At 70.3% G+C, this 56,512-nt stretch carries 54 protein-coding genes and 1 tRNA gene (2 of these 55 running past the window's edge); 31 read left to right on the forward strand and 24 right to left on the reverse strand.

Translation table 11 applies throughout. From position 1 onward, the window contains the following. On the reverse strand, positions 1-1,796 hold the 5' portion of the coding sequence (locus HC031_RS04900) for a prolyl oligopeptidase family serine peptidase (RefSeq protein WP_167923922.1). It extends 283 nt beyond the left edge of the window; the window shows 1,796 of its 2,079 coding nt (coding positions 1-1,796); the start codon lies at positions 1,794-1,796; its stop codon lies beyond the left edge, outside the window. A gap of 102 nt (positions 1,797-1,898) precedes the next feature. Here HC031_RS04900 and HC031_RS04905 point away from each other — a divergent pair, with 102 nt between their 5' ends. Next, complete coding sequence (locus tag HC031_RS04905; RefSeq protein ID WP_167923923.1) at positions 1,899-2,333, forward strand: protease inhibitor I42 family protein; 435 nt, start codon at positions 1,899-1,901, stop codon at positions 2,331-2,333. Here the strand turns inward: HC031_RS04905 and HC031_RS04910 are convergent. The 5 genes from HC031_RS04910 to HC031_RS04930 all read right to left on the reverse strand — a co-directional run bounded on the left by HC031_RS04910 (position 2,330) and on the right by HC031_RS04930 (position 6,908). Continuing rightward, positions 2,330-2,725 (reverse strand): hypothetical protein, encoded by a 396-nt coding sequence (locus tag HC031_RS04910; protein WP_167923924.1) that lies wholly within the window; start codon positions 2,723-2,725, stop codon positions 2,330-2,332. The genes HC031_RS04905 and HC031_RS04910 overlap by 4 nt on opposite strands. Before the next feature lie 9 nt (positions 2,726-2,734). After that, positions 2,735-4,282: a hypothetical protein gene (locus tag HC031_RS04915; RefSeq protein ID WP_167923925.1), complete on the reverse strand. Its 1,548-nt coding sequence runs from the start codon at positions 4,280-4,282 to the stop codon at positions 2,735-2,737. A gap of 27 nt (positions 4,283-4,309) precedes the next feature. Beyond that, positions 4,310-4,612 carry a hypothetical protein gene (locus tag HC031_RS04920; RefSeq protein ID WP_167923926.1) on the reverse strand — a complete coding sequence of 101 codons (303 nt, stop codon included), beginning with the start codon at positions 4,610-4,612 and terminating at the stop codon, positions 4,310-4,312. A 68-nt stretch (positions 4,613-4,680) separates the two neighbouring features. Next, entirely contained in the window at positions 4,681-5,586 is a 906-nt protein-coding gene (locus tag HC031_RS04925; RefSeq protein WP_167924058.1) for a MaoC/PaaZ C-terminal domain-containing protein, read from the reverse strand. Between the two features lie 2 nt (positions 5,587-5,588). Beyond that, the gene (locus tag HC031_RS04930; RefSeq protein WP_167923927.1) at positions 5,589-6,908 is read right to left on the reverse strand and encodes a 3-oxoacyl-ACP reductase; all 1,320 of its coding nucleotides are present in this window, start codon (positions 6,906-6,908) and stop codon (positions 5,589-5,591) included. A 73-nt stretch (positions 6,909-6,981) separates the two neighbouring features. Here HC031_RS04930 and HC031_RS04935 point away from each other — a divergent pair, with 73 nt between their 5' ends. After that, complete coding sequence (locus HC031_RS04935) at positions 6,982-8,316, forward strand: acetyl-CoA C-acetyltransferase (RefSeq protein WP_167923928.1); 1,335 nt, start codon at positions 6,982-6,984, stop codon at positions 8,314-8,316. 143 nt (positions 8,317-8,459) lie between these two features. Here HC031_RS04935 and HC031_RS04940 read toward each other — a convergent pair whose 3' ends face one another. Then, positions 8,460-9,029, reverse strand: coding sequence for a hypothetical protein (locus HC031_RS04940; protein WP_167923929.1), 570 nt, complete (start codon positions 9,027-9,029; stop codon positions 8,460-8,462). A gap of 63 nt (positions 9,030-9,092) precedes the next feature. Between HC031_RS04940 and purB the strand changes: the two genes are divergently transcribed. From purB to purL, 4 genes are all read left to right on the forward strand, one after another. Continuing rightward, positions 9,093-10,526 (forward strand): adenylosuccinate lyase, encoded by a 1,434-nt coding sequence (purB, locus tag HC031_RS04945; protein ID WP_338090481.1) that lies wholly within the window; start codon positions 9,093-9,095, stop codon positions 10,524-10,526. Positions 10,527-10,682: 156 nt separating this feature from the next. After that, positions 10,683-10,937, forward strand: a complete 255-nt coding sequence (gene purS / locus HC031_RS04950) for a phosphoribosylformylglycinamidine synthase subunit PurS (RefSeq protein WP_167923930.1) — start codon at positions 10,683-10,685, stop codon at positions 10,935-10,937. Further along, a complete protein-coding gene (gene purQ, locus HC031_RS04955) occupies positions 10,934-11,614 on the forward strand; it encodes a phosphoribosylformylglycinamidine synthase subunit PurQ (RefSeq protein WP_167923931.1) in 681 nt (226 codons plus the stop codon). Before purS ends, purQ begins: the two co-directional genes overlap by 4 nt. Beyond that, the gene (purL, locus tag HC031_RS04960) at positions 11,611-14,295 is read left to right on the forward strand and encodes a phosphoribosylformylglycinamidine synthase subunit PurL (protein ID WP_167923932.1); all 2,685 of its coding nucleotides are present in this window, start codon (positions 11,611-11,613) and stop codon (positions 14,293-14,295) included. Before purQ ends, purL begins: the two co-directional genes overlap by 4 nt. 106 nt (positions 14,296-14,401) lie before the next feature. On the opposite strand, the gene HC031_RS04965 is transcribed toward purL, so the two are convergent. Further along, positions 14,402-16,147 (reverse strand): peptidase associated/transthyretin-like domain-containing protein, encoded by a 1,746-nt coding sequence (locus HC031_RS04965; protein ID WP_167923933.1) that lies wholly within the window; start codon positions 16,145-16,147, stop codon positions 14,402-14,404. A gap of 188 nt (positions 16,148-16,335) precedes the next feature. On the opposite strand from HC031_RS04965, the gene HC031_RS04970 reads away from it, so the two are divergent. From HC031_RS04970 to amcA, 5 genes are all read left to right on the forward strand, one after another. Continuing rightward, positions 16,336-16,689, forward strand: a complete 354-nt coding sequence (locus tag HC031_RS04970; protein WP_338090482.1) for a sterol carrier family protein — start codon at positions 16,336-16,338, stop codon at positions 16,687-16,689. A gap of 153 nt (positions 16,690-16,842) precedes the next feature. After that, positions 16,843-18,477 carry an amidophosphoribosyltransferase gene (gene purF / locus HC031_RS04975; protein ID WP_167923935.1) on the forward strand — a complete coding sequence of 545 codons (1,635 nt, stop codon included), beginning with the start codon at positions 16,843-16,845 and terminating at the stop codon, positions 18,475-18,477. Positions 18,478-18,576: 99 nt separating this feature from the next. After that, positions 18,577-19,761 carry a phosphoribosylformylglycinamidine cyclo-ligase gene (gene purM / locus HC031_RS04980; protein ID WP_167924060.1) on the forward strand — a complete coding sequence of 395 codons (1,185 nt, stop codon included), beginning with the start codon at positions 18,577-18,579 and terminating at the stop codon, positions 19,759-19,761. 101 nt (positions 19,762-19,862) lie between these two features. Further along, entirely contained in the window at positions 19,863-20,954 is a 1,092-nt protein-coding gene (amcB, locus tag HC031_RS04985) for a cyclophane-forming radical SAM peptide maturase AmcB (RefSeq protein WP_167923936.1), read from the forward strand. Next, the gene (amcA, locus tag HC031_RS04990; RefSeq protein ID WP_167923937.1) at positions 20,938-21,135 is read left to right on the forward strand and encodes a multiple cyclophane-containing RiPP AmcA; all 198 of its coding nucleotides are present in this window, start codon (positions 20,938-20,940) and stop codon (positions 21,133-21,135) included. Before amcB ends, amcA begins: the two co-directional genes overlap by 17 nt. A 200-nt stretch (positions 21,136-21,335) precedes the next feature. Here amcA and HC031_RS04995 read toward each other — a convergent pair whose 3' ends face one another. Both HC031_RS04995 and HC031_RS05000 read right to left on the reverse strand, forming a co-directional pair. After that, positions 21,336-21,563, reverse strand: a complete 228-nt coding sequence (locus HC031_RS04995; RefSeq protein ID WP_167923938.1) for a DUF3073 domain-containing protein — start codon at positions 21,561-21,563, stop codon at positions 21,336-21,338. A 249-nt stretch (positions 21,564-21,812) separates the two neighbouring features. After that, positions 21,813-22,904 carry a Glu/Leu/Phe/Val family dehydrogenase gene (locus HC031_RS05000; RefSeq protein WP_167923939.1) on the reverse strand — a complete coding sequence of 364 codons (1,092 nt, stop codon included), beginning with the start codon at positions 22,902-22,904 and terminating at the stop codon, positions 21,813-21,815. 194 nt (positions 22,905-23,098) lie between these two features. Between HC031_RS05000 and HC031_RS05005 the strand changes: the two genes are divergently transcribed. From HC031_RS05005 to HC031_RS05015, 3 genes are all read left to right on the forward strand, one after another. Continuing rightward, positions 23,099-23,938 (forward strand): DUF8083 family protein, encoded by an 840-nt coding sequence (locus tag HC031_RS05005; RefSeq protein ID WP_167923940.1) that lies wholly within the window; start codon positions 23,099-23,101, stop codon positions 23,936-23,938. A gap of 316 nt (positions 23,939-24,254) precedes the next feature. Beyond that, complete coding sequence (locus tag HC031_RS05010) at positions 24,255-24,464, forward strand: BldC family transcriptional regulator (RefSeq protein ID WP_167923941.1); 210 nt, start codon at positions 24,255-24,257, stop codon at positions 24,462-24,464. Positions 24,465-24,845: 381 nt separating this feature from the next. Next, positions 24,846-25,811, forward strand: a complete 966-nt coding sequence (locus tag HC031_RS05015) for a serine hydrolase (protein WP_167923942.1) — start codon at positions 24,846-24,848, stop codon at positions 25,809-25,811. Here the strand turns inward: HC031_RS05015 and HC031_RS05020 are convergent. Both HC031_RS05020 and HC031_RS05025 read right to left on the reverse strand, forming a co-directional pair. Further along, positions 25,801-26,679: a transketolase family protein gene (locus HC031_RS05020; protein ID WP_167923943.1), complete on the reverse strand. Its 879-nt coding sequence runs from the start codon at positions 26,677-26,679 to the stop codon at positions 25,801-25,803. The two genes, HC031_RS05015 and HC031_RS05020, sit on opposite strands and share 11 nt — an antisense overlap. Before the next feature lie 8 nt (positions 26,680-26,687). Next, positions 26,688-27,347: a transketolase gene (locus HC031_RS05025; protein ID WP_240942150.1), complete on the reverse strand. Its 660-nt coding sequence runs from the start codon at positions 27,345-27,347 to the stop codon at positions 26,688-26,690. 81 nt (positions 27,348-27,428) lie between these two features. Here HC031_RS05025 and soxR point away from each other — a divergent pair, with 81 nt between their 5' ends. After that, positions 27,429-27,869, forward strand: coding sequence for a redox-sensitive transcriptional activator SoxR (soxR, locus tag HC031_RS05030; RefSeq protein ID WP_167923945.1), 441 nt, complete (start codon positions 27,429-27,431; stop codon positions 27,867-27,869). Here soxR and HC031_RS05035 read toward each other — a convergent pair. Next, positions 27,847-28,821: a zinc-binding dehydrogenase gene (locus tag HC031_RS05035; RefSeq protein ID WP_167923946.1), complete on the reverse strand. Its 975-nt coding sequence runs from the start codon at positions 28,819-28,821 to the stop codon at positions 27,847-27,849. The two genes, soxR and HC031_RS05035, sit on opposite strands and share 23 nt — an antisense overlap. Before the next feature lie 52 nt (positions 28,822-28,873). Beyond that, the gene (locus tag HC031_RS05040; protein WP_167923947.1) at positions 28,874-29,638 is read right to left on the reverse strand and encodes a hypothetical protein; all 765 of its coding nucleotides are present in this window, start codon (positions 29,636-29,638) and stop codon (positions 28,874-28,876) included. Between the two features lie 486 nt (positions 29,639-30,124). On the opposite strand from HC031_RS05040, the gene HC031_RS05045 reads away from it, so the two are divergent. The 7 genes from HC031_RS05045 (at position 30,125) to HC031_RS05075 (ending at position 36,365) form a co-directional block, all read left to right on the forward strand. Continuing rightward, positions 30,125-31,171, forward strand: a complete 1,047-nt coding sequence (locus HC031_RS05045) for a hypothetical protein (protein ID WP_167923948.1) — start codon at positions 30,125-30,127, stop codon at positions 31,169-31,171. A gap of 354 nt (positions 31,172-31,525) precedes the next feature. Next, positions 31,526-31,615, forward strand: a tRNA-Ser gene (locus HC031_RS05050). A 207-nt stretch (positions 31,616-31,822) separates the two neighbouring features. Further along, positions 31,823-32,296 (forward strand): nucleotidyltransferase domain-containing protein, encoded by a 474-nt coding sequence (locus HC031_RS05055; RefSeq protein ID WP_167923949.1) that lies wholly within the window; start codon positions 31,823-31,825, stop codon positions 32,294-32,296. Between the two features lie 598 nt (positions 32,297-32,894). Beyond that, on the forward strand, positions 32,895-33,128 hold the full coding sequence (locus HC031_RS05060; protein WP_420813597.1) for a site-specific integrase: 234 nt from the start codon (positions 32,895-32,897) through the stop codon (positions 33,126-33,128). A gap of 184 nt (positions 33,129-33,312) precedes the next feature. After that, positions 33,313-34,041 (forward strand): hypothetical protein, encoded by a 729-nt coding sequence (locus HC031_RS05065; protein ID WP_167923950.1) that lies wholly within the window; start codon positions 33,313-33,315, stop codon positions 34,039-34,041. Between the two features lie 38 nt (positions 34,042-34,079). Next, entirely contained in the window at positions 34,080-34,418 is a 339-nt protein-coding gene (locus tag HC031_RS05070) for a GntR family transcriptional regulator (protein WP_338090483.1), read from the forward strand. 393 nt (positions 34,419-34,811) lie between these two features. Next, positions 34,812-36,365, forward strand: a complete 1,554-nt coding sequence (locus tag HC031_RS05075; protein ID WP_205862231.1) for a methyl-accepting chemotaxis protein — start codon at positions 34,812-34,814, stop codon at positions 36,363-36,365. Positions 36,366-37,139: 774 nt separating this feature from the next. Here the strand turns inward: HC031_RS05075 and HC031_RS05080 are convergent. The 3 genes from HC031_RS05080 to HC031_RS05090 are packed head-to-tail and all read right to left on the reverse strand — an operon-like array spanning position 37,140 to position 38,932. Beyond that, positions 37,140-37,445, reverse strand: coding sequence for a hypothetical protein (locus HC031_RS05080; protein ID WP_167923951.1), 306 nt, complete (start codon positions 37,443-37,445; stop codon positions 37,140-37,142). A gap of 16 nt (positions 37,446-37,461) precedes the next feature. Beyond that, a complete protein-coding gene (locus HC031_RS05085; protein ID WP_167923952.1) occupies positions 37,462-38,562 on the reverse strand; it encodes a hypothetical protein in 1,101 nt (366 codons plus the stop codon). A 25-nt stretch (positions 38,563-38,587) separates the two neighbouring features. After that, positions 38,588-38,932, reverse strand: coding sequence for a DUF5353 domain-containing protein (locus HC031_RS05090; RefSeq protein WP_167923953.1), 345 nt, complete (start codon positions 38,930-38,932; stop codon positions 38,588-38,590). A gap of 224 nt (positions 38,933-39,156) precedes the next feature. On the opposite strand from HC031_RS05090, the gene HC031_RS05095 reads away from it, so the two are divergent. The 7 genes from HC031_RS05095 (at position 39,157) to HC031_RS05125 (ending at position 46,461) form a co-directional block, all read left to right on the forward strand. Beyond that, positions 39,157-40,299: an EAL domain-containing protein gene (locus tag HC031_RS05095; protein WP_167923954.1), complete on the forward strand. Its 1,143-nt coding sequence runs from the start codon at positions 39,157-39,159 to the stop codon at positions 40,297-40,299. Positions 40,300-40,360: 61 nt separating this feature from the next. Beyond that, entirely contained in the window at positions 40,361-40,537 is a 177-nt protein-coding gene (locus HC031_RS05100) for a DUF1059 domain-containing protein (RefSeq protein ID WP_167923955.1), read from the forward strand. A gap of 161 nt (positions 40,538-40,698) precedes the next feature. Next, complete coding sequence (locus HC031_RS05105; protein WP_167923956.1) at positions 40,699-41,118, forward strand: helix-turn-helix domain-containing protein; 420 nt, start codon at positions 40,699-40,701, stop codon at positions 41,116-41,118. Positions 41,119-41,128: 10 nt separating this feature from the next. Beyond that, complete coding sequence (locus tag HC031_RS05110) at positions 41,129-41,539, forward strand: VOC family protein (RefSeq protein ID WP_167923957.1); 411 nt, start codon at positions 41,129-41,131, stop codon at positions 41,537-41,539. 176 nt (positions 41,540-41,715) lie between these two features. Beyond that, complete coding sequence (locus HC031_RS05115; RefSeq protein WP_167923958.1) at positions 41,716-43,749, forward strand: N-6 DNA methylase; 2,034 nt, start codon at positions 41,716-41,718, stop codon at positions 43,747-43,749. A 55-nt stretch (positions 43,750-43,804) separates the two neighbouring features. Further along, positions 43,805-45,457 (forward strand): carbamoyltransferase family protein, encoded by a 1,653-nt coding sequence (locus HC031_RS05120; protein ID WP_167923959.1) that lies wholly within the window; start codon positions 43,805-43,807, stop codon positions 45,455-45,457. Beyond that, positions 45,457-46,461 carry a glycosyltransferase family 2 protein gene (locus HC031_RS05125; protein WP_167923960.1) on the forward strand — a complete coding sequence of 335 codons (1,005 nt, stop codon included), beginning with the start codon at positions 45,457-45,459 and terminating at the stop codon, positions 46,459-46,461. Before HC031_RS05120 ends, HC031_RS05125 begins: the two co-directional genes overlap by 1 nt. Positions 46,462-46,489: 28 nt before the next feature. On the opposite strand, the gene HC031_RS05130 is transcribed toward HC031_RS05125, so the two are convergent. The 4 genes from HC031_RS05130 to HC031_RS05145 all read right to left on the reverse strand — a co-directional run bounded on the left by HC031_RS05130 (position 46,490) and on the right by HC031_RS05145 (position 50,862). Further along, entirely contained in the window at positions 46,490-47,785 is a 1,296-nt protein-coding gene (locus tag HC031_RS05130) for a magnesium transporter MgtE N-terminal domain-containing protein (RefSeq protein WP_167923961.1), read from the reverse strand. Positions 47,786-48,505: 720 nt separating this feature from the next. Next, positions 48,506-48,844: a hypothetical protein gene (locus HC031_RS05135; protein WP_167923962.1), complete on the reverse strand. Its 339-nt coding sequence runs from the start codon at positions 48,842-48,844 to the stop codon at positions 48,506-48,508. A gap of 142 nt (positions 48,845-48,986) precedes the next feature. After that, a complete protein-coding gene (locus HC031_RS05140; RefSeq protein ID WP_167923963.1) occupies positions 48,987-49,451 on the reverse strand; it encodes a hypothetical protein in 465 nt (154 codons plus the stop codon). Between the two features lie 424 nt (positions 49,452-49,875). Beyond that, positions 49,876-50,862: a DUF2267 domain-containing protein gene (locus HC031_RS05145; protein ID WP_167923964.1), complete on the reverse strand. Its 987-nt coding sequence runs from the start codon at positions 50,860-50,862 to the stop codon at positions 49,876-49,878. Positions 50,863-51,084: 222 nt separating this feature from the next. On the opposite strand from HC031_RS05145, the gene HC031_RS05150 reads away from it, so the two are divergent. Further along, positions 51,085-52,911, forward strand: a complete 1,827-nt coding sequence (locus HC031_RS05150; protein WP_167923965.1) for a DUF6311 domain-containing protein — start codon at positions 51,085-51,087, stop codon at positions 52,909-52,911. A 26-nt stretch (positions 52,912-52,937) separates the two neighbouring features. Here HC031_RS05150 and HC031_RS05155 read toward each other — a convergent pair whose 3' ends face one another. The 3 genes from HC031_RS05155 to HC031_RS05165 all read right to left on the reverse strand — a co-directional run bounded on the left by HC031_RS05155 (position 52,938) and on the right by HC031_RS05165 (position 55,613). Further along, complete coding sequence (locus tag HC031_RS05155) at positions 52,938-53,858, reverse strand: sensor histidine kinase (RefSeq protein ID WP_167923966.1); 921 nt, start codon at positions 53,856-53,858, stop codon at positions 52,938-52,940. Next, a complete protein-coding gene (locus HC031_RS05160) occupies positions 53,855-54,748 on the reverse strand; it encodes an MEDS domain-containing protein (protein ID WP_167923967.1) in 894 nt (297 codons plus the stop codon). The genes HC031_RS05155 and HC031_RS05160 overlap by 4 nt, the downstream gene beginning before the upstream one ends. A 145-nt stretch (positions 54,749-54,893) precedes the next feature. After that, positions 54,894-55,613: a ferric iron reductase gene (locus HC031_RS05165; protein ID WP_167924063.1), complete on the reverse strand. Its 720-nt coding sequence runs from the start codon at positions 55,611-55,613 to the stop codon at positions 54,894-54,896. Positions 55,614-55,944: 331 nt separating this feature from the next. Here HC031_RS05165 and HC031_RS05170 point away from each other — a divergent pair, with 331 nt between their 5' ends. Continuing rightward, on the forward strand, positions 55,945-56,512 hold the 5' portion of the coding sequence (locus HC031_RS05170; RefSeq protein ID WP_167923968.1) for a peptide deformylase. It continues 983 nt past the right edge of the window; the window shows 568 of its 1,551 coding nt (coding positions 1-568); the start codon lies at positions 55,945-55,947; its stop codon lies off the right edge, out of view.

Genomic DNA, 56,512 nt, shown 5'->3' on the forward strand with positions numbered 1-56,512 from the left:
GGGTCGTCGAGCGGGTTGCCCCACTCCTCCCACTCGGTGACCGTGAGCGGCAGCGAAGGGTCCAGGATGGAGTTGAGCGGGTCGACGAACGGGACCTGGGCCACGATGCCGGCGAACGTCTCCGGGGCCAGGTTGGCGACGGCGCCCATGAGCAGGCCGCCGGCCGACCCGCCGCGCGCCACGAGCCGGTCGCTGGCCGTCCAGCCGGACTTCACCAGGTGCTCGGCGCAGGCGATGAAGTCGGTGAAGGTGTTCTTCTTGGCCAGCATCTTGCCGTTGTCGTACCAGCGGCGGCCCATCTCGCCACCGCCCCGGATGTGCGCGACGGCGAAGACGACACCGCGGTCCACGAGGGACAGGCGGGGGATCGAGAACCACGGGTCCATCGAGTGCTCGTACGAGCCGTACCCGTACAGCAGCAGCGGCGTCGAGCCGTCCCGTGGTGTGTCGCGCAGGCAGACGATCGAGATCGGTACCCGCGTGCCGTCCTCGGCGATCGCCCACTCGCGGTGCTGCTCGTACCGCGACGGGTCGTACCCGCCCAGCACCGGCTTCTGCTTGCGCAGCATCAGCGCGCCGGTATCCAGGTCGCAGTCGTAGATCGAGTCGGGCGTGACGAGTGATCCATAGTGCAGCCGGAAGGTGCTGGTGTCGTACTCGGGGTTGGCGTCCGGGCCGACCGCGAAGATCGGTTCGGGGAACTCGATGTCGTAGCTCGGGCCGCCGTCGAACGGCATCACGCGCAGCCCGGTGAGGCCGCCCGAGCGCAGGGAGATGACCATGTGCCGGGCGAACGCGTCGACCTCCAGCAGTCGGGTACCCGGCTCGTGCTCGATCAGCGGCGTCCAGGTGCCGGGCGTGTCGACCGACGTGTACGCGAGCGCGAAGTCCTCCGCGCCGTCGTTGTGCAGGATGAGGAACCGGTGGCCGTGGTGCTCGATCGAGTACTCCACGCCCTGCCGCCGAGGCGTGATCACGCGGGGCGGGGACGTCGGCAGATCGGCCGGGATGACGTGCACCTCGCTGGTGACCTTGCTGTGCACGTCGATGACGATGAACTTCTCCGACCGGGTCAGGTCGACGCCGACCCAGAACCGCTCGTCGGGCTCCTCGTACACGATCTCGTCCTCGGCCGTCGGCGTGCCCCGGACGTGGCGCCAGACCCGGTTGGGTCGCCACGCCTCGTCGACGGTCAGGTAGAACAGCACCGACCCGTCGCCGGACCAGGCCGAGCCGTAGAAGGTGTTCGGGATCTCGTCGTCGAGCACGTCGCCGCTGAGGAGGTCCTTGATCCGCAGGGTGAACCGCTCGTCGCCGTCGAAGTCGCACGAGTACGCCAGCCACCGCCCATCGGGGCTGACGTCGAACGTGCCGAGCGCGAAGAAGTTCCTACCGGCGGCGAGTTCGTTGCCGTCGAGGAGGACCTCCTCGCCCGGCAGCGGGGAGCCGTCCCCGGTGGACGGCGGGTCGGTCTCGCCGATCGCGACGGCCCGCCGGCACTGGATTCCGTACTGCTTGCCTTCGACGGTGCGCGTGTAGTACCAGAACCCGCCCTTGCGGGTGGGCACCGACAGGTCGGTCTCCTTGGTACGGCTCTTGATCTCGTTGAAGAGCGCGTCGCGCAGTGCGCCCAGATGCGCCGTCGCCTCCTCGGTGTACGCGTTCTCGGCCTGGAGGTAGGCGATCGTCTCCGGGTCGTCCTTGTTCTGTAGCCACGCGTACTCGTCGATCACAGTGTCGCCGTGGTGTACCCGCTCGGACGGTACCCGCTTGGCGATGGGTGGCTGGCTCGTCACGCTCGCCCACGTTACCCGGCCTGCCCGCCCTCAGGTGGGGACACCCTGGCGTCGGGGTTGCTGCGTACATTGACGCAGGGCCTCAAGGGGAGGGATCGCGCGGTGCTGCGTCGGCGGTGGTGGCTGTCGGTCCTCGCGGCCGTGGCGGTGATCGGACTCATCGGTGTGGGCGTGGCCAGGGCGGTCCAGCGGGTGCGATACGGCGACATCCACACCGACGGCGGCTCGCCGGTGGTCGCGGGTCCCGGCCACCGGTTTGCGCTGGCCGTGCCGGACCGCGGGGCCTCGGTCGGTGACCACTGGACCGCCACCGTCGCGCCGGACGGCATCGTCGCGCTCGTACGCAGCGAGCAGGTTGCCGGCAACATCGTCGACCGGTTGATCGGCCCGGCGGTCGGCGGTGGCGCCGGCACCCGGTACTTCGTCTTCGCGGCCCGCCGGGCCGGCACCGTGGTGATCACGCTGCACAACTGCTTCCGGGGCTGTGACCGCGGCGCGGACCGACGGGACACGGTGTGGGCGGTGACGGTCCGCTAATGCGAGGGCCGCGCGCTCCGCTGGCGTACGCCGAGGATCACGGCGACGGCCTCCAGCCACCGGGCGAAGTCCTCGTCGGCGTCCGGACCGGACGCGCCGGTAGCCGCCGTCAACCACGCGCGGGCCAGCGCGGTGCGCGCGGCGCCCGGCAGCGGCTCGGGTAGCTGTGCGGCGTAGCCGATGCCGCCCCGCCGGACCACCTCGGCCAGGAACGCCAGGGACCGGGGCCGCACGCCCGCCCGGTCGGCGGCGATGGCGGCCGCGATCCGCGCGTCGCCGAACAGTTCGGCGTTGGCGGGTCCGCCGGCGGCCAGTCCGTGGCGCAGCAGCGCGGGTACGTCGAGGTCGGCCAGTTCGCGGTCGGTGCGGCCGGTACCCGGGATGGGCGGCACGGCAGCCTCCTAACGTCGGGCCACGTTGACGGCGTGCACGGCGGCGGGGACGCCGTCACCGACGACGTTCATACGGTTGTGGACGAAGTCGTCCTCGCTCACCCAGACCGTGTACCCCCAGGGGTTGTACACCTCCAGCATGTCGCCCTGGCGGCCCACGATCGCCATTTCGTGGCCCTGCCGGCCGTCGGAGACGGTGAACGTGACCGGCAGCCCCTGGTCGACGGACTTCTCCACGTCGGGTAGGACGTTGCGGCGGTCTCCGGTCGAGTCGACCGACACCTGGTCGTAGTGCGCGCCGGTGTGCGAGGCCACCTGCTCGTCGGCGACGTCGCGCGCCTGTCCCTCGGTCATGCCGTCGCGGCCGAACAGGTCCTGCAGCCAGTTGCGGCCGCCGTCGTAGACGCGGTGCTGCTCATCGCGCAGCCGCCGGGCGAACGCGTCGCCGTTGTCGTACGCCGGGTCACCCGGGTGGCCGCCGGTGGTCAGCTCCAGCGCGTACAGCGGGTCGACCTTGGCCCGGGCCAGCACGGTCGACATCGCCACGCAGGTCGGCTCGGGGCCTTGCGCCCACGGCCGGCCGCCGAACTCGACCGGGCGCCGCCGGTGGAGCCGGTCGGGCCCCGCGATCTCGCCGATCGGCGTCAGGTGCTGCCGCAGCCAGCGCGGGTCGCCGGCGTGGTCGTGAATCTTCGAGTCGAAGGCTCTGATCTCCTTCACGCTGTAGCCCGCCGCCAGGGCCTGCAGCAGGTAGGCCTGCTCCTGCGGCGAGCGGCACTCGTGCACCAGCCCGATGAAGGATCTGCGGTCGTCCCGGCTGAGCGTGAAGAGGTTCGCGTCCGCGCGGCTCGCCGCGGCGGCCGTGAGGATCAGGTTGGCGTCGTACGGGCCGCCCGGGACGGCGGCGTCCGCGATGACCAGCTGTTCGAGGTTGTCCAGCCCGGTGAGCCTCATCCGGGCGGCGTGCGCCCGCGCCGACAGCTCGGCGAACTGCCGCGCCAGCAGCCGGCTCGCCTCGTCGAGGTGGCGCGCGCCGGCGACCATCGCCGAGATGCCGGCCTTCGCCTCGTTGTGGGCGTGCTCCATGGTGGCGTTGTCGTAGTCGAACGGGCCGCGCAGCCGTAGGCCGTCCAGCAGGGACACCGCGTACTCGAGGTGTCCGCGGCCGCGGCGGTCGGTCGCGCGGGCTTCACCGATCGCCTCCACGAACCGGGCGAGCGCCTGCGCGGCTTCGTCGAAGACCTCCCCGGTGCGTCGCAGTTCGTGGTCGAACGCCATGGCGCAGGTCTCGGCGCGGTCAGCGGCCGTACCGGTCCAGACGGCCGACACCCTGTCCCTGACCTCGGTCCGAGCGAACGTACGTTGCGCGTCGCACTCGTGCGCGGCCGCCCGGAGCGCGGCCACGCGCTTGTCGAGCTCGTCGACCGACCCACGTGGCGGCGGCTCCCGCTGTGCCCGCTCCACCTCACGGAGTAGCAACGTGACGCCGAGAAAGCCGTAGTGGTCGTCGATGGCTTTCTTGATCTTTTCCAGCCGCTCGAGCGCGGTCCCGCCCACCGTCGTCTCCCCGTCGTCAGGCGCCGCTCAGCGAGGGCCCAGGCGCTCGGCCGCGTCGGCGTCGCCGCCTACGTAGTTGTCGATCGCCTCCCGCACCGACCCGCTCCACTCGTGTGCCGCCCAGGACGCGATCTTCACCTCGTCCGTCCACACTTTGAGCAGATCGCTCCAGGCCTTGGCCGCGCCGTACTCGGCGAACACGGCGTCGTCACCGCTCGCGTACCGACGCAGGCACCGGGACACCCCGGTGAGGGCGTTGCCGAGCCGATCCATGCTGTCGGCGATCGGCGCCAACCGCGCCGGGTCGACGCGAAACGACGGCTGGGTCATGCGATCCTCCCCGGGCTGGCGAACCGACCAGAGTCTATGGATCGGTCCGCCGTCCGGGGACCCCGAAGTTACGGCCTGTGGATGACTTCCCCGGACAGGTGCGGCTTGCCGGATTTCGCACCGTGCAGCGCGAACCGCCAGTCCTCGACGCCTGACCGGGTGGCGCTGAACGCCACCGTCGACGGCAGCGGCACCGGCAGCTTGAACGACACGTCGACCCCGTACGTGCGGGGCAGCCGCCCTTCGAGCGCGGCCAGGCACCGGGCCTTGCTCCACATCCCGTGCGCGATGGGGGTCGCGAAGCCGAGCAGCCGTGCCCCGATCCGGGAGGTGTGGATCGGGTTGTGGTCGCCGGACACGTCGGCGTAGTCGGTGCCCACCCGGGGCGTGACCCGCCAGAACGCGCTCGCGTCGGGCGGGGCGGTGCGATCGGCCCGCCGGTCGCCCCCGCCGGGCGGTCCGGTGCGGTCGCCCCCGCCGGACCCGGACCTCTTCTCCCGGCGCAGGTACACCGACCGGCCCGTCCAGGCGATCTCGCCGTCGACGAGCGCTTCGGCGACGAGGTCCACCTGCCGGCCGCGCTCGTGCGGGCGCAGGTCTTCCGCCCGTACCCGCAGCTCGAAACGGTCGGCGGCGGTCAACGGCCGGCGCACCTCGATGCGGTTGGCGACGTGGACGAGTCCGACGAGGCCGAGCGGGAAGTCGGGCCGGGCCATCAGCGCCACCGCCAGCGGGAACGCCAGGACGTGCGGGTACGTGGCCGGAAGCTCGTCGCTGAGCCGGAACCCGCAGACCCGGTCGTACCGGGCGAGGTGGGCCCGGTCGACGGCGACCTCGCGTACGCGAAGCTCGGTCTCCGGAAGCGTGTCCGGAGCGCCTCCCCCACCCAGAATCCTGTGCCGGGCGGCGGTCAGCCCCGCGCCGCGGTAGAGCGGCCCCAGCCGGGGTACCTCGGTCAGCTCCTCCACGGCCATACTCACGCCCCCAGCAGGCTCTGGCCGCAGACCCGGACCACGTTGCCGGTGATGCCCGCCGACGCGGGGCTGGCCAGCCAGGCGATCGTCTCGGCCACGTCGACCGGCTGGCCGCCCTGGGACATGCTGTTCATGCGCCGGCCGGCCTCGCGAACCATGATCGGCATCGCCGCCGTCATGCGCGTCTCGATGAAGCCGGGCGCCACCGCGTTGATGGTGACCCCCTTGTCCGCGAGCACCGGCGCGTACGACTGGACCAGGCCTATGACGCCGGCCTTGGACGCGGCGTAGTTGGTCTGGCCGCGGTTGCCGGCGATGCCGGACATCGACGACACGGACACGATCCGTCCGCCGGCCGGCAGCAGGTCGGCCGCGAGCAGCGCGTCGTTGACCCGCTCCTGGCTGGACAGGTTGACGTCCATCAGGACGTCCCACTTGTCCTCCGACATCCGGGCGAGCGTCTTGTCGCGGGTGATGCCGGCGTTGTGCACGACGATGTCGACGCGGCCGTGACGTTCGGAGAAGTGGTCGACCAGGCGCTGCGGCGCGTCGGCGGCGGTGAGGTCGAGCTGGAGGGCGCTGCCGCGGATGTCGTTGGCGACGGCCGACAGCGGCTGGCCGGCCGCCGGGACGTCCAGGCAGACGACGTGGGCGCCGTCGCGGGCGAGAAGGCGGGCGATCGCCTCGCCGATGCCGCGGGCGGCGCCGGTGACGAGCGCGATCTTGCCGTCCAGCGGCTTGGTCCAGTCCTTCGGCTGATCCACGTGTGCCGGCCCGACCCGTACGACCTGGCCGGACACGTACGCGGACTTCGGTGACAGCAGGAACCGCAGCGTCGACTCGATCGCGTCCTCGGCGCCCGGTGCGACGTACACGAGCTGCGCGGTGGTGCCGCGGCCGAACTCCTTGCCGACCGAGCGTACGAACCCTTCCAGCGCCCGCTGTGCGGTGGCCTCGCGCGGATTCGCGCAGTCCTGCGGCGCGGTGCCGAGCACGACGACCCGCCCGCACGGGCGAAGTGAGCGGGCGACCGGGTGGAAGAAGTCGTAGAGCGCGCGGAGCCCGGCCGAGTCGGTGATGCCGGTCGCGTCGAAGATCAGCCCCGTGTACGGGCCGTCGCCCTCGATCGCCGCGCCCAGCGACCGGAGCAGCTTGCGTACCGGGTCGGCGAGCCGACCGGCGCCGCCGACCAGCACGGTGCCTGCCACGTCGGGGTCGCCCGGCTGGTATCTGCGCAGCCGTAGCGGTTCGGGCAGGCCGAGCCGCTTGACCACCGCCCGGCCGGCGGGCGTGTTGGCGAAGCTGGTGTAGCGATCGGACATGGCTGCCGCTCCTCCTAACTTCTTACTCATGCGTAATCTTACTCGTGAGTAAGTCTGTTGGTAAGGTGGCGGTATGCAGTCAGCTCCACGCCGTGTGGCGATCCTCGGTGGCAACCGGATTCCCTTTGCCCGATCCAACGGGCCTTACGCCCGCGCCTCGAACCAGGACATGCTGACCGCCGCGCTGGACGGGCTCGTCGCCCGGTTCGGCCTGGCTGGCGAGCGTCTCGGCGAGGTGGTTGCCGGCGCCGTGCTCAAGCACAGCCGGGACTTCAACCTCACCCGCGAGTGTGTGCTCGGCTCCCGCCTCGACCCCCACACCCCCGCGTACGACGTGCAGCAGGCCTGCGGCACCGGCCTCGAGGCGGTCACCCTGGTGGCCAACAAGATCGCCCTTGGGCAGATCGACGCCGGCATCGCGGGCGGGGTCGACACCACCTCCGACGCGCCGCTCGCCGTCAACGAGGACCTGCGCCAGGCGCTGCTGGAGCTCAACCGGGCCCGCTCGCTGCAGCAGCGGCTGGCGGCGATCGCCAAGCTGCGGCCCACCCAGCTCGTCCCGGACATCCCGCGCAACGGCGAGCCCCGCACCGGGCTGTCGATGGGTGAGCACGCGGCCATCACCGCCAAGGAGTGGGGAATCGGCCGCGAGGAGCAGGACGAACTGGCGCTCCAGTCACACCAGCGGCTCGCCGCCGCGTACGACCGCGGGTTCTTCGACGACCTGCTCACCCCGTACCTCGGCCTGACCCGCGACCAGAACCTCCGCCCGGACACCAGTCTGGAGAAGCTCGCCTCGCTCAAGCCGGCGTTCGGGACCGGTCTGGGTCGCGGCGTGGCGTCAGACACGCCGAGCCAGACTGGTCAAAAGGGCGAGGGCGCGACGATGACGGCCGGCAACTCGACCCCGCGCTCCGACGGCGCGGCTGTCGTGCTGCTGGCCAGCGAGGAGTGGGCCGCGGCCCACCACCTGCCGGTGCTGGCGTACTTCGAGACCGCCGAGACGGCGGCGGTCGACTTCGTGCACGGTGGCGAGGGCCTGCTGATGGCCCCGACGTACGCGGTGCCCCGGATGCTGGCACGCGCCGGCCTGGGCCTCGGTGACTTCGATTTCTACGAGATCCACGAGGCGTTCGCGTCGCAGGTGCTGGCCAGCCTCAAGGCGTGGGAGGACCCGGCGTACTGCAAGGGCCGGCTCGGCCTGGACACGCCACTCGGCGCGATCGACCGGTCGAGGCTGAACGTCGCCGGCTCGTCGCTCGCCGCGGGCCACCCGTTCGCCGCGACCGGCGGCCGGATCGTCGCCACGCTCGCCAAGCTGCTGCACGAGAAGGGATCGGGCCGGGGCCTGATCTCGATCTGCGCCGCCGGTGGCCAGGGCGTGACCGCGATCCTGTCCGCGAAGTAGACGACCCTTACGGCCTCACATGCTCACCCCCACGGAATGGGTGCCGCTGCTACAGTTGATGCGAGCCGCCCGCCGCTGACGGGTCGGAAGTGGACCGAGGACTCCTGATGGATTTCAGGGCCTCGGTTCCGCGTTTTCAGGGATCAGCCCAGCTCCACTCGGTAGTGGGTAACGAGGCCAGCCAGTTCCTGGGCGAGCAGGTCACCGCGGTCGAGCTCCGCGCCCACCGCGCCGGCGACGATGTCGGGGACCCAGAGCAGTGGTTCGCCATTGGGGCCGGTCGGGTAGCCGTGCTCGACGACGATGTCCGAACCGATCAGTCCGGCGGCGCGAAAGGCGTCTACCGCTTCGATGTCGCGAGTGTTCAAGCGGGGTTCGCGGGCCTCCATGACGACTCGGGCAACCCCGGCCTGTTCCAGCTCGAACAGCAGTCGGCGCAGGCAGTGTCGGCGGGCGCGCTCCTGGCGGCGCGGATCCAGGGGAGCGGCGATTACAACAAGGTGCAGTGCCGGTAGTCCGGCGACGGCACTGACTGCCTTGCGCTGCACCGGCGTGGCCGCCTGTCGCCAGTGAAATCGCTGGCCAGGCTTGGCGAGTGCAGCCACCGCATGCCGCGCCTGCTCCTCGTGCTCAACCTCCAGGCAGGCGGCGGCGAGCACGTACACGCCGACACCGGCGCGCATCGACTCGTCACCGTCGGCGGTCCACGTCACCGGCGTACGGTACGCGTCAGCACCGACACCGAGGGGGCGCGAGCTGCCTGGGATACTGACCGGGTGACGGAGAAGCCCCTGGTCCCTGACGTCCTCGCCGCCCGATACGCCTCGCCCGAACTGGTCACCCTCTGGTCGCCGGAGGAGAAGGTACGCGCGGAGCGCCGCCTCTGGCTCGCGGTCCTCTCCGCGCAGCGCGACCTGGGCGTCGAGGTCCCCGACGGCGTCATCGAGGCGTACGAGCGGGTCCTCGACCAGGTCGACCTGGCGTCGATCGCCGCTCGGGAGCGGGTCACCCGGCACGACGTGAAGGCGCGTATCGAGGAGTTCTCGGCGCTCGCCGGGCACGAGCACATCCACAAGGGGATGACCTCGCGCGACCTGACCGAGAACGTCGAGCAGATGCAGATCCGGGCCTCGCTGTCGCTGATCCGCGACCGGATGGTCGCCGCCCTCGGGCGGCTGGCCCGCCTGGCGATCGAGACTGGCGACCTGGTCATGACCGGGCGTTCGCACAACGTGCCGGCGCAGGCCACGACGCTCGGCAAGCGCTTCGCGAGCGCCGCCGAGGAGCTGCTGATCGCGTACGAGCGGGTGCAGGAGCTGATCGACCGGTACCCGCTGCGCGGCATCAAGGGTCCGGTCGGCACCGCGGCCGATCAGCTCGACCTGTTCGACGGCGACGAGAGCAAGCTCGCGCGCCTGGAGGAGCGGGTGGCGGCGCACCTCGGCTTCCAGCGCGTACTGCACAGCGTCGGCCAGGTCTACCCGCGTTCGCTCGACTTCGACGTGCTGTCGGCGCTGGCCCAGGCGGTGGCCGGCCCGTCCAGCCTGGCCACGACGATCCGGCTGATGGTGGGCCAGGAGCTCGTGACCGAGGGCTTCAAGCCCGGCCAGGTGGGTTCGAGCGCCATGCCGCACAAGATGAACACCCGCTCGTCGGAGCGGATCAACGGGCTCGCCGTCGTGGTGCGCGGATACCTGCACATGGCCGGCGAGCTGGCCGGTGACCAGTGGAACGAGGGCGACGTCTCCTGCTCGGTCGTCCGCCGGGTGGCGCTGCCGGACGCGTTCTTCGCCGCCGACGGGCTGTTCCAGACCCTGTTGACCGTACTCGACGAGTTCGGTGCCTACCCGGCCGTGATCAGTCGGGAACTTGACCGGTACCTGCCGTTCCTCGCGACGACGAAAGTGTTGGTCGCGGCCGTCCGCAAGGGCGTCGGGCGGGAAACCGCCCACGAGGCGATCAAGGAGCACGCGATCGCGGTCGCTCTCGCGATGCGGGAGAAGGGCCAGGGCGACAACGACCTGTACGACCGGCTGGCGGCCGACTCCCGCCTGCGCCTGTCCCGCGCCGAGATCGACGCTCTGGTCGCCGACCCGTCGGCGTTCACCGGGGCCGCATCCGCGCAGGTCAAGGCCGTCACTGACCGGATCGCGGCGGTCGTCGCCCGGCATCCGGAGGCGGCCGCGTACGCGCCGGCGCCCATCCTGTAGCTCTTGGCGGATCTTGGACACTTGTGCGGCCTGTGGGTGGCACAAGTGTCCAAGATCGTAAAGCGCCCAGATGCTGGTCGTCACACAGGCGGTAGCCGGCGTTTGCCGTGTAACGGGTACGCTAGGGCGCCTGCGTCGAACAGTCAGGAGTGCTCCGTGGCCCGCGTCGTGGTGGACGTCATGCTCAAGCCCGAAATCCTCGACCCTCAGGGTCAGGCCGTCGTCGGTGCCTTGCCACAGCTCGGCATCGAGAACGTGCGGTCGGTCCGCATCGGCAAGCACATCGAGATCGAATTCGATGGGGAGGCCGACCTCGACCGCGCGCGCGAGATCGCGGACAAGTTGCTCGCCAACCCGGTGATCGAGGACTTCACGCTGCGTGTCGAAGAGCTCGAAGAGGCGGACCGGTGAGCATGCGGATCGGTGTCGTCACGTTCCCCGGGTCGCTCGACGACCGGGATGCTCAGCGTGCCGTCCGGATCGCGGGCGGGGAGGCCGTGTCGCTGTGGCACGCCGACGCCGACCTGCACGGCGTCGACGGGGTGGTCCTGCCCGGCGGGTTCTCGTACGGCGACTACCTGCGCTGCGGCGCGATCGCCCGCTTCTCCGCGGTGATGGAGTCGGTCGTCAAGGCCGCGCACGACGGAATGCCCGTGCTCGGCATCTGCAACGGCTTCCAGATTCTGTGCGAAGCACACCTCCTGCCCGGTGCCCTCACCCGTAACCAGCACCTGCACTTCCGCAACCGTGACCAGTGGCTGCGGATCGAGTCGACCGGGACCGCCTGGACCGCCGGCTTCGAGGCCGGCCAGGAGATCCTCATCCCGGTCAAGAACGGCGAAGGTCGATACGTGGCCGACGCGCGTACGCTTGACGAGCTCGAGGGCGAGGGCCGGATCGTCGCCCGCTACGTGCGGGGCAATCCCAACGGATCGGAGCGCGACATCGCTGCGGTCCGCAACGAGGCCGGCAACGTTGTCGGCATCATGCCGCACCCCGAGCACGCCGTCGAGGCGCTGACCGGTCCGTCCGTCGACGGGCTGGGCTTCTTCACCTCCGTGCTCGCACACCTCGGAGCGCACGCATGACCGCGACACCGCGTACCAACGAAAGCGTCGTCGCGCCGGCCCCCGTGGACCGGCCCGACGAGGTGGAAAACCCGACTCCAGCAGCCACCGTAGCGGAGACTGCCGGCGAGAGCGTCACCGTCGACGTGACCGACGCCGCCATCTCGCCGTACTACGACGAGGGCCCCGACACCGTCGAGCGGGCCGCCGGCACCCCGGACGAGGACCAGCCGTTCCTCGAGCTGGGCCTGCGCGACGACGAGTACGCCCGGATCCGGCAGATCCTCGGGCGGCGTCCGACCCAGGCCGAGCTGGCCATGTACTCGATCATGTGGAGCGAGCACTGCTCCTACAAGTCGAGCAAGGTCCACCTGGAGCAGTTCAAGGCGAAGGCTCCGAAGTCGGACCGGATGCTCGCCGGCATCGGCGAGAACGCCGGGGTGGTGCAGATCTCCGACACGCTCGCGGTGACGTTCAAGGCCGAGTCGCACAACCACCCGAGCTTCGTCGAGCCCTACCAGGGTGCGGCCACCGGCGTCGGCGGCATCGTCCGGGACATCCTCGCCATGGGCGCCCGGCCGATCGCCGTGATGGACGCCCTCCGCTTCGGCGCCGCCGACCACCCGGACACCAAGCGCGTCCTGCCCGGCGTCGTGGCCGGCGTCGGCGGGTACGGAAACTGCCTGGGCCTGCCCAACATCGGTGGCGAGGTCGTGTTCGACCCCTGCTACCAGGGCAACCCGCTGGTCAACGCGCTCAGCGTGGGTGTGCTGCCGGTCAGTCGCCTGCAGAACAAGGCCGCGGCCGGCACCGGCAACGTGGTGATCCTGCTCGGCGCCAAGACCGGCCGCGACGGCATCGGCGGCGTCTCCGTGCTGGCCAGCGCCACCTTCGAGAGCGGCAGCGAGGGGCGGCGGCCGTCGGTGCAGGTCGGCGACCCGTTCATGGAGAAGCTGCTGATCGAGTCGTGCCTGGAGGTCTACGACGCCGGGCTCATCGTCGGCATCCAGGACCTCGGTGGCGCCGGCCTGACCTGCGCGCTCAGCGAGACCGCGGCGGCTGCCGGCACTGGCATGGACATCGACCTGGATCTGGTGCCGCTGCGCGAGCCGTCCATGGAGCCGCACGAGATCCTCGCGAGCGAGTCCCAGGAGCGGATGCTGCTGATCGTCGAGCCTTCCAAGGTCGACAGCGTGCTCGCGGTCGCCGCGAAGTGGGGCGTGCTCGCGACCCCGCTCGGCACGGTGACCGACACCGGCCGCCTGGTCATCAAGTGGCGGGGCAGGCCCGTCGTCGACGTGCCGCCCGGCTCGCTGGCCGACGACGGCCCGGTCTACGCCCGGCCCCTGCGCGAACCGGCGGACCTGATCCTGCTCAACGCCGACCGGGCGGAGACCCTGCCGCGGCCGAAGACCGGCGACGAGCTGCGCGCGACCGTCCTGCGGCTGGCGGCCAGCCCCAACCTGTGCGACAAGACCTGGGTCACCGAGCAGTACGACCGGTACGTGCTCGGCAACACCGTGCTCGCCCAGCCCGAAGACTCCGGCGTGATCCGGCTCGACGAGGAGAGCGGCCTGGGTATCGCGCTGTCGCTGGACGGCAACGGCCGGTACGCCCGGCTCGACCCGTACAACGGGGCGAAGCTCGCCCTCGCCGAGGCGTACCGGAACGTGGCCGTCACCGGCGCCACGCCGGTCGCGGTGACCGACTGCCTCAACTTCGGCTCGCCGGAAGACCCGACCGTGATGTGGCAGTTCGCCGAGGCCGTACGCGGTCTTGCCGACGGCTGCCAGGAGCTGGGGATCCCGGTCACCGGCGGCAACGTCAGCTTCTACAACCAGACCGGGGCCGCCCCGATCAACCCGACGCCTGTCGTCGGCGTCCTCGGTGTCCTGTCCGACGTCACGAAGCGGGTGCCGATGGGCTTCTCGGCCGACGGGGACGTCCTGATCCTGCTCGGTCAGACCCGCGCCGAGCTGTCGGGCTCGGAGTGGGCGTGGGTCGAGCACGGGCACCTCGGCGGTCGCCCGCCGATGGTGGACCTCGCCGCCGAGAAGCTGCTCGCGTCCGTCCTGGTGACCGCCGCTGAGCGGGGCCACCTCGGCGCCGCGCACGACCTGTCCGACGGCGGCCTGGCGCAGGCCCTGGTCGAGGCCTGCCTGCGGCACAACCTCGGCGCGACGATCTCGTTCCCCGACGAGGTCGACCCGTTCGTGCTGCTGTTCTCCGAGTCGGCCGGCCGGGCGCTCGTCGCGGTGCCGCGCGGGCACGAGGAGGAGTTCCTGGCGCTGTGCACGGAGTGGAACCTGGCCCACGCCCGTATCGGCGTGGTCGACGGCCGCAGCGCGGCCCTCGAGGTCAGCGGCCAGTTCCGCATCCCGTTCGCCGAGCTCCGGGAGGCGTTCACGTCGACCCTGCCGGGCCTGTTCGGCCACGTGGTGGGCGCCACCGGGCAGCAGGACGCCCCGGCCGCCGGTGCTGTCGCCGACGCGGCGGCTGACACCGCACCCGAGGCCGACCTGGCGCTCGAAGCTGACCAGGCGGCCCGGGGTGAGCTTGCCGCCGAGGCGGTGGTCGCCGCGGACGCGACGGACGGCACCGAGCCCGGCGAGCCGGCGGCGGAGGCCGCGGAACCGGCCAAGCCGGCGGCGGAGGCCGCGGAACCGGCCGAGGACGCGACGGAGACCGGCACGTCGGACTGACGCGGGCCTGCCGGTACCCGGCAAGCTGTCGGTCAACAGTTCATAGAAAAGGGCGGCGGGGTTCGTGGAAACGAACCCCGCCGCCCTTTTCGCTGCGGCTTGAACCCTAGTCGTCGAGCCAGTTGAGCTGCTGCCGGTCGCCGCCCTGACCCGCCTGCGGCGCGCCGCGCCGGGCCGCACCCGCCGTGGGCGCCGGCGGGGGCTCCTCCTGGTGGTACGGGTCCTGGGGCGGCGGGTAAGCGGCGGTGTTGTCGTAGCCGCCGTGCTGCTGCTGTGCGCCGTAGCCGCCCTGCTGGGGCCCAGCGGCGGGGTAGGTGCCCCCGTCGCCCTGCCACGGCCGGGTGGCCTCCTCGTAGCGCGGAGGGGCACCGGCGGGGCCGCCGTAGCCCGGCTGCCCACCGTAGGCCGGCTGCTGCCCGCCATAGCCGGGCTGCCCGCCGTAAGCCTGCTCGCCGCCGTAGCCGGGCTGTCCCCCGTACGCCGGCTGACCGCCGTACGGGTTGCCGTACTCGCCGCCCTGCATCGCGCCCGGCCCGTACATGGCCGTCGGAGCGCCGGCGTAGCCCTGCTGCTGCGTCGCCTGGTCGTAGCCGGCCGGGTAGCCGACCTGGGTCGGTGCGTCGTAGCCGCCGTACCCGTTCGGTGCCGGCGGGTAGCCGGGGTGCTGGGTCGGGTAGGGAGCCGCGTACGGGTCGGGGAACTCGTCCTCCGGACGCGCCGGGGGGATGATCGCGGTGGCCGCGTCCGAGACCCCGGGCATCCCCATCGCCTGCGTCATGCCGGGATGTCCGACCATCGGGGCGCCGCCGTACATCCCGGCACCGGCCGGTCCGTTGGGGCCGCTCGGCGCGGCACCCTCGTCGCCTTCGTCGTCGTCGCGCTTGCGGCGGTTGACGAACATCATGACGAACACGCCGATGCCGGCCAGGACGAGCAGCACGGCCAGGACGAGGATGATCCACGAGACGGCGCTGAGGCCGGTGCTGGAGGCCGCCTTCTGGGTGTTCGGAGCGGCCGCCTGCGGCGTGGCCCCGTCGGCGCTCGGGGCCTGGCCGTCGAGGCTGGGCAGCGCTTCCGGGCTGGCCGAGTCGCTGGCGACGGCGGTCGGCTTCAGCGCGAACACGACGTTGACGGACTGGCCGGCCTGCGCGTCGACACCCTTGACCTGGGTTTCGTACCCGTTCTTGCTGACGCCGATCTGCAGGGTGCCCGGCGTGATGGGCTTGTCCGATGTCGCGGTGAACTTGAAGTTGCCGTTGTTGTCGGTGCCGGTCTGGCACGGCGACTTCCCCGGCGCGCAGGCGCCGTTGTCGCCCAGCGCCACCAGGGCGTTCTTGACCGCGGCGCCGGTCGTGGAGTCCTTCACCGTGCCGGTGACCTGCGTGACCGTCGGCGCCTTCGTCGGCGACGGCTGGGGGCCCTTCACGGTGGCGCTGAAGCTCCCCGAGTCGCTGGCGCCGGTCGTGTCATTGGCGGTGACCGTGCCCTGAATCTGCTTCGACTGCCCGGGATCGACGTTCCCGGTCGCCTGCAGGGTGATGCGCACCGTCTTCGACGACGGGGCGGTGAAGGTGAGGGTGCACCGAACGCCGTCCCAGCCCTGGCAGTCCGCGGCCGTGGCGGTCGCGTTGGTGGGGTTCGGCAGCGTGAGGGTGACCTTGGCCGCCGGCGACGTCTCGGTCACCGTGACGTTCAGCGTCTGCTGCTGGTTGGGGGCGAAGTCCGGCAGCGATCCGACCTTCACCGTGACGGTGCCGGGGTCGGCGTACGCGGGGCCCGCGATGGCCAGGGCACCGAGCGCGGCGATCCCCGCCACGCCGGCGCCCATCAATGCTTTCGGGTGTCTGGTCACGCCGCCAGCCCTCCGGTTCGTTCCCCGCTGAACCTCATCCGAGCCCTTCCCCGCCGCTGTCGACTGCGCCATGTCGAGCGGCGTTCCTGTAGCGTGCTGCACCGCAGCAAACTATGCCTTGTCCATCGGCCTGCGCGAAAGGCAGGCACGTGTTGCCATCGTCCTACGGCCGGTCGTATCGTCCGGACGTGTCCGACAAGCCACCGTATTACCAGGCTGTCGCGGCTGTGCTTGATGCGCTGGCAAATGGCCGTACTCCAGACCGCGCGACAGTACGCGACGCCGTGCGGACAACGCTTTCCGTGCTAGCGGCCAAGTCTCCGGGCCGTTCGGTGGAGGTGAGGGTTCCTCCGTACGGAGCCGTCCAGTGTGTGGGTGGTCCTCGCCACACCCGGGGCACGCCGCCGAACGTGGTGGAAATGGACCCGGTGACCTGGCTTGAGCTGGCCATCGGCCGCACTGGCTGGGCCGCCGCGGTGACTGCCGGCCGGGTCGCCGCAAGCGGCGTTCGGGCGGACTTGTCGTCTCTCCTTCCGCTGTAACGACGGGGTGGGCGACTAGATCACGGCCCATGTCCGAATTGTGCCAGTGGGTCGGAGTATGAACCTCGGGTACGCTGGGTGCCGCGACGACCAGCGTGTGCGTGGCGGCAACGTCACCCCGACGCCCCACGGCGACATTTCACAGGAGCGGCAGTGCCCCGAGGCGACGGTCTGCTTACGCATGACCTCGATCCCCAACACCCCGGCCCGCAGGATGCGTGTGGCGTCTTCGGCGTCTGGGCGCCCGGCGAAGAGGTCTCCAAGCTGACGTACTTCGGGCTGTACGCGCTGCAGCACCGGGGCCAGGAGGCGGCCGGCATCGCCGTCTCCGACGGGTCGAGCGTGGTGGTCTACAAGGACCTGGGCCTGGTGGCACAGGTCTTCGACGAACCGACCCTGGCGAGCCTGCGCGGCCACATCGCCATCGGTCACGCGCGCTACTCCACCACCGGCGCCTCCACCTGGGAGAACGCCCAGCCGACGCTGCGGGCGACCCCGCCGCGCGGCCCCGCCGGGGGCGAGTCGGCGGCCACGACGATCGCCCTTGCGCACAACGGCAACCTGGTCAACACCGCCGAGCTCGCGCGCCGCGTGGCCGAGCTGGGCATCACCGACACCAACGCGACCTCGGACACCGCGCTCGTCACGGCGCTTCTCGCGGCCAAGCCCGACCTGTCGGTCGAGGCCGCGGCGCTCGAGGTGCTCCCCACCCTGCGCGGCGCCTTCAGCTTCGTCTTCATGGACGAGAACACCCTGTATGCGGCGCGCGACCCGCAGGGGGTACGGCCGCTGGTGCTGGGCCGCCTGGAGCGGGGCTGGGTGGTCGCGAGCGAGACCGCCGCCCTCGACATGGTGGGCGCCAGCGTGGTCCGCGAGATCGAGCCGGGCGAGCTGGTCGCGATCGACGAGCACGGGCTGCGCTCGAGCCGGTTCGCCGTCCCGGACCCCAAGGGCTGCCTGTTCGAGTACGTCTACCTGGCGCGCCCGGACAGCACGATCAGCGGCCGCAACATCTACGCCGGCCGGGTGGCGATCGGGCGGGCGCTCGCCCGCGAGTACCCCGCCGAGGCCGACCTCGTGATCCCGGTTCCCGAGTCGGGCACTCCGGCCGCGATCGGGTACGCGGAGGAGTCGGGGATCACCTACGGCGCCGGGCTCGTCAAGAACGCCTACGTCGGGCGCACGTTCATCCAGCCGTCGCAGACGATCCGTCAGCTGGGCATCCGGCTGAAGCTCAACCCGCTGCGCGACAACGTACGGGGCAAGCGGGTCGTCGTGGTCGACGACTCGATCGTGCGGGGCAACACGCAGCGGGCGATCATCCGGATGCTGCGCGAGGCCGGCGCCGTCGAGGTGCACGTCCGCATCTCGTCTCCGCCGGTCAAGTGGCCGTGCTTCTACGGCATCGACTTCGCCACGAAGGCCGAGCTGCTCGCCAACGGCCTGGACACCGAGGGGATCCGGCGGTCGATCGGGGCCGACTCGCTGGGGTACATCTCGCTGCCGGGCCTGATCGCGGCGACCGAGCAGCCCAAGACCCGGCTGTGCCGGGCGTGCTTCGACGGGGAGTACCCGATCGACCTCCCCGCCGATAACGTCATCGGCAAACACGTGCTGGAGGGGCTGGCCAAGACGGCCAGCAGTTCCGGTGGCCGTGCCCCGCGGCGCGAGGCGGACTCGTCGCACCCCGGCGAGAACGCCCGGCGCGCCGGTAATGATCTGCAGGCTGGCGGCGGCGATCGCGTCGCGGCAAGTCCCGGCGGCGCGGATGCCCTGTTGCGTCCGTGACGTGAGGTTCGACCCGCGGGCGTCGAGTAATCGATCCGGCGGTACTCGCGGTAGCAGCCGCGATGCATATGGGAGAAAGTGACGCACGTGACTGAGCGCATCGACAACGCGGACGCCAACGGCGTACCTGGAACCGCCGACAACGGAGAGACGGCCGAGACGACCGAGCAGGGCAGGAAGGCCGACAAGCAGCTGTGGTCGGCCGGCAGCAACGGCCGCGAGCGGCGCCGGCGTACCGTCACCTACGCCGACGCGGGCGTTTCGATCCACGCCGGTGAGCAGGCGGTCGAGCTGCTCAAAGGCAAGGTCCACCGCACCTGGCGGCCGGAGGTCGTCGGCGACATCGGCGGCTTCGCGGGCCTGTTCCGGCTGGACGTGAACAAGTACCGCAACCCGGTCCTGGCCTCCTCCACCGACGGCGTCGGCACCAAGCTGGTCATCGCCCAGCAGATGGACATCCACGACACGGTCGGCATCGACCTGGTCGCGATGGTCGTCGACGATCTCGTCGCGTGCGGGGCTGAGCCGCTGTTCCTGCTCGACTACATCGCGTGTGGCGAGGTCGTGCCCGAGCGGGTGGCCGAGATCGGCGCGGGGATCGCCGACGGCTGCCGGTACGCCGGATGCTCGCTGCTGGGCGGCGAGACGGCCGAGCACCCGGGCGTGATGCGGCCCGACGAGTACGACATCTCCGGCACCGGCGTCGGTGTGGTCGAGGAGGACCAGATCCTGGGCCGCGACCGGGTCGAGGTCGGCGACGTCGTGATCGCCATGCGCTCCTCGGGGCTGCACTCCAACGGCTACTCGCTGGTCCGGCACGTCCTGCTGGGCGCCGGTCGGATGCGGCTGGACAGCGTGGTGGAGGAGTTCGGCCGGCAGCGCACGCTCGGCGAGGAGCTGCTCACGCCGACCAAGATCTACGCCCGGGACTGCCTGGACCTGATCACCGAGTGCGACGTGCACGCGCTGGCCCACGTGACCGGCGGCGGCATCCCCGGCAACCTGGTCCGGGTGCTGCCCGACCACGTCGACGCCGTGGTCGACCGGGCCACGTGGCGGCCGCAACCCATCTTCGAGCTGGTGCGCACCAAGGGGCGCATCGACGACATGGAGATGGAGAGCACGTTCAACATGGGCATCGGCATGTTCGCGATCGTCGCGGCCGAGGACGCCGACCGTACGCTGGCGTTCCTCGCCGGTCGCGGGATCGACTCCTGGCAGGTCGGCGAGGTCATCGAGGGCACCGGGAATGTCCAGATGGTCGGTTCCCACACGCGAGGCTGACCCACAGACCTCCCGACGGATCTAGAACCCGGTACCGCCACCGCATACGCTGAACCTTCCTACGGCGCCAGCCCGAGGAGGACACCGGTTTGTGGACGGGCATGCGAGGGATCGCCCCGGTTCCGGGGTACGTCGTCATGCAACCGACCACCTTGTGCAATCTCGACTGCGCGTACTGCTACCTGCCGCATCGCGCGGTTGACCGCCGCATGCCGGCGGAGGTGGCGCGGGCGGTCGCGTCCTCGGTCAACGGGTGGGCGGCCGCGAACGACCGGTTCTCGGTGGTCTGGCACGGCGGGGAGCCCCTCGCGGCCGGGCGGGCGCACCTCGCCGACCTGATGGCGCCGTTCGCCGGTGTCGAGCACCACGTACAGACGAACGCGACACTCATCGACGACGCCTGGTGCGAGTTCTTCGTCAGGCACGACGTACGCGTGAGCGTCAGCGTCGACGGGCCGGCGGAGTCGAACTCCGACCGGGTCACCCGGGGCGGCTCCCCGGCGTACGGGCGCATCCTGCGCGGCGTCGAGGCGCTGCGCAGGCACGGCATCCCGTTCTCCGCCCTGTGCGTGGTCTCCGCCCCCCGCGGCGGCCTCGCCAAGGAGCTGTACGCGTACTTCCTCGAGCTCGGCTGTGAGGTGCTGGGCTTCAACATCGAGGAGCGGGAGGGCGTCAACTCCCGCTCCAACGATTTCGGCGACGACGCCGTGCGTACCTTCTGGGCCGAGCTGGTGGAGGCCTGGCGGTCGGACCCCCGGCTCCACGTCCGGGAGGTCGAATGGACTCTGCGGTACGCCGGCGCCGTCCTCGACGGGACGGCTGACGAGGTGCTGCCCCGGGCGCTCGACCCGATCCCGACGGTCGCCGCCGACGGCCGGGTCTTCCTGTTCTCACCCGAGCTCGCCGGCTTCACCGACCCGCGCTACGGCGATTTCAGCAGCGGCAACGTGTTGACCACCCCGCTCGACGAGGTGTTGCGTGGGGCCGCGGGCTCCGCGTCCTGGGTACCCGAGTACCTCGCGGGGGTCGAGGCGTGCCGGAACGCGTGCCCCTACTTCGGGTTCTGCGGCGGCGCCCACGCGGCCAACCGGTACTTCGAGCACGGCCGCTTCGACGGTACGCAGACCAGCCACTGCCGAAATAGCAAGATCCAGCTACTGGAGGGAGTGCTCGACCATGCCCGAACCCACTGATGCGGTCGCGGCTCGGGTGCGCGGGGCTGCCGCTGGCCTCGAGCGTTTGCTGGCGCACGCCCGGGCGGCCCGTTCCGCGCGGTCAGAACTCCCCGGCGGCGACGGCGGCAGCGCGGTGTGCGCCTGGAACCACTTCGAGAACATCCCGACGTTCTACAACTGGAACAACCGTCCGCGGTGACCCACAACGTCGCCTGAGCCGTGTCTCCCGTGCGGTACGTGCGTACGGCACGGGAGATCGGCACAGTGGGACCTGGGTGTGACCAGTGCGCCGCTCACGGAAGGCGCCCGTGGCGCACCGTCGGAGGGTGATCGGGTGGAGTGACCCGGACAGAACGCGGCACGCGGATCAAGTCCACGTGCCCGAGGTGATGTGAGAGGTCAGCGACGGCCCGGAGGTGAGCTTCTTCCCGCCTCGCGGTCGTCCTCCTCTTCCTCGTCCTCCTCGTCGTCTTCGACGTACTCGCCGTACTCGTCGAAGTCGTCGTCGGACGTCCGCTTGTTTCCGGCCAGCTCCCGCTGCAACGCGGCGAGGTCGGTGTTCGGGGAGTGGTACTTCAGCTCCCGGGCCACCCTCGTCTGCTTGGCCTTAGCACGGCCGCGCCCCATGGCTCGACCCCCTCGCACGAAATTACGGGGCAGCCGTTCCCGGCGAGCCCCACACGTCAGGCATCTCTCGTGGCTCTTACGGTACATGTCGTCACGCGGTTTCGGCATCTCGCCCTCCCCGGCGTGCCGGTGGCTTTGCACACCGGTTCGGCCAGGGTCGTAATGCCTGGTGGCAGGGCTAGCCCGGCACCACGGGATGATCAGGGAGCGTTCCGGACGGAACGCTCCCTGATCATGGAGAGGGCGGGCTCAGCGCTCCCGGGGCAGCCGGATCGTCCGCAGCCGGCCGACATCGGCCATCCGGCGCTCGGCGAGCCGGTCGGCGGCGACCGCCGGGGGCACACCCTCGTCGCGAGCCAGCTCCAGGATCTGCCGGGTGGTGTCGTAGATCTTGCTGGCGCGGGACTTGGCCCGGTCGAAGTTGAAGCCCTCGATCTCGTCGGCGACCTGGATCACGCCGCCCGAGTTGACCACGTAGTCGGGGGCGTACAGGATGCCCCGCTCGTCCAGCAGCTTCTCGATACCGGGGTGCGCGAGCTGGTTGTTGGCCGCCCCGGCGACGATCTTGGCGCGCAGCAGGGCGACGGTGTCGTCGTTCAGGGCGCCGCCCAGCGCGCAGGGGGCGTACACGTCGATGTCAGACGTGATCAGCTTGGTCACGTCGTCGACGAGGTCGACCTGGGAATAGGTGGTCCGCGCCCACTCGAGGGCGCGCTCGGACACGTCCGTGGCCACCACCTGGGCGCCGTCGTCGAGCAGGTGCCTGGTCAGGTGCTTGCCCACCTTGCCCAGGCCGGCGATGCCGACCCGCCGGCCGGCGAGGGTGGGCGTGCCCCAACGGTGCTCGGCCGCCGCCCGCATGCCCTGGAACACGCCGTACGCGGTCAGGACGGAGGAGTCGCCGGCGCCGCCGTGCGCCTCGGAGCGTCCGGTCACGAACCGCGTCTCACGCGCGATGACGTCCATGTCCTGGACGTAGGTGCCGACGTCACACGCGGTGTAGTAGCGGCCACCGAGCGACTCGACGAACCGCCCGTACGCGCGCAGCAGCGGTTCGGACTTGTCGCGATCGGGGTCGCCCCAGATGACCGCCTTGCCGCCGCCGAGGTCGAGGCCGGCGAGCGCGTTCTTGTACGCCATGCCGCGGGAGAGGTCGAGCGCGTCGCGGACGGCGTCCTCTTCACTGGCGTACGGGTAGAAGCGGGTACCGCCGAGCGCGGGCCCGAGGGCGGTGGAGTAGATCGCGATGATCGCGCGGAGGCCGCTCTGCTTGTCCTGGCAGAACACGACCTGCTCATGACCGGTCGGCTCGTAGCCGTCCGAGGCGGTGAAAACGCCCATGGGAACTCCTTGTGGGGCCAAGGCAATGGAAGGCCGGCCGGGTGGTGCCGGCAAGACCTGAGCCTAGTGCTCCGAGCCCGTACGCGCGTCGATCGACGGCTGAGTGCCCCATTTCGTGGACCGGCTGCCCGGATTGATGACGTCCCATCGCGGGGAAAGTGCGGCGGCGTGTCCAAACGTGGCACGATCGCGGCGTGCCGTCACTGTTCGCCTCATACCTTCGGGTGTACGAGCCACTTACCGCGTTCGACCGGGAGCGTCAGGTCTACTGGCGCCGCTACGTGAAGGAGGGGCGCGCGGTGGCGCCCGCCGAGGGGCCGGGCCGCCAGCGTACGGCCGTCCTGGAGGCGCTCGGCGCGGGCTGGACCCGACTACCCGAACTGCCCGACGAGGCGTACGTCCTCGAAGCCGACGAGAACCTGCTGATCTGCCCGTGGAACCTGCGCATCCGGGTCGCCGAAGCCGCGCTCACCGCGCGCGACGGGGTGCCGGGCGTCCTGGCCGACGCGTTCGTGCCGCCGCTGTTCGCCGGACTGGCGCGGAGCGTCCTCGATGACTGGCGTAGCGGCGCCCGGGTGCTGGAACGGGGCATGCCGAGAGTGCACGAGCAGGTGGCCACCTGGGGTGTGCCGCTGCGTTGGTTCGTCTTCGTGGACCTGTCCGAGCGCGAGCTGGTGCTGGGTCCGGAGCGGCGCGTGCTGCGTTACCGGACGGAGATCGCCAAGGCGCGTCGCCGGGCCCACCGGGCGCGGTCGGTGCTGCGCCGGTCGCTCGGCGACGCGCCGATCACGGCCGCGGTCGAGGAGACGGCGCGGTGGCTGGAGGAGTTCCACCCCCGCTCGGTCGTCGAGCTGGACTACGGGGGCCTTGTCAATCTGCTATCCGACGATTCCCTCGCCGAGGACGACTCTCCAGGGTTGGTGGCGGCAGGCCTTGCGGCCGTCGGTCGGGGCGAAGCAGACTCCGCTACCTCGGCATATGAGCGCCTCGTGGAGCGGTGGCGCGCCGTGCAACTGCTGGAACGGTGCAACTGATGTCGGGCGGCCGGTGGACACCTCCCGTACCATACGAGCGGCCTGTTTGGGTGGTTTTTATCAAATGGGTGAATTTGGGGGTGGCCAGACGCGAGCGCTTTTCGCGTTTGGAGGCCGATTTGGGGTAGCGGAACGCCCGATTTATGCCGTAGGATCCCCTCAAAGCGGCAAAAATTCGCCGATTCATCATCCATCCATACAGCGACCTTCAGCCGTTCGGCCCATGTCGGACATCGGGGACTAGCCGGACCATGAGAAACGCGCCGGCCGGCGGGGACACCGGTCGTCGTATATGGGACCTGTGGAGGAGTGACCGATGGCATCGCGTACGCACGAACCCGAGCCGCTGTTGACGCCGGCGGAGGTGGCGTCGATGTTCCGCGTCGACCCGAAGACCGTGACCCGCTGGGCCAAGGCGGGCAAGCTCAGTGCAATCCGTACGTTGGGTGGCCACCGGCGTTACCGCGAGTCGGAGGTCCGTGCCCTGCTGCAGGGGCAGATCCCCTCGCAGCGGGTGGGCGACTGACGCACCACCGGGTGCGCCCGATCGTGATCGGGGTGGCGAGGTCGCTGCGGGATCAGCGGGTTCGCCGCCCCGATCGTGAGAAGCGGGGGCCCGTGGGCAGCGCGGTTTGGCGGCCGTGAATTGCCCATTCGTGCAGCGAATTCGATGGGTTGACGACAGGGCCGGGATCCGGCTATCGCCGACCGAGGACGCCATCGCCGCCCGCTTGGCGGGCGACTACGGCGGCGGATGCGGCGTCCGACTGTTACCTTGGTGTCTGCGAAGACGCGTTTCGATGTGATCTGCGTTCCGCTGTGTCGACCGCTGGACCCGTCCCGCGGGTGGCTGTGGAGGCTGAGGTGACGGACCCGCTGCCGCGCCGGCTGAGAGAGTCGCGCTGACATGCGACGCAACCCGCTGGTGATCACGGCTGGAGCGCTCGTGCTCACGGTCGCGGCGGTGGTTGCGGTCAAGTACGCGCGCTCCTACGAGTCCCCTGCCGTCGCGGGCGCGCCGACGGCCATCGCGCAGAGCCCCGATCACGCCGCCGTCGCCAACGGCCCGCCCGACGCCGGAGCGGTCCCGTCAGCCCGCGCGCAGGCGGGTGACCCGGCGGCGCAGCAGCGGTTCGAGGCCGCGGCCGAACTGGTCAAGAAGGCCAATGGCCATCTCGGCGTGGCCATCCGCGACCGGCGGACCGGCACCGAGTGGCGCGCCGGTGAGCTGGACCGGCCCTCCTGGGCGTCATCCACCGTCAAGCTCGCGATGGCCGCCAACCTTCTGGAACGCGGACGCAACGGCGAGATCAAGCTGGACACGACGGCCCGCAAGAACATCGCCGACATGCTCGAGAACTCCTCGGACACGGCCGCGGACGCGCTGTGGGACAGGTACGGCAAGGACGGCTTCGTCCCGTGGTTCCAGCAGCAGTACGGCATGGTGAAACTGCAGTTCGCGGCGGGGGCCGCCCGGCGTTGGAACACCCTCACCTGCGTACCGGACGACCTGCTGCACCTCGTCACGTACGTGCTCGACCGGGCCGACCCCGGTGACCGCGACTACCTGATGGCGGCGACGCGCCGGGCCGGCGCCGCCCAGCACTGGGGCGTGTGGGCGGCCGGGGCGCCCAACCAGCCCGGCGTCACCAACGGCTGGGCGCTGGAGACCGACGACAAGGTCAAGCACTGGGTCACGGACAGCGTCGGCTTCGCCGGCCCGGAGGCCCGCTACGCCATCGCGATCATGTTCGACCAGCCGCCGGGCGGCACCCTGGACGCGGGCGTGCACACCGCCAGCGACGTCATCGCGACGGCGCTCGGGGCGAAGACGCCCGCCGACGTGACCGTGCCGAGCGCCGCTACCCGTTGACGAACCCGCCGATCCGGCTCCGCAGCGATGCCGGATCAAGCCCATGCCACCGGTCGTGATCGGCCGGAGAACCGTACCGCCGTACCTCCGCGCGGCCCACCCCGAGGCTCAGCAGGCGGTGGGGTACGTCCGACAGCGCCGCGGCCACCAGTCGGGCCGACGTCCCGGCGAGGTACGGCTCGACGAGTACGACCCGGTCGCCGGCGATCGCGCGCAGACCGGCCGCGTCGAACGGGCGCGGAGTGTGCGTGTACGCCACGGTCACGTCCAGCCCGCGCGTGGCGGCCAGGACGGGATCGAGCATCGGGCCGACCGCGACCACCGTCGCCCGCGCGCCCCGCCGCAACACCCGCAGGGTCCCGGCGTCCGGGTAGGCGTCGGCGTTCGCCCGGCCGGACAGCCGCGCGTACACCGGGTCGTCGTGCCGCGCGGCCGTGCGCAGCAGGACCGCCGCCTCGTCCGGGTGGCCGGGCACGTGGACCGTCCAGCCGCCGTTCAGCGTGTCGATCAGCGCGACGTCGCCCGGTGACTGGTGGGTGCGCCCCTCGGCCGAGGCGTCGTACGAGCCGCCGATGCTGACCAGCACCGCCCCGACGCCCTGGTGGTCGAGGTCGAGTTTGATCTGCTCGTACGCCCGGTCGATCAGGAACGGCGCGTACGAGTGCACGTACGGGCGGAGTCCCGTCAGCGCCAGTCCGCCCGCGACGCCGAGCATCAACTGCTCGCGGATCCCGACGTTGACCACCCGGTCCGGGTGTCGCCGCACGGCCGGGGCGAAGCCGTCGACGGAGATGTCCGCGAGGACCACCGCGGTACGCGGGTCGTCGTCGAGCAGCGCGGTCGTGGTGTCGATGAAGGTTTCACGCATGGTCGCTCCTAGGAGAACTTGGGCTCGACGCGGGCCACGACGACGTGCGGCCGGTCGGGCGATCGGGTGAGCAGGCCGCGGGCGATGTCGTCGTGGTCGCGACCGTCGACCTCCGCCGTGGTCCAGCCGTTGACGGCGAAGCGGGCGGCGATCCCACCCGGCCAGCCGTGCGTCGCCGAGCGGTTGTCGATCACGATCGCGGTAAGGCTGGCCAGGCCGGTCGCCCCGGCGTACGCGATCGCCTCGTGGTTGGAGCCCTCGTCCAGCTCCGCGTCGCCGACCAGGACGTAGACGTGCGGCGCGGTGCGGCCCTGGGCGCGAAGGCCCAGGGCGGTGCCGACGCCGAGCCCCAGGCCGTGTCCGAGCGAACCGGCGCTGATCTCCACGCCGGGTACGAGGTTGCGGTCGGGGTGGTGGCCGAGCCGGCTGCCGGGGCCGGCGAGATCATCGAGCCAGTCGGCGGGGAAGAACCCCTTCGTGGCCAGTACGGCGTAGTACGCGGCGGGACCGTGCCCTTTGGACAGCAGGAACCGGTCCCGGTCGGGGTCGTCCGGCCGCGCCGGATCGACCCGCAGGATGCGGTCGTAGAGCACCCAGAGCACGTCGAGGGTGGACAGCGCGGCCGGCGCGTGCTTCTCGTCCCCGGTCAGTCGGTACAGCGCCGCCATCAGTTCGGCGGGGCGGGTGGTCGTTGCCAAAGTCATTTGCCTAGGCTGCAAGTTGAAGTGAACTTCAACTCAAGGACTGTGATGCAGAACGCGCTCACCATCGGCGAACTGTCCGCCCGCAGCGGCGTGGCCCCGTCCGCGCTGCGGTACTACGAGCGCCTGGGCCTGATCTGGTCCAGCCGTACCGGAGGCAACCAGCGCCGCTACGAGCGGGCGATGCTGAGACGCGTCGCGTTCATCCGGGTGTCGGCGCAGGTCGGCATCCCCCTTGAGGAGATCAGGGCGGCGCTGGCCTCGTTGGGCGACGGGCGAACCCCGACCAAGGCCGACTGGACGCGGCTGTCGCGCGCCTGGCGCAGCCGGCTTGACGAGCGGATCGCGCTCCTGGAGAAGGTGCGCGACCAGCTCGACGACTGCATCGGATGCGGCTGCCTGTCGCTGAAGTCGTGCGGGCTCTACAACCGCGACGACGAGCTGGCCAGCAAGGGGCCCGGCCCGGTCAAACTGCTGCGTCGGGATTGACCAGCACGATCTTGCCGAAGTGCTCGCTCGACTCCAGAATCCGGTGCGCCTCGCCGGCCTGCGGCATCGGTACCGTCCGGTAGACGATCGGGCGGATCCGGCCGTCCTCGACCAGGGGCCACACCCCGTCGCGTACGCCCCGGACGATCGCGGCCTTCTCCGCCAGCGGCCGGGTCCGCAGGGTCGTGGCCGCCACGAGACCCCGCTTGGCGAGCAGCAGGCCGACGTCCAGGTCGCCCGTACGGCCGCCCTGCGTCGCGATGATCATTAATCGGCCGCCGGTGGCGAGCGTCCTGACGTTCTTCGGCAGGTACGGCCCGCCCATGATGTCGAGTACGACGTTGACCTGGTTCTTCAGCAGATCGGCGAAGTCCTGCGTCGTGTAGTCGATCGTGACGTCGGCGCCCAGGTCGGCAAGCTTGTCGTGCTTGGCCGCCCGGGCCGTCGTGACGACCTTCGCGCCCAGCGCCTTGGCGTACTGGACGGCGAACGTGCCGATACCGCTGCCGCCGCCGTGGACCAGGAACGTCTCCCCGGCACGCAGCTTCGCCAGGTCCGTCACGTTGGACCAGACGGTGCACGAGACCTCGGGCAGCGCCGCCGCCTCGGTGAGGCTGACCGAACGCGGCTTCGGCAGTACCTGGCTCGCCGGGACGGCGACCTTCTGCGCGTACCCGCCGCCACCGAGCAGGGCGCACACCTCGTCGCCCGGCTGCCAGCCCTCGACCCCCTCGGTGATCCGCTCGATCACGCCGGAGCACTCCAACCCCGGATAGGGTGGGGCACCGGGCGGCGGCGGGTAGAAGCCCTGGCGCTGCAACACGTCCGCGCGGTTGACCGCCGTCGCGGTCACGTTGATCACCACTTCGCCCGGCTGCGGCTCGGGATCGGGTACCTCGGTCCACTCCAGGACGTCGGGACCTCCCGGCTCACGGATCGTCACCGCGTACACGTTGTCTGACGTTAGTCGGTGGGCGGGATCCGCCGCTGAGGAGGGTACGCGATCATGCTTCCGCCGTGGTCGCATCGTCGGGCGCCTCCGCCGCGTCGACATCGGGCCGCCTGCGCAGCGCCAGAGTGAGGAGAACGCTGCCGCCGACCATCGTGAACAATCCCAACAGGACGGCGAGGACGGTACCGACAGAGCTGCCGGCCGGGGGTTTCGTGGTGGCGCCGGCGATCCCGGAGCCGCCCGCGTCGCTCGGCTCCTCGCTGGGCAGCGGGTCCGTGCTCGCCGGGGCGGAAGCGCTCGGACTCGGCGTCGCGGTCGGGGTCACCGACGGGCCCGGGTGCACGCTCGTGGCTGGGGCGATGGTCGCGGGTACCGGGCTTGGAGCGGTCGGCGGCGGGCTGGGGACCGGGGCGGGCGTGCCCGATCCGGTGACGGTGAACTGCGCCTGGGCGGTGTCGGTGTCCTGCGTGCCCGCGACGGTGTGCGGACCCGGTGAGTCGAGCCCTTTCGGCGGGGTGAAGGTCAGGGTGGCCGCGCAGTAGGTCCCGGCGGGATTGGGCCGACCCGGCCCCTGAAGCCGCTGACCGTCCCACGTGAACGTGACCTCCGCACCGCACCCGCCGTTGGGGCCCTTACGTCCCAGCGGCACGTAGCGGTACGTGGCGGTGATGGTCGTCGTGCTCGGACCCGAGCTCGGGGACAGTGTCAGGGAGACCAACACCGAGCGCGCCGACGCCTGCCACGGATCCGCAACGGTCGCAGCCACCGCGGCGACAGCCGCCGCCACGGTGATCGCGATCCGCCGAGGAATTCGCACTCGGCAATGATTACCTGGCCGTGCGGGTGCTGTCACCTGCGCGTACGGGTGACGGGACGGCGTGCCGATCCCGTACAGGTCCGGTCGGAACGGTGCCGCAGGACAGGGCCTGCCGGGCGTCGCGTGGGCGGCGTGCTCGCGGAAGCGCAGTCGTGCGGTCGGCCGGGAGATTCTCGTGCGTTCGGGTACCGCTGCCCGTCTGTCAGGTCGCTTGCTTGAAGTGATCAAGCGAGGCGACAATGCGCATGCATCGATGTTGATCACCCCGGTTCTTCGGCGTTCGCCGACTCATTCGCATCGGTTAGGAACAACATGCGTAACCGCCTCTTTTCCGCCTTCGCGGCCGCGGCGCTGGCCACGGCGGCGGTCCTGGTCGCGACGGCCGGCCCCGCCGGTGCCGGCGCATCGGCTCCGCGGCCGGCGAGCCGGATTCAGGCTTCCTCCTGCCCAAATACGCCGGCCACGCCTTTCCGGGCACCGCGGACGATGAAAGCCGACTTCAACGGTGACGGGTTGGATGACGTCGGGCTGTTCTACGACTACGGCAACGGTCACGTGGCGCTGTTCACGATGACCGGCCACGGCTGCAACTCGTTCGACCCGCCGGTGCTGCGCTGGGACGCCCCGCACTGGGGCGGCGGTACGAAGTTCGTCGTCGCGGGCGACTTCAGCGGTGACGGAACCTCGGACATCGCGCTGTTCTACGACTACGGCAACGGTCACGTCGCGGTGTTCACCCTGTATGCCGACATCAACCGCGACGGGGGCCTCTCCGGCCCGACGCTCGGCTGGGACGCCCCGCACTGGGGCAGCGGTACGAAGTTCGTGCGTTCCGGCAACTTCACCGGGTACTTCCAGGACGACCTCGCCCTCTTCTACGACTACGGCAACGGTCACGTCGCGGTGTTCACGCTGTACGCCAAAATCGTTGGTGGCTTCGGCTCCCTTCGGCTGTGGTGGGACGCCCCGCACTGGGGCGTCGGCACCAAGTTCGTTGACATGGGCAACTTCAACGGTGTTAGCCCGTTCGCTGACACCATGGCGATGTTCTACGACTACGGCAACGGACATGTCGCGGTGTTCACCCTGACCATCTCCGACACCCCATCCGGCGAGGGCCCCTATATGCGGCTGTCCCTCAGATGGGACGCCCCGCACTGGGGTAACGGAACGAGGTTCGTCAACGCCGGTGACTTCAACGGTGACGGAATCGCGGACGTCTCGCTGGTCTACGACTACGGCCACGGGCATGTCGCGCTGTTCACGCTGAGCGGCACCTTCAACGGTGGCTCCTTCCCGGGCGCGGTGCGTCGCTGGGACGCGCCCCACTGGGGCGGCGGCACGAAGTTCGTCACCACGGGCGACTACAGCGGTGACAGAATCGCCGATTTCTCGCTGTTCTACGACTACGGCAACGGTCATGTCGGACTGTTGTCGCTGACCGCCAACTCCAGCCGTGACGGTGGTTTCTCCGGTCCGGTGACCGGCTGGAACGCTCTGCACTGGGGCAGCGGCACCAAGGTGATCATCTGACGGCGGGTACGCGCCGTACCTGATCGCAAGGCGGGCCGGTCGATCGCGATCGGCCCGCCGCCCCCTCCTGCCGGCCCCCTTATGAGGGCCGGACCGGAATGCGGGCCCCGCAGGACCCCGCCGGCCTGCGGGCGGTCCGGTGGCCGAGGTGGCACGTACGCTGGGCCACAGTGTGGCCGTTCTGATCAAGATCCGCGCCAACGGTGTTTGCGGGGAAGAGCACAGATCATGAACGGACGGATCGAGTCGGCTTTGGGGGCTGCCGGTGAGGATGGCACACTAAGCACGGCTGCGGACCAGTCACGGACCGGGGACGAGGAATCGGATCATTGTCCGGGGCGAAACCGCGGCGTTGGAGGGCTCGCCTAGTGGCCGATGGCGGCGGTCTTGAAAACCGCTAGGGCGGTATCCCCGTCCTCGTGGGTTCGAATCCCACGCCCTCCGCTCCACCTGCGCCGGAAGAGTCTCTTGGCAGTGCGAGCCTGTCCCGTGCCCAGGTTCCGGCCACCCGGGGAAAGTCTGGCCAAGTCCAGCAAAGTACGGCTTGTTGTGGGCACACGGTGGGCACCGCGATCATGATGCCTACGCGGCAAAGCCGGCACCGCGACGGTTACGTACGATCGGATTTCGCGTCGGGGGAGGCGGGTGGCGATGAAAGCGGACCAGGTGGTGTCACTGCTTCACGCCCTACACGATCGTGGTCTGCGGGCGTGGGTAGCTGGCGGATGGGCGGTAGACGCAGTTGCGGGCAGGCAGAGTCGTCCGCATCGGGACCTCGATCTCGCTATTGACGCTGGCCAGCTCAGCTTGGCGCGCGCCGTGCTCGCTGATCTGGGCTTCGCGCTAACGGTGGACTGGCTTCCGGTACGTGCGGAGCTGACCGCCGCGGATGGCCGCAAGGTCGACATCCACCCGGTGAACTTCGCCGCCGACGGTAGCGGAACCCAAGCAGGCCTTGACGGCATGACCTTCTTCTACGCTGCTGACGGGTTCGATGAGGGGCGCATCGCGGGGGAGCGGGTCCCCTGCCTGTCCGTCACCCAACAGCTCCGGTTCCGGCAGGGCTACGAGCTGCGCGACACCGATCACCACGACCTGGCTCTTTTACGCCAGCATGACCGGTAGCGACCGAGACCGAAATCCGCGACCTGCGGATTAAGAGGACTGCCGTCCGATCATAGCCAGACCGTGTGGCCTCGGGTGGGCTTGCCGCGCCGTCGTGCTGGCGGTGCTCATCGTTCGCAGGGTTGGCGTCGCGTAGGGGTCAGGACTGAAATCACGAGACGAGTAGGCCGGCACATCGGGTTACCAGGGCCAGACGCGTTCGACGAGCCAGATACAACCCAGAACCAGGGCGACCAGGACCCTGAGTCGTGATTCCTCGTCCGGCTGCCTCAACCAACGCCAACGTGGCACTCGCGCCATTCCCCGGCTCGTCCGGACCGAAGTGCGCACGAAACGCTCGGTCAGGTTCTTGAAGTCCGTAGCGAGTACCAGTCCGACAGCCAGGTACGCGCCGCCGAACACCAAGGTGGCTAACGACCGACCGACGCTCTCCCCCGACACCCGCTTCCTCCAACCTCGCCGGCGCTGGAGGAACACGTTAGTCGATCTCTCGCCGGAGGCGGCGCTCGCTGCAGCGGCCGATCGCCGGAAGTCCGACGGCGGGTGCCCATGCTCTTGGCGGGACTTTCCTGACACGGAGTACGGGAAGGTGTGGCGGATGGCCCGAGAGAAGGCGTTGACGCCGGCGCAACAGGCGTCGCCGCTGGCTCGCCGACCCTACGAGCTTCGGCACGCCGCGGCGTCGCTGTGGCTGAACTCGGGGATTCCCGCCACCGAGGTCGCTCGGCGCCTGGGCCACAGCGTGACCGTGCTGCTGCGGGGGTACGCGAACTGCATCGATGGGCAGCAGGCCACGATGAACGGCCGGATCGACGGAGTCCTGGGTGGCTAGGCCGTCTTTCACGAGCAGCGACGTCGCCGACCGCAGATTCGTGGAGCACGCCGAACCCGGTGATGAACGGCTGGGCCCTAGCGCGAGTCGGACCATCGCCGACAGTGAAACTTGTACTGGCGGGTTGATACAAGCGCTGAATCCTGCTTACCTTGTATCAACATCTCGACACAAGGAGCGGGTAATGACCATTGGCGGACGATGGCGAATGGCAGGTTTCGCGGTCGGGACGGGCGTCGCGTTCACACTGACGCGTACCTATCTGTTCGACCTGGCGCCGGTCGCTCTGGCCCTAGCGGTCAGCCTCGGTGTACTCGTCGGCGAAGTGGTGACGCCCCGACCGGCGCGTGCCCGAGGTACCGCCAGCCTGATCCCCCGACGGATGCGCGACTACCTGCCAAAGACCGCCCTGGCCACTATCGGGCTTCTCGGCGCGGGAATTGCGATCTTCGCCGCGTATCCCACCCCGGACCGTCCCGACCACGAGGTCAGGTACTTCGGTACTGCGGCACCGGTGAGCCTCGTCAGCACGCTGGTGACCCTCAGCGTTGTCGCAGTGCTTACCGCCCTGGCTGCATGGCTCATCGTTCGCAGCCCTCAGGCGGGGGTCGACGAGTCCGAACGTGCCGCGGACGAAGTGTGGCGTAGCAGTGCTGTCCAGCGCCTTGTCTACACCTGTGCTGCGATCTTCGCGACCGTCTTCACCGCACTGGGATTCTGGTACGCCGACGCCCAGTGGGACTGGCGTGGCGGCGGATCGCCGGCATGGGGTTTTGGGCTGAGCATCCTCGCGGGTCTCGGCCTGGTTACCTTCGCCCGGTACGCCGGCACGCTGGCGTTCGCCCCACCCGACCCTCGTCGCCCCGGTATAGGCACGGCCGGTGGCGCCGTCACTGATGTGGTCGCGAAGTGACTACGCCCCCGGCGATCCGGATCGACCCAGCTTCGGCCGTGCCCCCGTTCGAGCAGGTTCGAGGGCAGATCGCGGATCTGATCAGGCTCGGTGCACTGCCCGCGGGGCAACGGCTGCCCACGGTCCGGCAGCTCGCCGCCGACCTCGGCCTGGCCAACGGAACCGTTGCCCGCGCATACCAGGAACTGGAGGCGGCTGGCCTGGTCGTCACGAAGCGAGCCGCCGGCACCCGGGTTGCTCCCCTTGCCGACGCATCGCCAGACGTGCGCGCCGAAGCTCTTACCGCGCGGGCGCGTGAGTATGTCCTCGCGGGCCGCTTACTCGGTGCCACCGACACCGAATTGACCGATGCCCTCATCGCCGCGCTGGGGGCCTAGCGTGCTGTGGGCCCATGGTGGGCACGGACGCCGGTTCGGGGATTCTCGGCCGGTCCGGCCTGTTCATTGGCATGATCACCGCTGGAGTTCCGGGGTTCTTGAATACCGCTAGGGCGGTTTCCCCGTCCTCGTGAGTTCGAATCCCACGCCCTCCGCTCAGACCAGCGAAAATCCCCTACGAGCTGCGTCCGGCCATGTCCCACCTGATCCCACGGCCGACAACGGTTCGGGGGCGCATCGGCGTACCGCAGGACATTTCGGGACGGTCATCGACTTCGAGACCCGGAACACAAAACTTTGTCTCACACGCCCGGGTTGACGGTCGATGCCATGGGCATGAGCGCGTTCGTCTCCCGCAGCATTCGTCGCCGTCTGTTTGCAGCGTTCACCCTGATGGCGGCCTTGATGGTCGGCCTAGGTGTGGTGGGCCTCACCAACGGGTCCCGCCAGGGCCAGACGCAGCGTGACCTGCAGCGGCTCCTGGAGGCCCAGAGCCAGGTGCTGCAGCTGAAGTACGACAACGGCTCGGTTGCAGCATGGCAGGCCGGCTACAACGTCGACTACATGAGCGGGTCCGTCAAGGGCAGCGAGGAGTCGGTGAACCGCAAGGGCGAGATCGACGAGATCTCCACCTTCCGTAACCACCTCAAGCAGGTGGACCGGGGCGCCCTGACCGCTCAGGAAGCCGCTATGGTCGACGCGGTGGCCGCCAACCTGGACGACTTCGTCAAGGTCGATGACCAGATGTACCAGGCTGCGCGGCTTCAGACACCGGCCGGCAACGCCGAAGCGGTCCGCCTGTACAACGGCCCCGCGCTCGATCAGTACACCAAGGGCGCCGACATCATCGACAAGCTCGTCGCCTCGGTCCAGAAGCGGGCCGCCGCCGCGGTAAGCGGCGCCGCCTCCGCCGACCGGCTATCGCGCACCCTGACCATCGCCACCCTGGCCGCGGCCCTCGTGCTGGCTGCCCTGCTGGCCTGGCGAATCGTGCGCTCCATCGTGCGGCCCCTGGCCGTGGTGGTGCGGGTGCTGGGCCGACTGGAGCACGGTGACCTGACCGCGCGTACCGAGCTGAACCAGGCCGACGAACTGGGCCAGGTCGGACGCGCGCTGGACAACACCATCACCTCGCTGCGCGAAACGGTGACCGATCTGGCCCAGCACGCCGGTTCACTGCAGACGGCCTCGGAGGAGCTGTCCTCGGTGTCGGTGTCCATCGCGGCCTCCGCCGAGGAGGCGAGCGCCCAGGCCGACACCGTGGCCGCTTCCGCCGGGCAGGTGTCGCACCACGTGGACACCGTGGCCGTCGGCAGCACTGAGATTGGCGCGTCGATAAGCGAGATCGCCAACAACGCGGGCGAGGCGGCCCGGGTCGCCACCGAGGCCGTCACCATGGCTGCGCAGACCAACGCCACGGTCGCCAGGCTGGGCGTGTCATCGCAGGAGATCGGGGACGTAGTCAAGGTGATCACGTCGATTGCCGAGCAGACCAACCTGCTGGCGCTCAACGCGACCATCGAGGCGGCTCGGGCCGGCGAGACCGGCAAGGGGTTCGCCGTGGTGGCCGGCGAGGTCAAGGAGCTTGCGCAGGAGACCGCCAAGGCCACCGGGGACATCACCGCCCGGGTCGAGGCGATCCAGGCCGACACCGACGCGGCGGTCAATGCGATCGAACAGATCAGCCACATCGTCGGACGGATCAGCGAACTGCAGACCGTCATTGCGGCCTCCGTGGAGGAGCAGACCGCCACCACCTCGGAGATGTCCCGCAACGTCGAGCAGGCAGCGGCGGGCGCCCGGCAGATCGCGGAGAACATCGCCGGCGTAGCGGAGGCCAGCGGAACCACTACCGCCGGAGTCAGCAAGTCCCAGCAGGCCGCCGACGAACTGGCCCGGATGAGCAGCACGCTCCAGGCCCTGTGCGCTCAGTTCCACCTCGCGTAAAGCGCATCCACGACCTCACTCCTGCTTAGTGCGCTCACCGCCGCACCGCCCCGTCCCCCGACAGGTGCCAAGATCCTGGACGGCGGACGGGTGGCGTGGACGATCAAGCATCGGGGGACGCCAACGCCGACCACCACGGCCTACGGACCGTGACCGCGCTAAGGCGCGGCGTGGCTGCCACGCCGCGCGACCCGCTCGCCGCCAGCCGGCTCCGACTGGACAGACGACGGCGAGACGCGTCGGGTACGCGGGCTTAAGCGCCGTGCCGAGACCGAGACCCGTCCCATTCCCATACCGCCGGAGCTGGTCAAGCTTCTGCGCGACCACATCGACCGTGACGGCGTTGCCGAGGACGGTCGTCTCTTCCGAGCAGCTCGGGGCGGCCATCTGTCCGAGTCCGCCTACGGACGGGTCTGGCGAAATGCCCGAGCCAAAGCGCTTACGCCGGAACAGGCGGCCTCGCCGCTGGCCGGGCGTCCGTACACCTTAGGCACGCTGCGGTCTCACTTTGGCTGAACGGGGGAGTGCCCGCGACCGAGGTTGCTCGCCGAGGCGGCCATGGGGTTGCGGTGCTGCTCCGGGTCTACACCGGCTGCACCGACGGCGAGGAGGGGCTGGTCAACAAGCGGATCGAGCGGGCGTTGAGGGCCAGCCGGGGCCGGGGCCGCATCGGGGGAAGCGGTCATGATCGCAATAGGTTGCCGGGCATGCCCGCTGGTAGATGAGCTACAGCATGGCCAAACTGCCGCACACTTGAAAACCGTTTCGGCGAGATCAGCTGGGACGCGGTCCGTCGAGCAGCGCGTCGAGTTGATCCTCCGTACGGCGCACAAGCTCGTCCCGCTCCTGCTGGTCGAGCTGCTCATAATGCGACCAGAACCGCCCGAACGCCGATCCAAGCGCGTCGCCGTAGGCATCCGACATGGCGGCCCGGCGCAGGTCGAGGTGGCCGCTCAGGACGCCTTCGGCCATTTCGCGCAGCGGCCCCTCGGGGCCGGTTGCCAGCTTGGTCAGGCTGGCGCGCAGCAGCTTCGCCAGGCGGGGGTCGTCGCTGGCCACTTCGTACACGCTGTCGTGCATGTCGGCGCCTCCGGCTTCAGCTCGCGACCTGGGGGCCTATGGCCAGTGGATTGCTGTAGGCGTTGTACCCGGACAGATTCGGAAAACTTGCGTTCTGCAGCATGGGCAGTAGCGCGTCGATGGCTCCGACGGCGCCCTGCACGAAACCGTAGACCTTGCTCATTGCTGCGGTGGCGTCGGCCCACATGTTGAGCATCTCGCACACCTCGACGGTCGCGACGCCGTATCCGACCACCGCGCCGACGCCGGTCTCGGCGGTTACGGTTCCGGCCGCGGCTGCGATGCCCGCGATGATGGCAGCATCAGCGATGCCTTTGAGCCAGCCTGTTACCGCTTCTGAGACGCTGTACACGCCATGTGCGATCGAGTCGAACTGCTTGGAGATCTCCCGTATCGGGTTGACCAGATCGTCGATACCACCCGCCAGCCCAGTGAAGTGCTGGTAGGCGGCGCCAGCGGCGACGCCTGTCCAGCCGCCGCGAAGCGCGATGGCGCCGCCCTGCACGTTGTATCCAAGGTCGTGCAGCGCGTCGGCGGCCCGACCGATCGCCACGCCGCCCTTGGCGACGGCCTGCCAATCGCCAATGAAGAACTCTGAGGCCTTGTCCAGCGGGTTGAAGCCGAAAACGAAGTCGAAGCCCTTCAGCATCCAGTTGGAGATGCTGATGTCGTCCATGAAGGACAACGGGTGCGTGTACTTCACGTCGTCAACCGGTTTGAGTCGCCCGGATGGCTCGCGGGAATCGGAGAAGGACGGAGCACACTCGTTGGCTGCCCACTCCTTCTCTAAGGCTGTTAGTGCGCCCGCACACCGGCCGGGTAGCGTCGCATCCGCTCGTGCAGCAGCGGCAACGTCAGCCGTCCGGTAATAGGTTGCTGCCCGCGCAAGCCCCTCCTGGCTGTCGTGCAGGATCCTCGCGGCCTTCGCCGCCGCCTCGGCGGCGGTACTCATTGCGCGGATTTGCGCGGTGCCAGCCAGTTCGATGAGCGGTCCGTTTAAGTTACCGTCGGTCCTGTACTGGTCTAGGTACCGCTTCACGCTGGTGGCATCGTCTGCGCCCCTGCCCAACTGGGCCGCGTAGCCGTCAAGATAACTCGGCTGCACTTTCAACGTCACGACTGTTCCCCCGTAGAGATCAGGCTTAGTGGTGAGCGCGCCAGGACAACCAGGTCACGAGGAAGAACTCCACGAACCCGACTACCGTGCAGATCGCCGCCCAGAAGCCGAAGCGCCGCGACGTCTTGATCTCCGCTGCGCGGTGCGCGCAGATGCCGAGCACGGCACCGGCCAGCATCACCAGACAGCCAGGCGCGATGGCCCACGACACGTTGCCTCGCGCCATCGCCAACAACCCGAAGAGGCCGATCATCCCGAAAAGGATGGACAGGTTTGCCGCATAGAAACGAATCCGCCAGATGGGACTGCTCTCCGTCTCCGCTGCTAGCTGCCGGCGCACATCTGCTATGAACGTACGTCGAAACGACACGCCTAACTCCCCGGTGATCTCACTCGTGGCCCAAGCGTATCGGCGATTGTCATTAGAGGTGGTCCCCGTCTCGGCGCAGTGGGCCCTCTCTGGCTGAACTGGTCGGGTCGGACGAGGTGATTCGTTTTATGTCTTATGGGTGATTCGTCGACGTCCCAGAGAGATAGCCGACCCGGCGTCGCCCGGATCGCTCAGGTGTCGTGGGTACCGGCCGATGATCTGGCATGAGCTTCACCACGCCCGCGCCCGGCGCCGACGCGCCGATGGACTGGCACCGCGCGCTGGCGGCCGTCCTGGCGGGCACCGACCAGCCTGCCCTGGTCACTCAGCCGATCGTCGACGTGGCCCACGCGAGGGTCGCAGGGTTCGAGGTGCTGTCCCGGTTCAGCGGCGGACCGGAGGAGCCCCCGGACGTCTGGTTCGCCCAGGCCGAGCGGCTCGGATGCGCCGCTGAGCTCACCGCCCGGGTGATCAACAAGGCGCTGGCCCTGCGCCGGACGCTGCCGCCGAACACGTTCCTCACGGTCAACGTCGAGCCGCATCTGGTATCGCACCCGGCGGTCCGCGACGCGTTGCACGCCGAAGGCGGCCTCCAGCGCCTCGTCGTCGAGCTCACCGAGCACGTCCAGGCGACCGATGAGCGGAAGCTGCGTACCGCGCTCGACGAGATTCGCGCCGCCGGTGGTCTCATCGCCGTCGATGACGCCGGTACCGGGTACGCCGGCCTCGGCCAGCTCCTGGCGGTCCGGCCCGACATCGTGAAGCTCGACCGGGAGTTCATCGCCGGCGTCGACACCGACCCGACCCGGCGCGCCCTCGTGCAACTCATCGGCGATCTGGCCGCGCGGATGGACTGCTGGTTGCTGGCCGAAGGGGTTGAGACGGTCCCCGAACTGCAGACCCTCGCGTCGCTGGAGGTGCCGCTCGTGCAGGGATGGCTGCTGGCCCATCCCGCCGCGCCCTGGCCGGCGCTCGACTCCGGGGTGGTCGACCTGCTCCACGGCCTTGCCCAGCGGGTGAAGCTCGGCGAGTACGTGGCCCATCTCGTACGGGACTGTCCGCGGGCGCAGCTGCCCTCCGCAACGCCGGGGGTGATCTGCGACGAGGCGCCGGGTACCGCGATCGTCGACGACCTGGGCCGTCCCCTGGGCGTGGTGGTTGGCGATTCGCTCGGCACCGCGCGCCTGGTACCGACGCTCACGGTCGCCCCGTCGTCGACACCTGTCGACCTCATCCGCCGCGCCATGGCCCGACCTGTCTGGCAGCGCGGTGCCCCGCTGGCCTGTACGGACGTCAGCGGCCGGCTGATCGGGCTCATCGACATCGCCGAGCTCAGCGAGGCCGCGATCACCGTGCTGCAACGGTGACCGGCGTAGCACCGACCACGCAGTCCGGAAGCGACCGGACCGGTAACGAAGGGAAAGCACCATGAAGAAGTTCCGCTGCGGCGACATCATCCCGGGCTGCGATGCTGTCTACACCGGCGACGAGGCGAGCATCCTCGCAGCCGCCGCCGTCCACGCCACAGCCGACCACGGTCTGCCGGAGTTCCCGGACGAACTCGCGGCCCGCGTCCGTGCCGCGATGTCCGAAGTCTCGGACTGATGGACGTGGGGTGGGTGCCGTCCTGAGGTGGCAGCCACCCCGCGATACTCCGCGTCCACTGATTTTGATCTCGGTCGACGCCGTTGTCGGCTGTGCGGATCAAAATCTTGACGTACTGGCGGACACCCGGCCGGCTACCCTCCGAGATTTATGCTGGTGCGGTGAGGCCCGACGAGCTCAAGCACCTGCGGCGCGCCCGTGACCTGATCGATCGGGAGTACGCGCGCCCGCTGGACGTACCGGCACTCGCCCGGGCCGCGCTCATGTCCCCGGGCCACTTCTCCCGGCAGTTCCGCGCGGCCTACGGCGAGACACCGTACAGCTACCTGATGACCCGGCGGATCGAGCGCGCCAAGGCCCTGCTGCGCCGTGGCGACCTGAGCGTCACCGAGGTGTGCATGGCCGTCGGCTGCACCTCCCTCGGCTCGTTCAGCGCCCGCTTCACCGAGCTGGTCGGGGAGAGCCCGAGCGCCTACCGGGCGCGCAACCACGTGGCCCTCGCCACCGTCCCGGGCTGCTGGGCCAAACTCGTCACCCGACCGAGCAGGAATCGAGAAGCGCAGGTCAGCCCCGCCTCGTAACGTTCGGGTCATGGATCTCTCAGTCAAGTACACGTTTCTGGAAGTCGACGACCACGAGGCCGCGCTGGCCTTCTACCGCGACGCGCTGGGCTTCGAGGTACGCCAGGATGTCGCCATGGAGGGCGCGCGCTGGCTGACCGTCGGGCCCGCGTCCCAGCCCGAGCTGGGCATCGTGCTGCAGACGGCCGGGGTGGCCCGCCCGGCCGAGGACGCGCAGGCCCTGCGCGAGCTGCTGGCCAAGGGGTCACTGTCGGGCCTGGTGCTGGAGACCGACGACGTCGACGCGACGTTCGAGCGGATCCAGGCGACCGGAGCCGAGGTGCTCCAGGAGCCGATGGACCAGCCGTACGGCACGCGGGACTGCGCGTTCCGCGACCCGTCGGGCAACCAGGTGCGGATCAACCAGCGCGCCAAGGGGTAGGTCCGGCCCGCGTGGTTCGGGCGGGCGGACGGCGAGTAACCCGCCGGCGGCTATCTGCCTTCGGCTGCCCGCCCGGACGCCCGCCCCGATCCGCGACCCTCGCGCGGCCTGCACGGCAGATTCAATCAACGATGGTTATATAGCCAGCGGCCCGGAGACCGAGGACAGGATGACCTGTGGGGGATCGCGCACAGTACCGCCAGGGCGAGCTTCTGAAGAGCGCGGAGCCCGTCGACGGTGCCATGCTGCATCGCCTGCTCTTCCCGATCGGACCGCGCCAGCGGGCGGCGATTACGGGATCTGCCGACAGCGGTACGGCCGAGACGATGCTGCGGGCCTTTCATCGAGGCATCGCCGAAGCTCTCGAGGAGATGGTGAGGGCCGCCGGGGCCACGGGGGCGGTGGCCGAGTGGTTGCTGCTGAAGGACGCCGGGGTTGCGACCGACATGCTCTGGGGATCCCGAGCCGAACCCGCCGTCTCCGAGCCGGCCAGGAACTCCTTCACCCGCGAGATCGCCAGGGACGGCGACATCGGTGACAGCTACTGCCGCTCGGTGACACCCGACCTACGGCACCGGCTCGGCGAGCACTACACGCCCGGGTGGCTGGTCCGGCGGATCGCGAGCCAGGTACCGGAGCGCGGAGTCGCTGCCGACCCCGCCTGCGGTGACGGGCGCTTCCTCGTCGCCCTCCTCGAGCGCGGACGGCGCCCGGAGGAGCTGTGGGGCGCGGATCTGAACCCGCTCGCGGTGATGATGGCGCGCATCAACGTGTGGAGGGCGCTGGGTAGGCCCGGCGTCATACCTCCGGTGTCGATCGTGTGGGGAGACTTCGCCTTGGGCCCCGACGCGGCCGAGGCGCCACCCTGCATGAGCGCTGCGGTGGCCAACATCGCCGATGTCCCGCAAGCGTCCGTGTACATCGGTAATCCGCCCTGGGTCACCTGGCGGAATCTCAGCGACGATTACCGGGACGCCGTGGCGGCGCGCATGGCCGGATCGCGACTGAACCATGCGCGTGGCTGGGCGGCCCGGATCTCGGCCGGCCAGACCGACATGGCGCACATCTTCGTGCATGAGGCAGTGGAGCGGCTGGCACCGGAAGGACAGATAGCGTTCGTCCTCCCGAGAAGTACCTTCAAGGCCCCGGTGGGGCCCGGGCGGCTGCGCGAAGGCGTGTCCACCGCCGGGCGCAAGTACCGTTTCACCCGGATCTGGGACTGCGCTGATTCCGACCCGTTCACGGGGGTACGGATGGACGCTGTCGTCGCCTTCATCGATGCCGACCAGCCGCACGGATTTCCGGTCGAGTGGACGGCGATCTCCGCCGACGGCTCGACCCGACCGCCCACGGTGGCGACCCTCAGTGATCCCGACGATCCCGCGTCGCCATGGCTGACCAGCGACCCGTCAGCGGGCGGTCTCCTCCGGCTCGCCCCGGGCAGGAGGTGGACCGAGCTCAGGGCGCGCGGTGGCGTGAACACGGGTGGCGGAAACAGTGTGTTCCACGTCGACGTGGTCGAGGAGCACGACGGCAACCTGACGATCAGGAACGTGCCTTCGCGCCGGTCGCCACTGGAGGTGTTCACCGCGGAGGTGGAGGCCACCTATGTTCGTCCGTTGCTCCGGGGACACGACGTGCGCGCGTGGAAGACAGCCCCTTCCGGACACATCGTCCTCCCGCACGATGGCGATCTCCGGAAGGCCGTGAATGAGGCGAGGCTGCTACGCGAGGCGCCGCTCACCTATGCTTACCTGGCCCACTTCAAGGAGGTTCTCGCCGCGCGGAAAGAGGTCGCGCGCTGGAACCCGGAGACGTGGTACACGCTGTTCCGGATCGGGCCGTACACGGGGGGCTGCTGGCGCGTCGTCTGGCCGCACAGCGCGAACAGGAACCTGAGGGCAGCGATCCTCGCCCCGGATGACCCTACGGTTCCGGACCAGAAGGTTGTCCTCGTGCCTTTCGACAGTCAAGGCCCGGCGCTCTTCCTGTGCGCGCTCCTCAACTCATCGGTCGTTCGCCGCTCAGCCGCGGCGAGTGCGGGCATCGACGCGTCTCCGAACCTGGTACGGCGCCTCATCCTTCCCCGTTACGAGAGCAATGACGTACGGCACCGGCTGATCACCGCGCTGGCCGCCTCCCTACTGGACGGAAGCACAGCTGACCAGGGGGAGCTGGACGAGGCGGTGGCCGCGCTCTTCACGCGCTAGGGGTACTCGACGCCCTCTCTGTTTGATCGCTTTTGATGGGGGGTACGAGCGGGCCATGCGTGTGCTGGGTATCAATGCGGTCTTCCATGATCCGTCGGCTGCGGTGGTGGTCGACGGTGCGGTGGTGGCGGCGGCCGAGGAGGAGCGGTTCAGCCGGCGTAAGCACGGCAAGCGGCCGGTGCCGTTTTCGGCGTGGGAGTTGCCGGAGCAGGCGGCGGCCTGGTGTCTGGCGCACGCGGGGATCGACGCCTCCCAGCTGGACGCGGTGGCGTACTCGTTCGATCCGGGGCTGTGCCGGCCGGCCGAGGAGCTGGGTCTCACCGACCCGTGGGACTGGCTGCGGCAGGAGTACGCGAAGCGGGCGCCGGGCTTTCTGGCCTCCGCCCTGCCCGGGTTGGACCCGTCGATCGTGCGGTTCGTGCCGCACCACGCCGCGCACGCGGCGTCGGCGGCGCTGGCCGCGCCGCGGGTCGCCGGGCACGGTGACTGCGCGGTGCTGGTGCTGGACGGGCGGGGGGAGGCGTCCAGCCACCTGGCCGGCGTCTACACCGACGGGGCGTTGCAGCCGCTGTACGCCCAGGCGCTGCCGCACTCGCTGGGGTTGATGTACGAGGACCTGACCGCGCATCTGGGATTTCTGCGCAGCTCGGATGAGTACAAGGTGATGGCGCTGGCCAGCTACGGCCGGCCGCGGTTTCTGCCCGAGCTGCGTGAGCTGGTCACCGCGACCGGGGACGGGGGGTTCCGGGTGGCGCCGATCGACTGGGCGGCGTTGACCAAGCCGGTGCCGCCCGGCGGCGTACCCGGTGAGGAGCACGCCGACCTGGCCAGCAGTGTGCAGACCCGCCTCGAGGAGGTCATCCTCGAGCTGGCGGGCTGGCTGTATGCGGCGTCGGGCGGTAATCGGCACCTGGCGATGGCCGGGGGGACGGCGCTCAACTGTGTGGCCAATGCCCGGCTGGCCGCGCAGGGGCCGTTCGAGACGGTGTGGGTGCAGCCGGCCGCCGGGGACGCCGGCACCGCGCTGGGGGCGGCGCTGCACGTGGCGCGCGGGCTGGGGGACGCGACCCGGCCGATGCCGGGCGCGGACCTCGGCCGCGGCTTCTCCGACGCCGAGATCGAGGCGGAGCTGCGCCGGGCCCGGCTGCCCTACACCCGGCCGGCGTCGATCGCGGACACGGCGGCGGAGGTGCTGGCCGGCAACGGGATCGTGGCGTGGTTTCAAGGGCGCAGCGAGTACGGGCCGCGGGCGTTGGGGCACCGGTCGTTGCTGGCCAACCCGACCGATGCGGACAACACCGAGCGGCTCAACCAGGTCAAGGGCCGCGAACAGTTCCGCCCCGTCGCGCCGATGGTGCTCGCCGAGCGCGCGGCCGACATCTTCGACGGGCTGCTCGACAGCCCGTACATGCTGTTCGTGCAGCAGGTCAAACCGGCCTGGCGCGAGCGCATCCCGGCCGTCACGCACGTGGACGGCACCGCCCGGATCCAGTCGGTCACCGACGACCGCGAACCCCTCGTCGCCGAGTTGCTGCGCGCGTTCGAGGCGCGGACCGGGGTACCGGTGGTGGTCAACACGTCGTTGAACACCGCCGGCCGGCCGATGGTCGACACCCCGTTCGACGTGCTCGAACTGTTCGGATCGGCGCCGATCGACCTGCTGGCCATCGGCCCGTTCGCCGTGCGCCGGGCCGAGGCGTTCCGCTGATGGGCATCGGGGTCTCCGTCGTCATCCCCACTGTGGGCCGGCCCAGCCTGGCCGTGCTGCTGCAGGCGTTGGCCCCGGCCGACGGGGTGCTGCCGCTGCCGCTGGAGGTCATCGTCGTCGACGATCGCCGCCACCCGAGCGGCCCGCTGGTCGAGCTGCCGCCGGCACTGAAGCCGGTCACCCGGATCGTGCCCGGCCGGGCCGCCGGCCCGGCCGCTGCCCGCAACACCGGCTGGCACGCCGCCACCCAGCCGTGGATCGCGTTCTTGGATGACGACGTCATCCCCGCCCCGGACTGGCTGACCACCCTCGCCGACGACCTCGACGTCGACGACCAGGTTGCCGGCGTGCAGGGGGTGGTGGAGGTGCCGCTGCCGGCCGACCGGCGCCCCACCGACTGGGAACGCGTCACCGCCGGGCTGGCGGCCGGCAAATGGATCACCGCCGACATGGCCTATCGCCGCGACGCCCTCGCCGCGGTCGGCGGGTTCGACGAACGCTTCCCTCGAGCCTTCCGCGAAGACGCGGACCTGGCCTACCGCATCCGCCGCGCCGGCGGCACGCTCACCGTCGGCAGCCGCCGGGTCACCCACCCCGTCCGCCCCGAAAGCCCCTGGGTCAGCCTGCGCACCCAGGCCGGCAACGCCGACGACGCCCTGCTGCGCCGCCTCTACGGCCCGCACTGGCGGAACCTGCTACAGGCCCCGCCCGGCCGCCGCCCGCGCCACGCCGGCATCACCGCCGCCGGCCTGACCGCCGCGGCCGCGCTCACCGCCGCCGCCCGGCTGACCGGCCGGCCGCGCCGCGCGGCCCGGGCCGTCGCCGTGCTGGCCGCCGCAGGCTGGCTGGCCGGCACCGCCGAGTTCGCCGCCGCCCGCATCGCCCCCGGTCCCCGCACCCCGGCCGAGATCACCCGCATGGCCGTCACCAGCGCCATCATCCCGCCGTACGCCGTCGCCCACTGGCTCCGCGGCTGGCTCCGGGCCCGCCGCATCACGCCCTGATACGGGCCGCTACCGGACGGCCGGGCCGTCAGTGACGCTGGTGCGCGCGTAGTTCCTCCCGGATGTGTTCCCTCGTCTCCGCCGGCATCTGGCCGAGGACCGCGGCGGCCTGCTCGGTCGACATGACGGCGAGGACGGCCATGGTCCGTTGCGTGGGTAGCTCCGACAACAGGGTGGCGGCCTGCTCCGTCGGCAACTCCTTCAACACGGCCATAGCGCGCGGTGCGGGCAGTTTCGCGAGAACCGCCATCGCCTGCTCGGCAGGGAGATCAGGCAGGACGGCGACCGCCTGTTCGGTCGGCAGCGCGGACACCAGGATGGCGGTCTGCTGCGCCGGAAGCTTTGCCAGGACGGCTGCCGCCTGCCGGTGCGGCATGACGGCCAGAATGGCGATGGCCCGCTGCGCCGACAGTTCCGTCAGCGCCATTGCCGCCTGGTCGGTGGGCATCGCGGACAGCACCGCCACCGCTTCGGGTGCGGGCAGCTCCGAAAGCGCGGCGGCGGCCTGCTCGCCGAGCAGGATGACGGAGAGGGCGGCGGCCTGCTGCGCGGGAAGTTCATTCAGTACGGCCGCTGCCTGGTCTGTCGGCATCGCGGCGACAACGGTGCTCACCCACTCGGGCGAGATGTCATGCGACTCAGTCAGCAGTTCCGCCACACGCTGCGGCGACATATGGCTCAACAGCGTGGCGACCGCCGAAGGCTCCAGCGGTTGAAGGCGCTGCAGGACCAGTGATTCGTCCATTTCGGCCAGCATGGCCGCAGCCTTGTCGGTGGGCATCGCCCTCAACCGCCGAGCGGCGGCGGTACTGTCCATTGCCGCGAGCATCATGGCGGCGTCGAGAACCGGCATGTTCGTGAGCGCGTCAGCCGCCGCGCGTACGGGCATTGCGGCCAGTCGCTCGGCGGTGGAAAAGCCGGCAGGGGCGGTGCGGCTCTGGTCGTTGCCGTTCGAACCGGAATGCGTGCGCGTCGACGCGGTGGCCGCGGACGGGGCGGAGCTCATTTGCGTGGCCGCTCTGCGCCAGGCCATTTTCCACCGCTCCACCTCGGCGGGGTCAGAGACGCCGCAGGCGCGCACGAATGCCTCGACCGATTCCAGTCGTGGCAGATGACGACCGCGTTCGGCGTCGGCTGCCGTACTGCGGGGAAGCGAGAGAAATGAGCCCTCGCCTTTCCGGAGTTTCTTTGCCTCGTCTTCCAGAGCTCGCAAGGAGGGCCTCCCCATCCACACTCGGAGGCGGCGCAATTGTTGGCCGAGGTCGCTGACCGTGTTCACGGCCTCCGGTTGCGGTTCCAAGCTTGACGTCAGGGTTTCCGTCATCGTCATCCCTCCCGCGAGCGTCCGGTGCTGTCCGGCGCTGTCCGACGATGGTTGATCCGATCTGCGTCGGTCAGAGTACGCCCTAAATGGCCGTTTTACCCGAAGTGCCTGGTCGCGCTGGGTGTCGCACCGTCGTCGCGGTGGGCCTGCCGTCTGTCCGCGTCCGACCGTGGCGAATTTCGGCAGCGCCCGCCATGCCGCCGAGCGGCGGAAGAACGCTGGCGCGACAAGGCCCCCCACACTGGCCCCTCCCAGGCGGCCCGACCACGCCTAGCGTCGTACGCGAATGTCGCGTGAGAACGTCAACGGGGAGGCTTCGGTAAATGCGGCAGTGCTGGTCACGGCGCATCCGCTGTCGTCAGGATGCGGCCGTCAGCAGGTACGCGGGCGCGGTCGTCGGCGACGGGCAGTGGTCATGAGTGACCACAACCCCCTCCGCCCCGACTGGCTCTGCGGCGGGTGCGGGCAGCGCTGGCCGTGTCGCACGCGGAAGTCGCAGCTACTGGCGGAATACCACGGCGCCCGCGCCTGTCTCGTGCTGCTGATGCGGACGTACTTCTGCGACGCGGCGCAGGAGCTTGCCGAGGACCGCGCCGGGGACCTCCACGAGCGGTTCCTCGGCTGGCTGGGCTCTGCATGTCGTCCGGGTTGCGCGGGCCGGGCACCTCAGCCTGCGCCGGGCCCGTCCACCCGAGACGGTGACGCCGGATCGTGAGGGTTTCAGCGCTTCCGGCCTATGACCGGCTCCTTGCGGGGCGACTCAGCCGCGTCCAGTCGTTCGAGAATGTTGACGATCTCCGGCATCAGCGCCCGCGCGAGTGCCGGAGCCAGGGCGTCGGCGAGGGCGGGGACAAGAGCGCTGCCGAGAAGGACCCGGTCGAGTCCGGACGACTCGGCAAGGGCGCGGGACAGGGACACGGTGGCCGCTTCGGTCAGCGCGTTCGTCACGGCGTCATGGCGCATGATGCTGTCGACGCTCGGTTCCGCGCTGGTCGCCATCTCCCTTGTGAGCTCGTCGAGCAGCGGCTCCACCGAACCGGCCACCGGCTTGTCCGCCATCATTCCTCCCAATCTTGTCCGCTGCCGCCCGGTTGCCGGCATACCCGGCACCGGACGGCAACGTTCGACAGTCCTGAACACGTTTCCGTAAGGGGCGGTGTGTACGGCGCCCTGGGCGCGGGAGTTACGTCCTCAGCTCGGCCTAGCGGCGGTTGGCCATCATCGCCAGCACGATCGGGCCGACATCCATGCCGCGGCTTTCGCGATCGCGGGACATCATGGCGACGACCATCGGGGCGATCCCGTCCCAGCGCTCTTCGTGGTGGTGGGCGAACAGGGACACCAGAAGAGGGCCGACCATGCCCGTGCGCTCTCCGCCGCTGGCGAGCATCGCCAGTACGGCCGGGCTGATCGTCTCCTTGTGCGGCGCACGGGCGCGGACCATCATCGCCAGCACCACCGGATCGATGTCCTGGCTTCGCTCCTCCTGGCTCCGGCTCATCATGGCGAGCATCATGGGATTGATCTCTTCGCGGTGCTCCTCGTGACGGGCCATCAGTGCGGCCAGCAGGAGAGGTTGGATGACACGCTGGCCGTTACCCTGCTCCCGCGTGTCTCGGGTCTCTCGGATGTCACGCGCTTCATCGTGCTTCGTGGTTGACGTCATGGTCTTCCTCCGGATTCGCCTCGCGGTGAGGTCTTCGGTCCTGCTGGGATCGCGGAGCGCGATGACGTACGAGTGATCGATGACGTACGAGTGATGCGACTGACCTCGGGTCGGGGCGTTCGACGACGGGTCCCGTCTCCCGCGTACGCGTCGATGTACCTCCTTCGGCTTCGACACCTGAATACGCTGATCCGCAGTGAGTGGTGAGAGTTGGCCATTGGCGCGTCGCCGGCGCTCGACCGCCAGAGTGTCCGGGCGCGACCGCCAGCAGAGATCAATCGTGTATTGCCTTGCCACGGGAACCGCGTGCTGTTACTGACCAGCGCGGACCGCTTTAAACCGGGTGCGTCGGCGGCCGCGGGCGCGGCACGGGCGCAGTTCCGTGGCCGGTGCGGTGGTTCAGCCGGCCGTGGCCGGTGCGGCGTCAGCCGGCGGCCATTCCGGCGCCCGCCTCGAGGACGGCGGCGTCGACGCGGCGGGCGAGCTCGACATCCGATCTGGTGACGGCGCCGACGCTGGTCGTACGCACGACGAGGCTGGCGGTGTCGGGGCGTTCACGGCCGATGTGCGGCCCGCGCCCGACCTCCTCCCGCAGCCGGGCCAGCCGCCGCAGCACCCGGTCGAGGTTCTCCGGCGGCAGCACGATCTCGCGGATGAGGGCGCGGCGGTCCCCCGACCACAGGGGCAGGCTGGACAGCGCTTCGCGCACCTCGTCGTCGGTGAGCGGCGCCGGCTGCTCCGTCGGGCCGGCCACCAGGCCACCTCCGACCGGTGGAGGGGCCATCAGATTGTGCAGATAGTCGGGCAGGTCAAGCGATTCGATCAGCTCATGGTCCTGCTCGTCCATCGTGCTGAGGACGGCCTGGGCCTGGTACCGCGCCTGGTCGCGTTCCCGGTGCACGATCGTGCCGATCTGGATCAGGAAGCCGTTGAGATCCAGCGGCGCGTACGGCACGTTGATCGCGTAGTCGTCATGCAGTTCGGTCGGTACGGCGTCCAGGAACTGCCGGCGGTCGTCCTCCTTGAGCGCGCGGGCGAGGACGGTCGTGGTCGCCTCGGCGGCCAGCCGCGCGTGATCGAAATCCAGGTCGGCGCGTCTGCCCACCTCGCTGATCAGGTCGCGGTAGCGGATCCAGCCGGGATTGGTCGACGCCATGCCCACCTCCTGGGGGTGCCATTTCGGCCATGGCGGGGTGGGCTGCGGAGGCGTTCCTTCGGCGGGCTTGTGGGGCACCGGCTTGTGCGAGCCGGCCGGCGGCGGACCGCCCCGGTGCGAGTGCTCGGTGTGCTCGGGCTGCTTGGAGGAGCCCAACGTGACTCCGGCTTCGCTCGGCGCCCTACCTTCCTCGCGGGCTCGCCGGGCAAGCGCCCGGCGGCGCTGGTTGTCGCCTTCCATCTGCTTGCCGCCCATTGCCGGGAGCTTCCCGTCGGTTGCCGGCCTAATCCTCTCCGGCAGGAAGGTTGGCTGCGCACGAGCCGGCAACACGATCCGGCAACACGCGATCCGGCGTTACGACCCCGTGTTGGGTGGGCCACGTTCGGGGGTAGGCCGTACAGCTGCCCCGGACAAGCCGGTCGGCGGCGCTCGGCGCGGTTCCGTAGGCTGGCTGGTACGTGAAACACTGAATCTCCCATGACGACCGATCACGCCAGCCTCGGCACCCAGTCGCTCCGGACCGGCGCCGACCGGTCCGTTCCGGCGTCCCCGCGGGTGCGTGACAGGCGCGCCGGCGACTGGCTCGCCGCGATCGGGTACGCGTTGCTGGCGTTGGCCGTGACCGTTCAGCTCTGGCTGCACCCCACCGGCGCGATTCTGCAGGAAAACCAGCAGGACGAGGTCCAGTTCGAGTGGATGTTGGCCAACGCCGTCCGCACGCTGCGACACCTGTGCGACCCCTTCTTCACCGACGTCGTCAACGCGCCGTTCGGGGTCAACCTGATGGCCAACACGTCGACGTGGGGGCTGACCCTGCCGCTGGCGCCGATGACCGCGCTGTTCGGCGCGCCGGTGTCGTTCCGGATCATGCTGACGGCGGCGTTCTTCGGCACCGCGTTGAGCTGGTACCACGTGTTGTCCCGGCGCGTCGTCGCGTCGCGGATCGCCGCTTTCGTGGGCGGGGCGTTCTGCGCCTTCGCGCCGGGCATGCTCGGCCAGGGCACCGGCCATCCGAACGTGGTCGCACAGTTCCTGCTGCCGTTCATCGTGCTCGTCGTGTTGGACCTGCGGAAGCCGGCGGACCGGGTCCGCAACGGCCTGCTCCTGGCCGGGCTGGTCACGTACCAGTTCTTCATCAACGAGGAGGTTCTGCTCCTCGCGGCGCTCGCTCTCGGCGTGTTCGTCGTGGCGTACTGGGTGCAGCGGCGGGACGTGGTCACGCCTCTGCTGCGCAGCTCCCTGGTGAGCCTCGCGCTGACCACCGTCGTGGTCTCGGTGATCGTGGCCTACCCGCTGTACCGGCAGTTCTTCGGCCGCCAGAGCTACCACGGCCTGCCCGAGTGGGTGCTCGAGTACAACACCGACCTCGCCTCGTACGTCGGGTACGCGCAGCAGTCGCTGGCGGGCACGAAGGCCGGTGCTGAGCACCTGGCCCAGGGCGTCTCCGAGCAGAACACGTTCTACGGCTGGGGCCTGCCGGTTCTGGTGCTGATGATCGTGGCGGCGCTGTGGCGGCGCGCCGTCGTGCGGGCGCTCGCGCTGACCGCCGCGGTGTTCGTGCTCCTGTCGCTCGGCCAGTACGTGGTGGTCGAGGGCGAGAAGACCCCGTACGCCGGGCCGTGGCGGCTGCTGGCGGAGCTGCCGTTGTTCGACACCGTCGTGCCGACCCGCCTTTCGCTGGTCGTCATTCCGATCGTGGGTGTGCTGCTGGCGCTCTTCGTCGATTGGATCATGGTCGAAGGTGGCCGCGGCGTCGGCTCGGCCGGCGCGCGCGGCGCCTGGAGCCCGCTTCGTGTGCTGGGCATCGGGGCGCTGGCGGCGTCGTTGGTGCCGCTGCTGCCGACCCCGCTGACCGTGACGCCGCGGCAGCCGGCCCCGCGGTTCTTCTCGACCGGCGCGTGGCATCACAGCGTGCCCGACGGTGCGACGGTCGGCCTGCTGCCGTTCGGCTGGCAGAGCGATGTGACCAGCATGCAGTGGCAGACCGAGCAGGGCTTCCGCTTCAAGATCCTGGGCGGGTACTTCCTGGGCCCCGATCCGACCCGCGACGACCGGCGGGGCGGGTACGGCGCCGGTCCGTACCTGGTCCGCACCGTGCTCGCCGAGGGCCGTCAGGGCGGGCGGAGGCTCTCCGGCCAGGAGCGGCAACACTGCCTGCAGCAGTTGCGCAGCTGGCATGCGACCGTGCTGCTGCTGCCCGAGAACGCGCCGAACGCCGCCGCCGTCCGCGAGGGCGCCGAGCAGATCTTCGGGCCGGGGCGGCACGTCGAGGACGTCTGGGTCTGGCGGGTTCCCGGCGCCTGACCGCCGTCGGATCAGGCGCGGGGCGCTCAGTGCAGGCGCAGGTACAGCCGGACGGTCGTCCCGTCCGGCCGGGAGCGGATCTCGACCATGTCGCACAGCTGACGGGTGATCCACATGCCGTGGCCGCCCTCGCTGTCGGGGTTGGGCGGCACGAGTCTGAACAGCCCCTCGGTGGCCTGGCCGGCGTCGAACACCTCGCACATCAGATAGTGCTGGTCGCGCCACACCCGTACCTGCCCGCTGCCGGCTCCGTGGCGGATCGCGTTCGTCGCGACCTCGTTGACCGCGAGGATCAGGTCGTCGAGGCGCTCGGCCGGCAGTCCGAGCCGGCTGGCCTGCGCGACCACGAACCGGCGTACGGGCGCCGGGTCACCGTCGAAGTCCAGCGCCGCGTACCGGCCCTCGGGGGCGGGCGGAAGCTGCGTCTCCCACTGGGCGCAGAACCCGCGGGGATCGACGTACTCGGCGTTGTTGTCCGTGCCGTTGAGCAGCGGGTGGGTGCGCCGGGCGTCGGCGAGCACCTCCGGCGAGAGCAGGCGTTGATCGTACGAGCAGATCATCCAGGCCGGGGCCGTGGCGAGGGCGACGTTGAGGCTGGCCTCGAACCGCCTCCAGCCGGCTGTCTCCAGCGGGGTCCACCCGGTCCAGACCGGCTCGCCGACGACGCGCACCCGTTCCTGCCCCTCGCGGCGCTCCTGCACGTACCGGTGGCAGGCGGCCAGCGTGCGGCCGGGGGCGTCGTACCACCGCGCCGGCTCGACGAACTGCACGTCGTTGGCGGCCTTGCCCAGCTCCTGGCGGAGCAGTCCGGAGTTGGTCTCGGTGGTCACCGCGAGGACCGGCTCGCCCCGGCCCAGCCCCTCGGTGATGAACGGCAGGACCGCGGCCAGGAACTGTTGGGAGTCGCGGTAGATGAGCGCCTGGTGCCTCAGGGCGGGGCCGATCATGTCCCTACCCCCTCGGCCTCGTCGGTGAAGCGCAGGCCCGGCGTCCGGTCCCAACCGACAACTTCGAACACTTTACGTAAACCTGGCGCGAGCTGTTCGATGACCAAGTGCCGCCCCGGTGCGAGGTCGGCGGCGGCGTGCACGATGGCCCTTACCCCGGCTACGTCGATAAATTCGAGTTCACTGAGATTGAGATGAAGATTCTGGACGGGCCAGCGGTTGGCCAGTCGCAGTGTCGTGGTGAAGGCCCCGACGGTCATCACGTCGATGTTGCCGATGATCTTCAGGCCGCGCGGGAGGTAGGTCGGGACGATCCGCATCCGGTGGTCGTCGTGCAGCGGGTCGATCTGGACCACCTGCGGATGGCAGGCGATCATGCCGGTGACGGCCGACGGGTCGAAGACCCGCTGGTCGTACTGGCAGATGGCGGCGAGTTCGCGGGAGTGGAAGGCCCGGGCCAGGCGGTGCTCGAAATCCACCAGGGCCCGCTCGTCGGCGACCGGTCGCAGGTCCGAGGTCATCTCGCCGCTGATGCGCAGCCCCGGGTAGCCCGCGTCGCGGGCCTGCCGCACCTCCACCCAGAGAGTGGTGATCACCACGTCGGGCTCGAACCGGCCGTCGAAGAGGTAGTTGTTGTTGATCGGCCGGATCTCCAGCCGGCCCTCGTCGACCATCCGGCCGGTCTCCACGCCGCTGTCGGCGAGCCAGGATCCGATCATGTCGGGCGCCGTCTGGTCGGCGTAGTAGATGACGCGTTCGCCTCGGGCCAGCCCGTCGACGATGTACGTGGTCAGCACCTCGCGCTGCTCGTCGTCGCTGGAGAACGGCAGGCACAGGTGATCGCCCAGTCGCACCTTGCGGACCTGCCTGGTCTTACTGGAGCTCACCATGCTCACCTCCCCGCGGCCCGGTACTGAGGTCAACTTACCGGGGCTCGACGTGACATCGACGCCGACGTCCGCAAGCGCCGGCAACAAGTGCCTACCCGTGGTGATCGAGAGCGTAAACAGCCCGGCCGACGGGTACCCGGAAGGGTCAGGCCTTGGTGATGACGCAGCCGGAGCAGATCCTGGGCTGCGGGAGGGTGAAAGCCAGGCAGCAGGTGTGCCGGCGCACCTCCAGGCGGCCCGACGCGCGCGGTGTCAGATCCACCAGGCCGCTCAGGCCGAGGGTGTCCAGCAGTGTGGTGGCGGTGTCCAGCGTCGACCCGGGCAGTACGTCGGCCGTCCGGGAGACGGCGTGGGCGACGCCTGAGGCGAGCGATCCCCAGAGGGTGCGCGTGCCGAGGTGCAGTCGGGTGTGGAGGCGGTCGACGATCGGGGCCAGGTGGGCGTCGATCAACGACGAGCGCAGCGCCGCCAGCAGCGCCGCTTCGTCGGGTACGGCGCGGATACCGGGGGCGTCGAGCGCGGCGACCGGGTCACCCGCCAGGACGACGACCTCCGGGTCGTCCAGGCCGGCGCGAAGCAGGGGCTGCCGGTCCTGGTACGTCACCATCACCTGCGACGGCTCCAGCAGTGGCACCCGGCGGGCGGTGGCGTACCCGAGCACGGCGGGCAGCGACGCCCAGTACGAGTAGCACTTCCACGCCAATGCGGCGGCGACGTGCGGGGACGCTTCCCAGCGCCGGCCGGCGGCGGCGAGCAGTTCGTCGAGCGCGTCGCCATGGATCAGTTCGCTGGCCGGCGTCCAGCCGGTGCGGTCGGTGACGTAGAGACCCGGGGCCAGGCCGTGTACCGGGTAGTGGCCGGCCATCGCCGTGAGGGCACCGAGTACCGGGGCCAGCGGCGCGACCGCGGCAGGGCTGACGGCGGTCACCGTCGGCCGCCAACCGGCCCGCGTGTGCCTGTCACCGTGTTCCCTTACCCCCCGTTTGCGCGATCAAGCGCCACGATAGCTCGGGTTAGGCAGCCCTAACCAGCTGCCGGTGGAGGGCGGGGACGGTGTACGGAAAGCGGATGTTACATCGACGTACGGCGATTTGTCTCTGATTTGTCGGCATCGTGTCTCGATCGGCCGGGGTGGACCGGGCCACGGTGAGACTGGTCGGACCGGCACGCAGTCGACAGCACGGGGACTGGGGCGGATGGGCACCGGTGACTCGCCCGCGCAGCGGGCCTGCGACGCCTTCGTCGATGAGCTCGTACGCTGGCGCGTCAACCGGGGCATGTCCAAGAAGAACCTGGCCGCGGCCATGGGATTCGACCCGTCGTACGTCAGCCACGTGGAGGCGCGCCGGCACCGCCCGACCGCCGACTTCGCCCGGCGGGCCGAAGCCGTGCTGTGCGCCGACGGCACCATCTGGCAGCGGTTCCGCGAGTACGACCGGTTGCGCGCCAGCAGCCGGGCGCGGGCCCGGACCGTGAGCCGGGACCCGCCCGTACCCGAGCAGTGGCAGCCACCCGGCGCCGGCCTGATCGTCGAGCGGGAGATCGCGGAGCTGACGTACCTGGACGGGGAGTACGCCTGCCGGGTGCGCCGGGCGCTCTACAACGCCGGCCGGGAGCCGGTCACCCGCTACCTCATCCGCATCGCCGTCGACCGGTACCCCGGGCAGCCCGACCTGTCCAACCGGCACTACCGCGACCACCCGCTGGGCTGGGACGAGCTTCGACTGCGCGCCAACAGCGACGGCGAGGAGATGGAATGGCGGC

Origin of the sequence: Planosporangium thailandense (assembly GCF_011947195.1) — a bacterium.
In the GTDB taxonomy this organism is placed as follows: Bacteria; Actinomycetota; Actinomycetes; order Mycobacteriales; family Micromonosporaceae; genus Planosporangium; species Planosporangium thailandense.

What these genes read in the sequence shown, in the direction of transcription:
- HC031_RS04920 (WP_167923926.1), bottom strand. Translation starts at nt 4,612, where the DNA reads ATGACCCAGCCGTCGTTTCGCGTCGACCCGGCGCGGTTGGCGCCGATC.
- HC031_RS04925 (WP_167924058.1), bottom strand. Translation starts at nt 5,586, where the DNA reads ATGGCCGTGGAGGAGCTGACCGAGGTACCCCGGCTGGGGCCGCTCTAC.
- HC031_RS04930 (WP_167923927.1), bottom strand. Translation starts at nt 6,908, where the DNA reads ATGTCCGATCGCTACACCAGCTTCGCCAACACGCCCGCCGGCCGGGCG.
- HC031_RS04935 (WP_167923928.1), top strand. Translation starts at nt 6,982, where the DNA reads ATGCAGTCAGCTCCACGCCGTGTGGCGATCCTCGGTGGCAACCGGATT.
- purL (WP_167923932.1), top strand. Translation starts at nt 11,611, where the DNA reads ATGACCGCGACACCGCGTACCAACGAAAGCGTCGTCGCGCCGGCCCCC.
- amcB (WP_167923936.1), top strand. Translation starts at nt 19,863, where the DNA reads ATGCGAGGGATCGCCCCGGTTCCGGGGTACGTCGTCATGCAACCGACC.
- amcA (WP_167923937.1), top strand. Translation starts at nt 20,938, where the DNA reads ATGCCCGAACCCACTGATGCGGTCGCGGCTCGGGTGCGCGGGGCTGCC.
- HC031_RS04995 (WP_167923938.1), bottom strand. Translation starts at nt 21,563, where the DNA reads ATGGGGCGCGGCCGTGCTAAGGCCAAGCAGACGAGGGTGGCCCGGGAG.
- HC031_RS05000 (WP_167923939.1), bottom strand. Translation starts at nt 22,904, where the DNA reads ATGGGCGTTTTCACCGCCTCGGACGGCTACGAGCCGACCGGTCATGAG.
- HC031_RS05010 (WP_167923941.1), top strand. Translation starts at nt 24,255, where the DNA reads ATGGCATCGCGTACGCACGAACCCGAGCCGCTGTTGACGCCGGCGGAG.
- HC031_RS05015 (WP_167923942.1), top strand. Translation starts at nt 24,846, where the DNA reads ATGCGACGCAACCCGCTGGTGATCACGGCTGGAGCGCTCGTGCTCACG.
- HC031_RS05020 (WP_167923943.1), bottom strand. Translation starts at nt 26,679, where the DNA reads ATGCGTGAAACCTTCATCGACACCACGACCGCGCTGCTCGACGACGAC.
- HC031_RS05025 (WP_240942150.1), bottom strand. Translation starts at nt 27,347, where the DNA reads ATGGCGGCGCTGTACCGACTGACCGGGGACGAGAAGCACGCGCCGGCC.
- soxR (WP_167923945.1), top strand. Translation starts at nt 27,429, where the DNA reads ATGCAGAACGCGCTCACCATCGGCGAACTGTCCGCCCGCAGCGGCGTG.
- HC031_RS05045 (WP_167923948.1), top strand. Translation starts at nt 30,125, where the DNA reads ATGAAAGCCGACTTCAACGGTGACGGGTTGGATGACGTCGGGCTGTTC.
- HC031_RS05055 (WP_167923949.1), top strand. Translation starts at nt 31,823, where the DNA reads ATGAAAGCGGACCAGGTGGTGTCACTGCTTCACGCCCTACACGATCGT.
- HC031_RS05060 (WP_420813597.1), top strand. Translation starts at nt 32,895, where the DNA reads ATGGCCCGAGAGAAGGCGTTGACGCCGGCGCAACAGGCGTCGCCGCTG.
- HC031_RS05065 (WP_167923950.1), top strand. Translation starts at nt 33,313, where the DNA reads ATGACCATTGGCGGACGATGGCGAATGGCAGGTTTCGCGGTCGGGACG.
- HC031_RS05075 (WP_205862231.1), top strand. Translation starts at nt 34,812, where the DNA reads ATGGCGGCCTTGATGGTCGGCCTAGGTGTGGTGGGCCTCACCAACGGG.
- HC031_RS05080 (WP_167923951.1), bottom strand. Translation starts at nt 37,445, where the DNA reads ATGCACGACAGCGTGTACGAAGTGGCCAGCGACGACCCCCGCCTGGCG.
- HC031_RS05095 (WP_167923954.1), top strand. Translation starts at nt 39,157, where the DNA reads ATGAGCTTCACCACGCCCGCGCCCGGCGCCGACGCGCCGATGGACTGG.
- HC031_RS05100 (WP_167923955.1), top strand. Translation starts at nt 40,361, where the DNA reads ATGAAGAAGTTCCGCTGCGGCGACATCATCCCGGGCTGCGATGCTGTC.
- HC031_RS05110 (WP_167923957.1), top strand. Translation starts at nt 41,129, where the DNA reads ATGGATCTCTCAGTCAAGTACACGTTTCTGGAAGTCGACGACCACGAG.
- HC031_RS05120 (WP_167923959.1), top strand. Translation starts at nt 43,805, where the DNA reads ATGCGTGTGCTGGGTATCAATGCGGTCTTCCATGATCCGTCGGCTGCG.
- HC031_RS05125 (WP_167923960.1), top strand. Translation starts at nt 45,457, where the DNA reads ATGGGCATCGGGGTCTCCGTCGTCATCCCCACTGTGGGCCGGCCCAGC.
- HC031_RS05130 (WP_167923961.1), bottom strand. Translation starts at nt 47,785, where the DNA reads ATGACGGAAACCCTGACGTCAAGCTTGGAACCGCAACCGGAGGCCGTG.
- HC031_RS05135 (WP_167923962.1), bottom strand. Translation starts at nt 48,844, where the DNA reads ATGGCGGACAAGCCGGTGGCCGGTTCGGTGGAGCCGCTGCTCGACGAG.
- HC031_RS05140 (WP_167923963.1), bottom strand. Translation starts at nt 49,451, where the DNA reads ATGACGTCAACCACGAAGCACGATGAAGCGCGTGACATCCGAGAGACC.
- HC031_RS05145 (WP_167923964.1), bottom strand. Translation starts at nt 50,862, where the DNA reads ATGGGCGGCAAGCAGATGGAAGGCGACAACCAGCGCCGCCGGGCGCTT.
- HC031_RS05150 (WP_167923965.1), top strand. Translation starts at nt 51,085, where the DNA reads ATGACGACCGATCACGCCAGCCTCGGCACCCAGTCGCTCCGGACCGGC.
- HC031_RS05155 (WP_167923966.1), bottom strand. Translation starts at nt 53,858, where the DNA reads ATGATCGGCCCCGCCCTGAGGCACCAGGCGCTCATCTACCGCGACTCC.
- HC031_RS05160 (WP_167923967.1), bottom strand. Translation starts at nt 54,748, where the DNA reads ATGGTGAGCTCCAGTAAGACCAGGCAGGTCCGCAAGGTGCGACTGGGC.
- HC031_RS05165 (WP_167924063.1), bottom strand. Translation starts at nt 55,613, where the DNA reads ATGGCCGGCCACTACCCGGTACACGGCCTGGCCCCGGGTCTCTACGTC.